The organism is Tersicoccus phoenicis (assembly GCF_001968835.1).
GTDB classification, from domain to species: domain Bacteria; phylum Actinomycetota; class Actinomycetes; order Actinomycetales; family Micrococcaceae; genus Tersicoccus; species Tersicoccus phoenicis.
Genome location: NZ_MRDE01000026.1, coordinates 1 through 55,221, shown reverse-complemented (window position 1 = coordinate 55,221; position 55,221 = coordinate 1). Strand labels below are relative to the sequence as shown.

Here is a 55,221-nt window from a genome sequence, read left to right as displayed (position 1 = left end):
TCGGCAGCGGACGGCGACGCAGCAGCGGATGGGGACGCGCCGGCACCGGGCGCGGCGGCACCGGACGTGGCGGGGCTGCCCCGCGCGGCCGTCGCGTCCGTCGCGACCCGGTCCAGGTCCGCCCCGGTCTGGGCGGCGACGGCGGCGGCCACGGCGCCCTCGACGATCGGCGCGTCCGGTATCCGCACCAGGGCGCGGGCGTCGTCGTCGAGGAACTCGAGGACCGACTCCGCGGTCATCACGGCGGAGCCCAGATCGGTCAGGACGACGACGCCGTCGCCGCTCTGCGCGGACTCGACCGCCGCCATCACCACCTCCAGGCTGGTGCCGATGCCGCCGTCATCCGTGCCACCGGCCGGGACGATCCGCACGTCGGCGGCCATCTGGGCGGCGAGATCACGCACGCCCTCGGCGATCTTCGGGCTGTGCGAGACGACGACCAGCCCGACGCTCACCCGCGGGACTCCGCAGCGTCACCATCGCCGTCCGCCCCGGCGGCGGACTCCGCCCCGGCGCTCGCCGCACTGGCGGCGGCCCGCAGCAGCAGTACCGTCGAGACGGCGCCCGGGTCCCGGTGCCCGATGCTGCGTTCGCCGAGGTAACTGGCCCGCCCCTTCCGCGCCTGCAGGGCGTCGGTCGACTCGGCCCCGGTCTGCGCGGCGTCGGCCGCCGCGGTGAGCACGTCGGCGGGCGAGGCGCCGGACGACGCCGCCTGCACCGCCGCGTCCACCGCCGGAGTCCAGGCGTCGACCATGGTCGCGTCACCGACCTCGGCCTTGCCGCGGCTGACGACGCCGTCCCGGGCCGCGGCCAGCATGGCGGCCACGGCCTCGGCGGAGGCATCGTCGTCGCCGAGGCTGGTGGCCGCCCGCAGGAACGCCGTGCCGTACAGCGGGCCGGCCGCGCCACCCACCTTGGACATCAGCGTCATGGCCACCATCTTCAGCACCGCGCCGGGACCGGTGAACTCGTCGTCGAGCTTCTCCCGCACGGCGGTGAACCCGCGGTCCATGTTCTCGCCGTGGTCACCGTCACCGATCGCCCGGTCGAGGTCCACCAGCTCCGCTCGGTGCTCCGCCACGGCGTCGGCGGCGGCGCGGACCCACCGCACCGCCCACGCCGTGTCCAGTGCCGCCCCCGTCACGCTCAGACTCCCCACCGCAGGGCGGCAGTCCGCACGGGCTCGTCCCACAGGGTGAGCATCTCGTCGTCGCAGCGCAGCACCGTCGCCGAGGCCCCCTGCATCTCCAGAGAGGTGGTGTAGTTGCCGACCAGCGAACGCGCAATGCTCACCCCGGTCCGGTCCAGCAGGGCGGCGGCCGCCCGGTACACGATGTACAGCTCGGACAGCGGGGTGCCGCCCATCCCGTTGACGAACAGCAGCACCTGCTCCCCGGAGGAGAGCCCGAGGTCGTCGATCACCGGTTGCAGCAGGTGCCCGGTGATCGCGTCGGCCGGCTCCAGCTTGCCGCGCCGCCGGCCCGGTTCCCCGTGGATGCCGATCCCGATCTCGATCTCGTCGTCTCGCAGGTCGAAGCTGGGGTCCCCGGCGTGCGGCACGGTGCAGGCCATCAACGCCACCCCCATCGACCGGACGTTGGCCACCACCCGCTCGGCGACCGCGACGACGGCTTCCAGGTCGTCGCCTCGTTCGGCGGCGGCACCGGCGATCTTCTCCACCAGCACGGTACCGGCCACGCCACGGCGGCCCGCCGTGTAGAGGGAGTCCTCAACGGCCACGTCGTCGTTGACCAGGACCTGCCGGACCGTGCTCCCCTCGGCCTGCGCCATCTCCGCGGCCGCCTCGAAGTTGAGCACGTCCCCGGTGTAGTTCTTCACGATGTGCACGACGCCGGCTCCGGCGTCGACGGCCGCGGTGGCGGGGATGATGGCGTCCGGCGTGGGCGAGGTGAACACCGGCCCGGGCACGGCGGCGTCGAGCATCCCGCGACCCACGAAACCGGCATGCAGCGGCTCGTGCCCGCTGCCACCGCCCGAGACCAGGCCGACCTTGCCCTCCCGCGGCGGGTCCTTGCGCACCACGTACAGCGGGTCCGGGTTCACGGTCACGAGGTCGGCGTGCGCCCGACCGAACCCCTCGACCGACTCCATGACGACGTTCTTCGGGTCGTTGATGAGCTTCTTCATCGAATCTCCTCGTCAGTCCGTCCGCGAGCCGTCATCGGCGTCGACGCGGTGATCTGACAGTACCGCCGCCCCCGGGCAGGGGAAAGGGGCGGGAACCCGCAGGTACCCGCCCCTCCCGGCCGGCCGGACCCGTTGCCTGGGCCGGATCACGTTCAGCGCTTGAAGGCGTCCTTCACGTTCTCGCCGGCCTTCTTCACGTCAGCGCCGGCCTGGTCCGTTTTGCCCTCGGCCTGCAGGCCCGGGTCGTCGCTTCCCTTGCCGGCGGCTTCCTTTGCCTTGCCGCTCAGATCCTGTGCGGCGTTGCTGATCTTGTCTCCGATTCCCATGCATTCTCCCTTCGTCGGTTCGGCGCCCTGCTGGCGCCGATGTTGGCCGGTGGTGGAACTCCGCCGGGCCGGGCTGTGGTTACTGGCCCTCGCCCGCGTCTCCGCCGCCGCCGAACTTCTGCTGCGCGGCGTCGACGGCCTGGTTGCCCTTGTCGCCGAGCTTGTCCCCGTACTGCTCCTGGGCCTGGTCGACCTTGCCGTTGGTCTGGTCGTTGCCCAGCGCGTCCTTGCCCTTGTTGATGGCGTCGCCGAATCCCATGGTGTTCAACTCCCTCATCGGTTGGAAGTACAGCCTGGACGACCGTCGTCGGGCGGTCATCCGAACATCCACAGTAGGCTGAGGATCGGTGCGATGTCCAGCAACCGGGGGTCCGGGGCGGAGCGGGCGCTGACCCGGAGCGACGTTCAGTCGGCGTCCAGTCGGCGGATCATCCGGGTGTTGCCGAGGGTGTTGGGTTTCACCCGGGCCAGGTCGAGGAACTCGGCCACACCCTCGTCGTGCGAGCGCAGCAGCTCGGAGTAGACCACCGGGTCGATGCTGTCCTGGTTGGCCATCACGACGAACCCGTGCCGGGTGAAGAAGTCCACCTCGAACGTCAGGCAGAAGACGCGGGCGACGCCGAGCGCTCGCCCTCGCTCGAGCAGAGCGTCGAGCAGGGCGCGGCCGACGCCCCGGCCCCGCCACGCCGTGGAGGCGGCGAGGGTGCGCACCTCGGCGAGGTCCTCCCACATCACGTGCAACGCACCGCAGCCGATCACCGTCCCCGCCTCGTCCTGGGCCACGAGGAACTCCTGGATGTCCTCGTAGTAGGCGACCGCCTCCTTGGAGATCAAGACGCGTTCCTCGGCGAGGGGGGCGACCAGGCCCCGGATCGCCCCGACGTCCGAGGTGCGGGCGCGGCGCAGGGTGTAGGCCGGTGCGTCCTGCTCAGCCATCGGCAGCTTCAACCGTCGATTCCTCACCCGGTTCCGCCGCCGGCTCCTCGGCCACGGCCCGGGTCAGGCCGAGCTCGGTCGGCAGCGACTCCTTCCGGCCGAGCACGTGCTCGGCGAGGAACGCGCCGACCACCCCGTACCAGACCTTGGCGTGCTGCGGCTTGAGCACCCAGTGGTTCTCGTCCGGGAAGTAGAGGAAGCGGTGCGGGCTGCGCCCCTCCTCGTCGGCCGCCAGCCCCGAGCGGGAGAGCAGCTCGTACCACAGTCGCAGCCCCTCGTTGATGGGCACGCGGTAGTCCTTGTCGCCGTGGATCACGAGGACCGGGGTGTGGATGTCGGCCACCGCGTGATGCGGGGAGTTGGCGTCGGTCATCGCCGGGGAGAGTTCCTTCTCCCAGTACAGCGACATGTCGGTGGTGCGGGCGAAGTTGTCCAGCGCCCACAGGGACGCGTGCGTGACGACGGCGTCGAACCGGTCCGTGTGCCCGGCCACCCAGTTGGCCATGTAGCCGCCGAACGAGCCACCCATCGCGGCGGTGCGGTCGTCGTCGACGTCGTCGCGGGCCACGACCGCGTCGGTCATCTCCATCAGGTCGGTGAAGGGCTTGTCCCCCCACGCACCCCAGCCCCGCTGGATGAAGTCCTGTCCGTAGCCGGTGGACAGGGCGGGGTCGGGCAGCAGCACGGCGTAGCCCCGGGCGACGAGCAGCCACGGGCACCAGCGCCAGCTCCAGCTGTTCCACGAGGAGAGCGGGCCGCCGTGGATCCACAGCAGCAGCGGGGCGGGCGCGCTGCTGCTCGCGGCGTCCGGCAGCGCGAGCCAGGCGCGCAGCGGGGTGCCGTCGGACGCCGCGATCCGGACCTCCTCGAGCCGGCCGGGCAGCCCGGACCGCGTGACCGGGCCGCGCAGGCCCGTGACCTCGCCGGTGGTCAGGTCGATCCGCACCGGCTCGGCGGGGTGCGCGTAGCTGGCCTGCAGGGCGTAGGCGGCACCGTCCCGGCCGACGACGAGGTCGGTGTAGGCGGCGTCGTCGGTCGTCACCTGGCGGACGGCGGAGGTGGCGACGTCGATGACGAACACGGGGCTGCGCCCGTCCTGGTCGGCGGTGACGACGACGCCGGACCCGTCCGGCAGCCACGCGTGCGGGTGGCCCCAGCGGTCCCAGTCGTGGGCCAGCGGGGAGGTCTGCCCGGTGCGCAAGTCCAGGAGCATCAACTGCAACTGGCCGGCCCGCTCCGGGGTGGTGCGGCGGTCTCGCACGACGACCGCCCGGGTGTTGTCCGGGCTGATCGGACCGGGTGCATAGTCCCAGTCGGCGTCCTCGACCAGCCGGACCCACTCCCCGGTGGCGACGTCGATGCGGATCAGCACGTTGCGCAGGTCCGCGCGCGCGAGCGCGACCGTCTCCCCGGCGAGCACGGTGGCGCCGTCGGGGCTGATCACCTGCTCCGCGTGCATCAGCCCGTTGCCGATGCCCACGGTGATGGGCCGCAGTTCGGTGGGGGCGGCGGCGTCGGTGGTGCCGGGCATCGGCTTCTCCCCGGCGCCCGGCGCTGCGCCGGCCTCGAGGGCGAACAGGCGCGGCTCGTCGGGCCCGAGGTCGGCGTCCCAGAACCGCACCGGGTACCCGGCGTGCAGGATCGCCGAGACGGTGGCGGTCTTCCGCGCGGCTCGCAGGTCGGCGTCCTCCGCCTCGTCGTGAGCGCCGGGCAGGACGTTGGCACGGACGACGGTGACGTCGGCGTCGGCGGCGGTGAGCACGGGCCCGACCCCACCGGGCCGGCTGTGCACGATGCGGGCCTCGCCCCCGGCGGCCGGGATCGACCAGAGCGCGGCCACGTGATCGTCACCGCCGTCGGTGTCGGGGACCGGGCGGGCGGAGGTGAAGAGCAGGTCGCCGGTGGCGGTGAAGGCGGCACCGGCCTCTCCCTCGGCGCTGCGGGTCAGCCGGGTCGCGGCCGCCTGCCCACGGGTGTCGATCCCCCACAGCGCGGTGGCGTATGCGGTGCCCTTGCCGTTGAGGGTGGCGACCGCGGTGACCAGGCGGGTGCCGTCGGGGCTGAGCGCCAGCCCGGACAGGCGCGGCAGGCGCAGGAAACGGTCCAGGTCGTGGAAGTCGGTGGCAGGCCTCCGCGCCGCAGACCCGGACGTGTTCGCGGCGGGACCTGTGGGAGCGGCGGTGATGGTGGTCGTGGTGACGTCGGTCATGTCTCTTCTCTACCACTTGCCGGCCGCTTCGATGGTGATCCGTGCCGTGCGGTGCGGCCGACTCGGACGGACGCGGAACGGCGGACCCACCGACACCGGTGGGTCCGCCGTTCCTTCTGCATTCGCCCGCGGGCGACGGCTCAGTGCGAGTCGCCCTGGTCGACGACGTGCGGTTCGTAGTCGCTGCTGGTGCCGCCGGTCTCCGGGTCGGTCCCGTCGTCGTCGGCGGCCTTGTCCTTGACGGTGCCGACGGCCTGGTCGGCCTTGGTGGAGGCCGTGTCGGCGGCCCCGGACGCGGCGTCCTTGGCCTTCTCCGCCCCCTCCTGGACCTTGCCGGCCACCACGGGAGCCTTCTCCTTGGCCCATTCGGTGCCCTGGTTGACCTTTTCCTGCACCTTGGGGTCGTTGACGAAGCCCGTCACCTGAGCTCGCAGCTTGTCGTAGGTGTCCCGGCCGGCACGGGTACCGAGCACGAAACCCACGCCCGCTCCGACCAGGAAGATCGCCTTCTTGAGCATTCGCCCGTCCTTTCATCATGGCGGGACGTTCCCCCGCATCACCCTCAGCCTACTGATGACGGGCGGTCGCCGCACGGGCGTGGGGCGGCGACACACGGGTGACGACGACGGGCCCGGGACCACCCGCCGCAGGGCGGCGCGGTCCCGGGCCCGTCAGCTGGCCGGCCGGACTCAGGCGGACGGCACGGTGTCCGGGACGGACGGCTTCGATGTGCCCTCGAAGGTGAACTTCGCGAGATCGTCCTCGCCTTCCACGTCGACCAGAACGACCTGACCGGCGGAGAGCTCCCCGAAGAGGATCTTCTCCGACAGCTGGTCCTCGATCTCGCGCTGGATGGTCCGGCGCAGCGGCCGAGCCCCCATCGACGGGTCGTACCCGCGCGTCGCGAGCAGCTTCTTGGCCTCCGTGGTCAACTCGATCCCCATGTCCTTGTCCCTGAGCCGGGTTTCCAGCCGGGCCACGAACATGTCGACGATCTCGACGATCTCCTCCTGCGTCAGCTGCGGGAACACGACGATGTCATCGACCCGGTTGAGGAACTCGGGGCGGAAGTGCTGACGCAGTTCCTCCTGCACCTTGGCCCGCATCCGCTCGTACGAGGTCTGCGTGTCCGAGCCGGACTGGAAACCGGTGAGCAGGCCCTTGGCGATGTCGCGGGTGCCCAGGTTCGTCGTCATGATGATGACCGTGTTCTTGAAATCGACGACGCGGCCCTGACTGTCGGTCAGGCGTCCGTCCTCGAGGATCTGCAGGAGCGAGTTGAAGATGTCCGCGTGGGCCTTCTCCACCTCGTCGAACAGGACCACGGAGAACGGGCGACGGCGCACCTTCTCGGTCAGCTGACCGCCCTCCTCGTACCCGACATAGCCGGGGGGCGAGCCGAACAACCGGGAGACGGTGTGCTTCTCCGAGTACTCGCTCATGTCGAGCTGGATGAGTGCGTCCTCCTCGCCGAAGAGGAACTCGGCGAGGGCCTTGGCCAGCTCGGTCTTCCCGACGCCGGTGGGACCGGCGAAGATGAACGAGCCGCCGGGGCGCTTCGGATCCTTCAGGCCCGCGCGGGTGCGCCGGATCGACTGGCTGATGGCCTTGATCGCCTGGTCCTGCCCGACGACCCGCCGATGCAGCTCGGCCTCCATGTTCTTCAGCCGCGAGGACTCCTCCTCGGTCAGCTTGAACACGGGGATCCCGGTGGAGTTGGCGAGCACCTCGGCGATCAATTCCTCATCGACCTCGGCGACGTCGTCCATGCCCCCGTTGCGCCAGGCCCGCTCCTTCTCGGAGCGTTCGGTGATCAGGCGCTGTTCCTTGTCGCGCAGGGACGCGGCACCCTCGAAGTCCTGCGCGTCGATCGCCGACTCCTTCTCCTTCTTCAGATCGGCGATCCGGTCGTCGATCTCCTTCAACTCCGGCGGTGCCGTCATCCGGCGGATGCGCAACCGCGCACCGGCTTCGTCGATCAGGTCGATCGCCTTGTCCGGGAGGAACCGATCGGAGATGTACCGCTCCGACAGGCTGGCCGCCGAGGCGAGTGCCCCGTCCGTGATGGACACCCGGTGGTGGGCCTCGTACCGGTCGCGCAGCCCCTTGAGGATCTCGATCGCGTGCGCGACCGACGGCTCGGAGACCTGGATCGGCTGGAACCGGCGCTCCAGCGCCGCGTCCTTCTCGATGTGCTTGCGGTACTCGTCCAGCGTGGTGGCGCCGATGGTCTGCAGTTCACCGCGGGCGAGCATCGGCTTGAGGATGCTCGCCGCGTCGATCGCGCCCTCCGCTGCACCCGCGCCGACGAGGGTGTGGATCTCGTCGATGAACAGGATGATGTCGCCGCGGGTGCGGATCTCCTTGAGCACCTTCTTGAGCCGCTCCTCGAAGTCACCGCGGTACCGGGAGCCGGCCACCAAGGACCCCAGATCGAGGGTGTACAGCTGCTTGTCCTTGATCGTCTCGGGGACGTCCCCGCGCACGATGGACTGGGCCAGGCCCTCGACGACGGCGGTCTTGCCCACGCCCGGCTCCCCGATCAGCACCGGGTTGTTCTTCGTGCGGCGTGACAGGACCTGCATCACGCGTTCCATCTCGTGCTCGCGCCCGATCACCGGGTCCAGTTTGCTCTCGCGGGCAGCCTGGGTGAGGTTCCGGCCGAACTGGTCGAGCACGACCGAGCCGGCGGGCTGCCCCTCGGACGGGCCGGCGCCGACCCCGGCGGCCGCGTTCTCCTTACCGCCCTGATAACCCGAGAGCAACTGGATCACCTGGTTGCGCACGCGCGAGAGGTCAGCTCCCAGCTTGACCAGCACCTGGGCGGCGACGCCCTCGCCCTCACGGATCAGGCCGAGCAGGATGTGCTCGGTACCGATGTAGCTGTGGCCGAGCTGCAGCGCCTCACGGAGGGAGAGCTCGAGCACCTTCTTGGCGCGCGGGGTGAACGGGATGTGACCCGACGGCGCCTGCTGGCCCTGGCCGATGATCTCCTGAACCTGCTCCCGGACCGCCCCGAGCGAGATGTTCAGCGACTCGAGCGCCTTCGCGGCGACTCCTTCGCCCTCGTGGATGAGGCCCAGCAGGATGTGCTCAGTACCGATGTAGTTGTGGTTGAGCATGCGCGCCTCTTCCTGGGCGAGCACGACGACCCTGCGGGCTCTGTCAGTGAATCGTTCGAACATGGGGCACACTCCCTAGCTGATGCGTACTGACGATGCTACGTGTGCCGCCGCGCCCCGTGACGGGTTGTTCGCCACAGGCGAGATGGGCCGGGACGAGGAATGCGGACCGGCCGACGCCGATCCGCATTCCGCCCAGCCGCGGCTGCCCGCACAGGCCTTGTCCTCACACCGTTCTCACCCGGCACCCGGGCAACATCACTGACCGTGCGCGCTCCGGTACGCCTCCTGGATGTCGTGATGCACGCGGCCGCGGTCGCTGACCGTGTAGCCGTTCTCCCGCGCCCACGCCCGGATGCGTGCGGTGTCCTGATTGCGGCCGGAACCACTGGACGAAGACCTCCCCGCCCGGTTGGACGACGGGCGGCTCCCCGAACGCCGCGCCTTCGACACGAAGGGTTTCAGGGCCTCCCGAAGCTGTCCGGCATTGTCCGTGGACAGATCCATCTCGTAGTTCGCGCCGTCGAGGCCGAACCGGACGGTTTCATCGGCGGTCCCGCCGTCGAGATCATCCACGAGGATGATCTTCACCTTCTGAGCCAAGTCAACTCCTTTGGGGAAATGGTGCCTGCGGAAATCCCGGGGGTTCCTGGAATTCTCCTCAAGTATGAATGTTCCCGGGCTCGGAGTCAAAGCCCCCCGGCTCAGTCCGGAGAATTTTTCCGATAGCGTTTCTCTTCCTCGGCGAATGCCCGGCGCTCGGACCGGTCGGCATTCAATACGGCGCGCATGGCGAGGAAGAAGATCAGTCCGACGCCGGTGGAGGGCAACAGAGCAGTGAGTGCCGCCAAGAAATCGTTCACCGTTGCAGGATACGTCGGCGAACTGGGCGAATCCTCACAACCGCGACCGGCCGACTGCGGCGTCGGTCACTCGGGCTTCATCAGCGGGAACAGGATGCTCTCCCGGATGCCGACCCCGGTGAACAGCATGACCAGCCGGTCCATGCCGAGACCGATGCCGCCCATCGGTGGAGCCGCGTACTCGAGCGCACGCAGGAAGTCCTCGTCCAGCGTCATGGCCTCCTCGTCGCCGGCCGCCGCGCGCAGGGACTGCTCGGTCAGCCGCTCCCGCTGGATGACGGGGTCGATGAGTTCGGAGAAGGCGGTGCCGGTCTCGGTCCCGGCGATGATCAGGTCCCATGCCTCGATGACCCCGGGAATGCTGCGGTGGGGCCGGGCGAGCGGCTGGGCGATCGGCGGGTAGTCGCAGACGAAGGTCGGCTGCAGCAGGGTGTGCTCGACGAGTTCTTCGAACAGCTTCATCACGATCTTCTGGTCGATCACGTCGGCGGGCAGTTCGACGTCGTGCGCGGCCGAAATGCGTCGCAGGTCCTCGATTCCCGTCGTCGGGGTGACCTCTTCGCCGACCGCCGCGGAGACCGCCGGGTACACGGAGAGCCAACGCCACTCACCCGCCAGATCCACCGTTCCGGCCGACGTCTCGATCCGTGTCCGCCCCAGTGCACGCGCGCACGCGAGGATCATCTCGCGCATCCGGTCGGCCATGACGAACTGATCGGCGTACGCCTCGTAACACTCCAACATCGTGAACTCCGGGCTGTGCGTGGAGTCGACGCCCTCGTTGCGGAACACCCGGCCGATCTCGTAAACCCGGTCCAGACCGCCGACGACGGCGCGTTTCAGGTACAGCTCGGTGGCGATGCGCAGCGACATGCCCTGGTCGAACGCGTTCATGTGGGTGTTGAACGGCCGCGCGGTCGCCCCGCCGTGCACCAACTGGAGGATCGGCGTCTCCACCTCGACATAACCGCGCGCGTCCAGGGTCTGCCGCACGGCGCGGGTGATGGTGGCCCGGTCCAGGACGGTCTGCCGCGCCTGCTCCCGCACGATCAGGTCGACGTACCGCTGTCGGACGCGGGTCTCCTCACTGAGTTCGTTGTGCAGAGTGGGAAGCGGGCGCAGCGCCTTCGACGCCATCTGCCAGGCGTCGGCCAGCACGGACAGCTCGCCACGGCGGGAACTGATCACCTCGCCGTGCACGAACACGTGGTCACCGAGATCGACGACCGCCTTCCAGTCCGCGAGCGACTGCTCCCCGACGCCGGTCAGGCTGATCATCGCCTGCAGCCGGGTGCCGTCACCGGCCTGCAGGGTCGCGAAGCACAGTTTGCCGGTGTTGCGCAGGAACACGACGCGACCGGCGACGCCGACGTGCTCACCCGACGCCTCGTCCGCCGTCAGGTGCTCGTACTTCCCGCGCACCTCGGCAAGGGTGTGCGTGCGTTCGACGCCCACCGGGTACGGTTCGACGCCGGTCTCGAGCAGGTGCCGACGCTTGGCGGCGCGCACCTCGATCTGCTCGGTGGTGTGCTGGCGCAGGTTCACCTCGGCGAAGCCGTCGGCCGGCTCCGGGGGTTGCGGACGGGACGCGGGAGTCGGTGTGGTCACGGTATCCAAGGGTATCGGCCGCACCGAGCCCGTCCGCCCGACCCGACGAGCGGCCGCAACCGCCGCATCACTGCCGCCCGCCGTCCGGTCCCGTCAGCCCGGTGAAACCCGTGGACGGACGCTCCGGTCCCGCCGCGAGCGCGTTCTCCAGCACCGCCCGCACGAGCGGACCGGCCAGTCGCGCCGGCTCCTCGAGGTCCTGGTCGGCCAGGCGGCGCAGCGCCTGCCGAACGATCCGGTCGATATCCTCCCGGGCGCGGGCGAGGATCCCGCCGACGACCGGGAACTCCTCCTCGCTCAGCGCGACCGGTTCCGCGCCCATCTCGACGACCAGCGCCTGAGCGATCGGCAGGAACGCCGCCGGCGCGGTGACAGCGACCATCGCCCCGGTCAGCCGGGTCAGATCCAGGCTCATCCCGGTGAACGCGAGAACCGGATGCACCGCGAGGCACACCGCCCCGCGTGCGGCGGCGGGGGCGAGTGCGGCGATGCCGTGCCTGCCGCTGGTGTGCAGCACGATCTGCCCGGTCTGCCAGTGCTTCAGGTCCGCCAACCCCTGCACCAGTGGCACCAGGTCGTCGTCGGGCACGGCGATCACCACGAGTTCGCATCGCTCCACGATCTCGGCGGGTTCCAGGAGCGGCACCCCGGGCAGCAGGGCCGCCGCGCGGTCCCGGCTCTGCTCCGAGATGGCACTGACTCCGACGACGGAGTGGCCGACCGCGCGCAGGGCGGCACCCAGGACGGCTCCCACCCGGCCGGCGCCGATCACCCCGATACCGAGCCGGCCCGGCTTCACGACCGGTCCCCCGGCGCCGGCCCCGGCAGGTCGGTGTCCGGCACTCCGTCACCGGCGGCCGGAGAGGCGTTCTGCAGCATCCACTGCTCGGGACCGGCCAGGCGACGGGCCCGGGCGGCGCGGACCGCCTGATCGGTGAACAGGCGTCGAGCCTCGTCGGCGGACAGGTGCGGGACCACAGGCTTGACCGGGCCCGCCGTCGAGTGCAGCAGCACGTGGGCCAGGTTGAGCCGGCGCTGCAGCGGGCCCTGCTGCAGGGCCACGGACTGTGTCCGCTCGTGCGGGACGACGGCGAGCCGGCGGGTGAGGCGACCGGTCCGGACCAGCAGCGCCGTCTTGGTGTGCCGGTAGCCGTTGCGGCGGAAGGCCAACGGGTCGAGCCACCGTGCCCGGCGCGGGGCGGTGGTGAACCCCGTGGCGGTCCCCGTGCCGTGGACCCCTGCCCGGAAGATCGCCACCGGGTCCCCGACGCCGGGGTGTGGCAGCACCAGGGCGAGGACCTCGAGCACCTCGTCGAAGGTGCCCACCGGCAGCAACACGGTGCGGGCGTTCTGTTCGCCGCCCGACGTGCCGTAGCCGGCCACGTTCATCTCCACCCGGTGCCAGCCGAACGGCCGCCAGAACAGCGGGGCGTGCACGGACACCGCCTGCACCCGGCCCGGGGGCACCGTCTGGGCGTGCGTCTCGAGCAGCCCGTAGTGCAGCCGCACCCCGTCCGGGGAGTGCGCGACGCGGAAGTTGAAGCTGCGGGTGAAGAACGCCCAGTACGCGGTGCCCGCCCCGAACACGACGGGGATCACGGCGGCCACGGCGAGGGGCTGGCCGCTGAGCACCGCCGGCAGCAGGGTGGCCACCGCGGCGACCACCAGCCACGCCGTCATGCCCGAGAACACGGCGGCGCCCAGCACCCGGTGCGGGGGCACCACCAGCACCGCCCGCTCCGGGGCGGACGGGATCACGTCGGGGTGGTCCGCCGCGCCCCGCACGCCGGCGGCCCGACCGAGGATCGTCGCTCGCAGCTGCTCGGTCTGGTCGAGCCGCAGGAAGGACAGGCGCATGGCGGACTCGCCGGCGTCGGCGACCTCGAACTTGAGTTCGGCCAACCGCAGCAACCGGGCCAGCAGCGGCTGGTTGATGTCGATGGCCTGGACCCGGTCGAGACGCGCCTGCCGGTTCTGCCGGAACAGGATGCCGGAGTTGATCCGCACGTGGTCGGCGGTCACCTGATAGCGGGTGAACCACCAGCTGGCGAGGAACGCGACGAGGACGATCGCCAACGGGACGACGGCGACGAGCACGATGACCCAGACGGGCAGGGCCGCCGGGCCCGGCGCGCGGGAGCCGGGGTCCGCGATCGACTGCACGGCGTTCTGCAGCCAGTCCCGTCCGAAGACCACGTAAACGGCCACCAGGGCGAGCCAGCCACGAACCAGCGGCGAGGCCGGGTGCACGCGGTGCCAGGTCGCCGGCGTGTCGATGCCGCCGCGCACGGGGGCGGCCGGGGCAGGCCGTTCGCCGTCCGGCCCAGCCGTGGTCACAGCCCCGCCAGTCGCGCCTCGCCGCGCGCGGACAACGCCTCCCGGAGGCGGGCGGCCTCGCCGGTCGGCAGCCCGGGAATGGCGGCGTCCGTGGCGGCCGACGCGGTGTGCAGCTTGATCCCGGCCATGCCGAGCGCGCGTTCCACCGGTCCGGCCTTGACGTCGACGTACTGCATCCGGCCGTAGGGGACCACGACGAGCCGGCGGAAGAACAGGCCGCTGCGGATGAGCAGGTCCTCGTCACGTTCGGCGTACCCGAGCGCTCGCACCTGGCGCGGGATCAGAGCCAGCCGCCAGAGCACGACGACGAGGGCGACGACGGGAATCGACCAGGCGACGACGGCGGGCATCCAGACCCACACGCCGGTGAGGGTCAGGACGAGCGGGACCGCACAGCCGGCCACGGTGAGCAGGGCCGACGGCAACCAGACCAGCATCCGGGCCCACACCAGCCGGGGGGAGACGCCGGTGAAGGTCAGCCCCTCCGGGTCGATCGGTTCGCTACGCATACTCCCCCTTGCTCCGTTGCGGACCCTCCCCGCTGTTCTCCCCGTCCTCCGGCGGGATCCGGCAGAAGTACTCGACCAGCACGCCGGTGCCGACCATGACGGCGCCTCCGGCCACCTGGGCGACCGCGAACCAGAGCAGTGACTGGTCCGAACGCAGCGCCAGCAGGCCCAGTTGTTCGATCACCACCCCGACGTGCCAGCCGCCCAGCACCGCACCCGTGTAGGCGGTCGCCTGGGCGAGGACGAGGGCGCGGGCCGCGAGCAGCGGATTGATCATGCGTCGCGACTTCCCCTGCCGCCAGCGCAGCACGTGCAGGCCGAGGCCCAGGGTGATCGCCACGAGCAGCAGCACGGTGAACAGCGAACTGAGCGGAAGTACCGGTGTCGGGCCGCCCGCACGGGTGACGAGCACATCGACCAGCCAGCCGATCATGGCGGCGACGACGGCCACCACGAGCAGCGGCCGCACCCGGAGCCCGATCATGGCCGGTCCCCGGCCCGGTGGACGCCGTCGCGGTCGGGTGCGGCGGCGAGCAGGTCGGTCACCGGCACGCCGTCGAGCCGCGCCTCGGGCTCCATCCACGACCACGGCGCGAGGACGAAGCCGCGACCGGCCGCGGAGGCGTGTGGCAGCGTCAACTCGGGGTCGGTGCGGTGCACCTCCCCGTCGGCGGTGACGACGGTGACGATGTCGACGTCCAGGGTCCGAGGGCCCCAACGGACCACCCGCTCCCGGCCGAAACGGGCCTCGATCCGGTGACACGCGGCGAGCAGGTCCTCCGGGCTCAAGCCGGTGGCGACCCGCAGCACCAGGTTGCGGTAGTCGGGCTGACCGGGTGGCCCCCCGACGGGCGCGGTGACCGCTGCCGGGGACACCGCCAGCACCGTCAGACCGGGTTCGGCGGCGATCGCCCGGACCGCTGCGGTCAGCGTCGCGGTAGGGTCGCCGAGGTTGGCGCCCAGCGCCAGGATCGCCTCGGCGCGGGCGTCGGTGCTTCCCCCGTTCACCGACCCGGCGGCGTTCATCGGCGCTCGCGCCGCATGGTGACGGCGACGTCGTCGAACGGGACCGGGATCGGAGCGGCCGGCTTGTGCACCGTGACGGTGACGGCGTCCAGCGGGTAGGCCGCCAGCAGGTCCTCGGCGATGGTCGCCGTCAGCGTCTCGATCAGCGCCACCGGTGGCCCGGTGAGGCGGGCGTGCACCCGTTCGGCGGCTTCGGCGTAGTTGACGGTGCGGGTCAGGTCGTCGTCGCGGCCGGCGGCGGTCAGGTCGAGCTCCAGCACGACGTCGGCGGTGAAGACCTGGCCGAGCTGCCGCTCCGCGTCGAGCACGCCGTGCGTGCCACGCCCGCGGATCCCGGAGAGGGTGATCAGGTCCACGCGGCTCACCGCCCGGACCAGGCGGCCGCCACCTTCACCGCGTCCAGGTTCGCCTTGACGTCGTGCACGCGGACCGCCCACGCCCCGGCGGCGGCGGCGAGGGCCGTGGTGGCGACGGTCGCCTCGTCGCGGTCCTTCGGCGGCGCGGACTTGCCGGAGCTGGCCAGCAGCTCACCGAGGAACGACTTGCGGGAGGTGCCGACCAGCACCTTCTTGCCGAGCGCGGTGAACCGGTCGAGGGAGCGCAGCAACTGCCAGTTCTGTTCCCCGGCCTTCGCGAAACCGATGCCGGGGTCGAGGATCAGCTTGTCCTCGGCGACCCCGGCCTCGATGAAGCCGCCGGCCAGCGACGCCAACTCGCCGATGACCTCCTCGACGACGTCGTCGTACCGGGCGCGGGACGCCATGGTCCGGGAGTCGCCACGGCTGTGCTGCAGGACGTAGTGGACCCCGCGCTCGGCGACCAGGGCCGGCATGTCGGGGTGCAGGTCGGTCCCGGAGACGTCGTTGACGAACACGGCACCGGCGTCGATCGCGGCGGCCGCCACCGCCGGCCGGCGGGTGTCGACACTGACCAGCGCGCCGGCCCGGACCAGGGCGGTGATCACGGGCAGTACGCGGTCCAGTTCGACGTCGACGGGGACCTCGGCGGCGCCCGGCCGGGTCGACTCGCCGCCGACGTCGACGATGTCGGCGCCCGCGAAGTGCAGCCGGAGGCCGTGGTCGATGGCGGCGCCGTGGCTGCTGTGATCACCGCCGTCGCTGAACGAGTCCGGCGTGACGTTGAGGACGCCCATCACCAGGGTGCGTCCGGTCGGCAGATCGGCGACGGTGCGGGGGCGGGTGGCCCGGCGGATCACCGGCAGCGGCAGGGTGTTGGGGCCCGTGCCCGGTGCGACACCGAGTGTGTCCATGACGTTCTACCTTCCCAGGATGAGGCTCATGGCTTCGGCGCGGGTCGCCGGGTCGTGCAGCTGGCCACGGACCGCCGACGTGACGGTCTTCGTTCCCGGCTTGCGGACCCCGCGCATCGACATGCACAGGTGTTCGCACTCGACGACGACGATGGCGCCGCGGGGTGCGAGGTGCGTGACCAATGCTTCCACAATCTGCGTGGTCAGCCGCTCCTGCACCTGGGGCCGCCGTGCGTAGACCTCCACCAGCCGGGCCAGTTTGCTCAGCCCGGTGACCCTGCCGTCGTGGGACGGGATGTACCCCACGTGGGCGGTGCCGTGGAAGGGCACGAGATGGTGCTCGCACGTGGAGTAGAAGGGGATGTCCTTGACCAGGACCAGTTCCTCGTGGTCCAGGTCGAAGGTCGTCCCCAGCACGTCGGCGGCGTCCTGGTGCAGGCCGGAGAACATCTCCGCGTAGGCACGCGCCACCCGGTCGGGCGTGTCTCTCAGCCCGGACCGGTCGGGGTCCTCGCCGATGGCGAGCAGGATCTCCCGCACGGCGGCGGAGATCCGCGGCTCGTCGACGCCGGCCGTCGCCCCGGGCATGCCCGGGTCGTCGGGCCGCTCGGCGCGGTCCACCGTCGGGACGTCACTCATGCGGGGGCAGTTGTCCGGTGTCGGACTCGTGCGGAGCCTGCACGGGGTGCTCGGGCTTGGCGGCGACGGCCTGGTCCTGCGGGGCCTGCCGGGCCGGGTTCGGCCGGCCCTCCCGGGCGGCCTGCTCCTGCTCGGCGCGCGTCGTCACCGGCGGGACGTCCGAGACGGGCCGCTCGTCGCTGGAGAGCCATACCGGCCGCAGGTCGCGCTGGCGCACGTCGCGGAAGATGTCGGCGATCTGCTCCTGGTTCAGCGTCTCCCGTTCGAGCAGTTCGAGAGCGAGCCGATCGAGGACGTCCCGGTTGGACATCAGGATCTGCCACGCCTCGTCGTGCGCGGAGTCGATCAGGACGCGGACCTCCTCGTCGATGACGGCCGCGACCTCCTCCGAGTAGTCCCGCTCACTGCCCATGTCCCGGCCCAGGAACGGCTCGCCGTTCCCGGAGCCGAGCTTGACCGCACCGATCCGGGCGCTCATGCCGTATTCGGTGACCATCTTGCGGGCCGTGGCGGTGGCCTTCTCGATGTCGTTGGACGCCCCGGTGGACGGGTCGTGGAAGATGATCTCCTCCGCGACGCGCCCGCCCATCGCGTAGGCCAGCTGGTCGAGCAACTCGTTGCGGGTCGTCGAGTACTTGTCGTCCGCGGGCAGCACCATGGTGTAGCCGAGCGCCCGGCCCCGCGGCAGGATCGTGATCTTGGTGACCGGGTCCGTGTTCCGCAGCGCCGCCGCGACCAGGGCGTGGCCACCCTCGTGGTAGGCGGTGATCTTGCGTTCCAGCTCCTTCATCAGCCGCGACCGCTTCTGCGGGCCGGCGATGACCCGGTCGATCGCCTCGTCCAGCGCCCGGTCGTCGATCAGCTGGGCGTTGGAGCGGGCGGTCAGCAGCGCCGCCTCGTTGAGCACGTTGGCCAGGTCCGCGCCGGTGAAACCGGGCGTGCGCTTGGCGACGGAGTAGAGGTCGACGCCGGGCGCCATCGGCTTGCCCTGCGCGTGCACCTGCAGGATCCGGAACCGCCCACCCATGTCAGGGGCCTCCACCCCGATCTGCCGGTCGAACCGGCCGGGGCGGAGCAGGGCGGGGTCCAGCACGTCGGGCCGGTTGGTGGCGGCGATCAGGATGACGTTCGTCTTGATGTCGAACCCGTCCATCTCCACCAGCAGCTGGTTGAGGGTCTGCTCCCGCTCGTCGTTACCGCCGCCGACGCCGGCGCCGCGGTGCCGGCCCACGGCGTCGATCTCGTCGACGAAGATGATCGCCGGGGCGTTGTTCTTGGCCTGTTCGAACAGGTCACGGACGCGGGAGGCGCCGACGCCGACGAACATCTCGACGAAGTCCGACCCGGAGATCGAGTAGAACGGGACGCCCGCCTCGCCGGCCACGGCCCGGGCCAACAGGGTCTTGCCCGTGCCCGGAGGACCATAGAGCAGCACACCCTTCGGAATCTTCGCGCCGACGGCCTGGAACTTGGCCGGTTCGGAGAGGAACTCCTTGATCTCGTGCAGCTCCTCGACCGCCTCGTCCGCGCCGGCGACGTCGGCGAACGTGACCTTCGGGTGATCCTTGGAGATCAGCTTGGCCCGGGACTTGCCGAACTGCATCACCTTCGACCCGCCACCCTGGGCGCGGGAGAGGATGAACCAGAAGATGACGCCGATGATCAGGAACGGGACCATCAGCTGGATCAGGCCGAGCAACCAGTTGTTCTCCGGCGGCTGATCACTGAAACTGTCCAGCCGGGACGAGGAGACGGCCCGCACCACGTCGGTGCCGCGTGGGGCGACGTAGTAGAACTGGACGTTCTTGCCCAGGTTCTTGCCGTCCTTGACGTAGTCGTCGCGCAGCGTCAGATCGACTCGCTGCTCGCCGTCGTAGATGCGGGCCTGACTGGCCTTGTTGTCCGTGAGCAGCTGCAGGCCGACGTTGGTGTCGACCCGGCTGGCCGACCCGGAGGTGAGCGCGGGGAACGCGACGGCCAGCACGATCAGACCGATCACGATGTAGACCAGCGGTCCCTTGAAGAGCTTCTTGACGTTCATGCGTGGTTGAGCCCGGATCGGCCCGTACCTCCCGTTCGACTGTGCCGCCGCGGCGCGTCGGGCTTGTGCCGACACGTCGCGTCTGTGCCAAATATCGCACCGCTACCGGTGTAGGACGTACTCGACGGGTGCCGAGTTCCCTCAGAGCGCAGCAGCGTGGCGGATGTCACGGTCCTCCGCACCGCCCTGCTGGCGCGCGCCGGGTCACTCGTACACGTGCGGGGCGAGGGTGCCGATGAAGTCGAGGTTGCGGTACTTCTCGGCGAAGTCGAGGCCGTAGCCGATCACGAACTCGTTGGGGATGTCGTAACCGACGTACTTGACCGGCAACTCCACCTTGGCGGCGTCGGGCTTGCGCAGCAGGGTGCAGATCTCGATCGACGCCGGGCCGCGGGAGGCCAGGTTCGATCGCAGCCAGGAGAGCGTGAGCCCGGAATCGATGATGTCCTCCACGATCAGCACGTGCTTGTCGATCAGGTCGGTGTCCAGGTCCTTGAGGATGCGCACGACGCCGGACGACTGGGTGCCGGAGCCGTACGAGGAGACCGCCATCCAGTCCATCGCGACGTGGCTGTGCAGGGCACGGGCGATGTCGGCGACGACCATCACCGCGCCCTTGAGCACGCCGACGAGCAGGATGTCCCGGCCCGCGTAGTCCCGGTCGATCTCGGCGGCCAGCTCGGCGATCCGCGTGTCGATCTGTTCCTTCGTGTACAGAACGTGCTGCAGGTCGTCCTTGACGTCGCTCGAATCCACGCGGGGCTCCTCGGGAGAAACAGGCCGTCGTGCGGCCGGCGGCGGAGAAAGGGGGCCGGCGGATCGTCCGCGCCCAGGCGTGGACGACGTCGGCTCATGCCCCCCTAGCGTGCCACAGCCGCCCGGTCGCGCGGCAATCCTGGTCCACGCAGTTCGAGCACGACGTCGGCGGACCCTCCGCCGGCCGGGTTGACGTCCCGCCGCAGGCGCCGGGCGGTGACTCCGCCCGGCAGCTGGACCGGCCCAGCGCCGCCCGGGCCGGTGGGCGACCGGGGGGCGACCAGCGCCTCGAGGGCGGCGATCCGCTCCCGGGTCAGCGGTTCCGCTCCGACGTCGACCGCCGCCCGGGCCAGCACCCGGGGCAGCAGGGCCGGCGGTGCGGCGCGCAGATCCTCGACCGGAAGGAGGCAGCACCCGGGCCGTCGTTCGGCGATCCGGTCCAGGAGGGCGGCCGCCTCGGCGTCCAGGTGGTCCGCGTCGCGCGCGGCGATGGCGGCGGTGCGCGCCAGCGCGGCGCTCGTGCCGGGACCGAGTTCGCGCGTCAACAGCGGCAGCACGGTGGCCCGGAGCCGGGAACGAGTGTACGCCGGGTCGTGATTGGCGGGATCGTCCCACCAGGTCAGACCCTCCGCCGCGCAGACCCGTTCCGTACTCGCCCGGTCCAGGCCCAGTTCGGGGTGGAGGAAGGGCCGGTGATAGCGTCCGCGGCGGACCGGGATGCCGGCCAGGGACCGGGTCCCGGAGCCGCGCAGCAGGCCGAGGAGGACCTGTTCGGCCTGGTCGTCGAGCGTGTGCGCGAGCAGCACCGCACGCGCACCGGCCCGCGCGGCGGCGCACTCCAGGGCGGCGTAGCGGGCGTGACGGGCGGCTGCCTCCACGCCCTCCCCCGCCGGTTGCACGCGGACGCGTTCGACGGTGACGGGGGCGAGCCCGAGTGCGGTGCACTGGGCGGCCGCCCGGTCGGCGACCTCCGCACTGTCGGGGTGCAGTCCGTGGTCGACGACGACGGCGCCGATCCGCGCGTCGCCGCGCCTGGCGAGGTGGGCGGCCGCGGCGGCCAGGGCGAGCGAGTCCGCTCCCCCGCTGCACGCCACCAGGGCGTCGACCTGTTGACTGCCGGTACCGGGCATGCCGGTGCCGGTGCCGGTGCCGGTGCCGGTGCCGGGCATGCTGTCCCGCCCGGACGGCGCGGGCAACCCGGTCAGCGCCGCTCTCACCGCGCGGCGCGCCCGCGCGACCACGGGGTCGAGCGGTCCCCGCCGACCGCGCTGCCGGGTCGTCGGTCCGGTCACGACGGCACCCGGTTCAACGCCGCTTCCGCTGTTCCGGGTGTGCTCGGTGGCCGCTGCGCCGTCCTGCGGTCGAGACCGGTCCGGACCCTGATCCGTGCTGCGCTCAACGCCGCTCAGCGCCGGCCGGACAGGCCCATCCGGGCGACCCAGTCCCCGGGGTGGTGGATCTCCTGCTCGGTGGGCAGCTGGTCGGGGGCGTCCCAGATCCGGTTGAACCCGTCGAGGCCGACCTGCTCCACGACCCCGCGGACGAACCGTGATCCGTCACTGTACTGGCGCATCTTGGCGTCCAGGCCGAGCAGCTGGCGGATCAGCTTCTCCAGGCCGCTGCGACTGGCGCCGCGGGCGTTGAACCGCTGCCGGATGGTCCGCACGGTGGGCACGATCGAGGCGTCCACACCGTCCATCACGACGTTCGCGTGCCCCTCGAGCAGGCTCATCACGGCGGTCAGGTGGGAGAAGATCTGCCGTTCCTGCTCGTCCTGGAAGATCCCGAGCAGGCCGACGCCGGACCCGCCTGATCCGTCCGTTCGCGCGGGGGTGCCCGCGGCGCCGGTCAGTCGCCCGGAGCCGACGGAGCGGGCCGCCTCGGCGATCCGCGCGGCGAAGGTGTCGGCCTTGTCCACCATGGACTCGGAGAGCCGACCGATCTGTTCGATCATGTGTCCGCGGAGCCAGGGCGCCGCGGCGAACTGCACGCGGTGGGTCTGCTCGTGCAGGCAGACCCAGAGCCGGAAGTCGGCGGACTCGACGTTCAGTTCCCGTTCGACCTCGAGCACGTTCGGCGCCACGAGCAGCAAGCGACCTGCCGGCGGTGCGGTGGATCCCGGGGCGAGCGCGGCGAACGGGTCGTACTGGCCGAGCACCTTGCTGGAGAGGAAGGACAGGATGGTGCCCAGCTGCACGCCGGTGAGTCGCCCGCCGAGGGCCGCGGTCGCCGCGGTGAGCGCCTGACCGCGGGTCTCGACCAGGCGGTCCAGTGCCGGCTGCATGAGCACCGAGAAGCTCTGCGTGTTCGCCCGCGACCAGGTGGCCCGGTCGACGACAAGGACGGCGGAATCCCTCAGGTCCGCCGCGGCGTCCAGTCGGCTGATCTCGTGCACGTGAGCGACGGAGGCGTCGGCGGCCTCCCGGAGGCTGTCCACGGTGGCGCGCATCCGGGTCGGACTGACGCGCGGACCGGCGGGGGCGAGCTTGGCGGCGGTACCGGCGGCGAGGTCCCAGTCGACCAGGCCGCGTAGACGGGACGAGGTGAGGCTCATGGGAACATTCGACCACATGCCTCTGACGGACCCCTGGGCGTGGGGCTGCGTTCACCGACGGCGTGGGTCCTTGGGGCACGCCGGTGAGCGGGCAGCCGGTCACCGGCTTCCCTGGCGCGCCCACTGAACGGCGACCCTGGCCGCCGGGCTCGCACTCCGGCCCAAACATGGAGCCCACTATTCGGGCTCCAGCGCTCTGGCCCGAACAGCGTAGCCGCTGTTCGGGCTCTGGTGCGAGCGGTGGCGTGCGCCTGTTGGGCGGCAATCAGTCCAGGCACGCGCGCACGGCGCGTTCGATCACCGGCCGGATCTCGGCGTCCGGGTCGATCGTCACGCGGTGCAGCACGAGTCCGTCCGCCGCGGCCATCAGGGTGCGAACGGCGCCGGGGGCCGGGCGTGCTCCGATGGCGTCGAGGAGGCCCGTCGTCCACTCGACGAACACGGCGCGCTGGTGCAGGAGCGGGGCGAGCAGGTCGGCGTCGCCCGCGCCCTCGACGAAGAGCGCGAAACGGGCGCGGGTGCGCGCCGCCAGGGGCCCGGTCTGCGCCGCGATCATGCCGCTGAGCGCGTCGACGAGTTGGTCGGCCGTCTCGATGAGCGGAGCGTCGGCCGCGGCGAAGTCCGCCCGTTCGCGCTCGGCGAGCCAGGCGACGACTCCGGCCAGGAGGGCGTCCCTGGTGCGGAACCAGTTCGACGTCGAGCCCTTCGGCAAGCCCGCGCGCTCGTCGACCCGTGCGTGCGTGAGCGACCGGATCCCCTGTTCACCGACGAGCGCGAGCGCCGCGTCCAGGGCTCGTTCCCGTGTCGTACTCACCCCTCGACGGTACTCGTGAGGTGCGGGTTCTCTCCGACGTGAGGTGCTTCGACGTGGCCCGTACGCGTCACGCCACCCGCCCGAGGAAGTCGGCCACGAGCGCGGTCACCCGCTCGGGCGCGTCGTCGGTCATGAAGTGCTTCGCTCCGTCCACGGATGCGAACTCGACGTGCTCGGCGTACCGGGCGGTGTCGCCGGCCAGCCTCCGGATGCGCTTCTCGGTGATCGGTTCGTCGAGCGCGCCGAAGAGGAACAGTGTCGGCGGACGCAGGCGGGTGCACTTGTAGGCGCCTCCGGCGAGCGTCATGCCCTCGGGGATCGCCACTGCGCGGTACAGCTTGGTCACGGCGGCATCCTTCGCTGGGTCCTGCAGGGGAGCAAGGTACCTGTCGATCACGGCGTCCGGCACCGGTCGAGTGTGATACCTGCCGTTCCACAGCCAGCGCAGTGAGTGGCCGCGTCGGTGGAACGCGAACTTCGGCATGTGCGTCATCGCGGGGGCCAGCTGTGGGCCGAACGCGAAGCCCGGGGGGACGCTGAGCAGCACCGCCGCGCGCACGCGTTCGGGGTGCGCGTAGCTGAGCTGCCACGTGGGGATCGCGCCGAGATCGTGCGCGACGACGCGCGGGCGGTCGAGTTCGCAGACGTCGAGCAGCGCCACCAGGTCGCGCAGGAATATCTCCCGGTCGTACCGCCGGCCGTCGTCCTCGGTCCACCCGCACCCGCGCAGGTCGGGACAGATCACGCGGTATCCCGCGGCGGCGAGCCGAGGCGCGACCTCGCGCCACTGCCACCAGTGCAGCGGGAATCCGTGCAGGAGCAGGACGGGATCGCCGTTCTCAGGGCCGATCGTGGCGACGTGGGTGCGCAGGCCCGCGGTCTGGACGACCCTATGGTCGAAGCCGGGTGCCGCCGGAAGCGGAGGCGACCAGGCCGTCGGATCGCCGGGTGCCTCGACCGGCTCGCGAGGATCCTCGCGTTCGCTGTGAGCGGATGCACCGTTCATCATGGCCTCCTCCTCGTGGTCGCCACTACGACAGTAGTAACACTACAAGTGTAGTAAGAAGTTCCAGCGCTGTCCATGGTCGACCGTGCCCGCACACTGGCCTCACCAGTGAGGCCAGTGTGCGGGCTCCAGCGCCCTGGCCCAGAGAACGGAGCCACTGTTCGGGCCCTGGCGCGAGCGAGCTGGGAGGGCTACCGGGTGCCGGGGCGAGCCGCGTCGCGGAGCAGGTCCGCCAGTGCGCCCGGGCCGGCGGCGTCGGCGGCAGCGTTGAGGGCCGAACGATCGGCCGCGCTGCGCAGGTGGCCGACGACGGCGTCGCGGTCCACCGCCCCGGCCCGCCCCGAAGCGGATGACCGGGCGGCGCCGGTCACGCCGGCCGTCGGCGTCGCGACCGGCTGCGACGCGGCGACCCGCTCAAGAATGAGTGCGGGGTCCATGGTCGAGGCCATGTCCCGCTCCAGCATCAGCAGTCGTTCCTGCACCACGGGGTTGCCGATCTTGATCCGCTGACCGGAGCTGAGCTGCGAGAGCATCGGCGCGGAGATGCCCAGCACCGCGGCCAGCCGCCGGTTGGAGATCCCGTAGTGGCTCATCACGGTCCCGAACCGGTCGGCGAGGCTCTGGCCGTAGATCTTCTCCTGTTCGGCGATCTTCTCGTCCGTACTGCGAGGCTCCGGCATGCCCTCAGCTTGGCACACCTGAACGCGGGGGCCGGCCGGACCCCCGGGCGATCCGGCCGTGGAGGTCCACCGCCGCGGCTCGACGCTGACAACCACGTCACGCCGTCGTCGATCGACGCTGAACTATCGTGGTACCAGTCCTACCGGTGCCATCCTGTCGGGCGGCATCGGCCCCGAGCCTCCCGGAGGAAGACCATGAAGTTCGATGTGACCATCGAGATCCCGAAGGGATCCCGCGTGAAGTACGAGATCGACCACGAGACGCACCGGCTGCGCCTGGACCGGGTGCTCTTCACCTCGATGCAGTACCCCGCGCACTACGGGTACATCGAGAACTCGCTCGGCGAGGACGGCGACCCGCTCGATGCCCTCGTGGTGCTCGACGTCGACGTGGTCCCCGGTGTCCTGATCGAGGCCCGGCCGGTCGGAGTGTTCAACATGGTCGACGAGAGCGGGGGGGACGCCAAGGTGCTGTGTGTACCGGCTGATCCGCGTTTCGATCACATCCAGGACATCGATGACGTCTCCTCCTACCTGCTGCACGAGATCGAGCACTTCTTCACGAAGTACAAGGACCTCGAGCCGGGCAAGTGGGTCGAGACCGCCGACTGGGAGAGCCGGGAGGCCGCCGAGAAGGAGATCAACGCCTCACTCGAACGCTTCCAGCAGCACGGTGAAGCCTCCGAGGAGAACGAACCCCAGGGTCGCGACGTGGATGCCGACACGGTCAACCCGCCGTCCGAGAGTCAGCCGCAGGGTCGCGGGCAATGAGATGACGATCGACGAGGCCGCCGGCCGCTGCCTGCGTGCCGGCGGTCTCGTCCGCATGAGGACTCGGCGTCCGGGCATCTCACTGCCGCAGACCGCGGGGAAGGCCCGCCGCCGGGCATACTGGACGCGTGTTCGCCCTCACTTTCGACCAGCGCGCCGGACGTGAAGCCGGAGATCTGGTACCGGACCTGATGACGCGGTTGCGGTTCCACGCGGCGCTCGTACCGTTCCAGCGCTCCGTCGCCGACGAGGTGCAGGGCATCGTCGACGACCCCGCCGTCGCCGTCGACGCCGCCCTGATCGGGCTGCGGGGCGGGAACTGGTCGGTCGGCATCGGCGTCGGCCGGGTGGACGACCTGGTCTCCGACCACGTCCTGGACGCCAGCGGTCCCGCCATGGTGCACACGCGAAACGCGGCCGAGCGTTCCCTGGCCGTCACCGACCGGGTCGCCCTGTCGGTCGAGGGACTGGACGAGGAGCTGGCCGCGGAGGCCGAGGCCGTGCTCCGCCTGATCGGCCGGATCGTCGCGGTTCGCTCCGAGGCGGAATGGCGCGTGGCCGACCTGATGGTTCCGGGCGTACGGGGCCAGCAGAAAGCGATCGCTGCCGAACTGGGCGTCACCGTGCAGGCGGTCTCCCAGGCGGTGCACCGCTCCCTGCTGCCGCAGGAGTGGGCGGCCCGGCCGGCGGCCGCGCGACTGCTCGGCCTGCTGGACCGGCAGCGGGTTCTCACGTAGAGATCGCCCTCGGGAAGCCGCATCACCGAGTGTGCGAACGATGCCGTCATTCGGCGGTGAGAAGTGCGCCAACCGCACACTCGACGCCGGGCGACCCGGTTGCGCCAACCGCACACTCGACGCCGGGCGACCCGGTTGCGCCAACCGCACACTCGACGCCGGGCGACCCGGCGAGAGCTCAGCCGAGCAGCGCGCGGAGGGCGACGGCGGCGCCGTCCTCGTCGACGGTGCCGGTGATCGCGTCCGCGGCCGCCACCACCTCGGCCGGCGCCTGGCCCATGACCACGCCGTGCCCGGCCCAACCGAGCATCTCGATGTCGTTGCGGCCGTCGCCCATCGCGACCGTGAGCGCGGGGTCGACGTCCAGCCGGCAGCGCACCTGCTCCAGGGCGCTGGCCTTCGTCGTGCCCTGCGCGGCGATGTCCAGCCACGCGGTCCAGCCCACCGAGTAGGCGACACCGTGCAGGCCCGCCTGCGTGATGGCCTCGGCGAAGTCGTCCGGCGTGCTGGTCGCGCTGTACACGACGAGGCGCACGGCGGTGGTGTTCAGCAGGCGGGCGAAGTCCACGCCCTGGGCCTCGACGCCGAAGCTGGCGTCCTGGAACCGCTCGGTGGACAGGAACCGGCCAGTATCGTCCTCCAGGGCGTAGGTGGCGTTCGGCAGGATCGCGCGCAGCGCCGCCAGGGCGGGGGCGGGGTCGAAGGTGACCCGCTCGACGACCTCGAAGCCGTCGGGCAGGTCCGGGTCGACGCGGACGGTGACGCCGCCGTTGCTGCAGACGGCGAAGCCGCGCGCCAGGCCGATCCGTTCGATGACGGGCAGGGTGGCGTGCAGGGAGCGGCCGGTGGCGATGACGACGTGGTGCCCGGCGGCCACGACGTCACCGGCCGCGTCGCGGACCGCGTCGCTCATGTGCCCGTCGTGGTCGAGCAGGGTGCCGTCGACGTCGAGCGCGACGAGCCGCCGCTGCCGCACCGGGAGGGGCTGCTGGTGCTCGTTGCGGTCGGTGGTGGACAGATGCTGGAAGGACCGGTCCTCGGTGCCGGTCGTGATGCTCGTGGTCATCTTCCGATCCTGCCACGCCGCCCCGACCGTCGACAGGGCGCGGCCGGAACGGTCAGGTGACGCCCGGGTGAACAGTCCGGCGGTCAGCACCGGTCCGGCCGACGACGGGCGAGGCACCGCGAGTTCCCGAACCCGTGAGCTGGGAGGGAAACCTCAGGGACGGAGTTCGGCCAGCCCACCCAGGTAGGGCCGCAGGGCCTCCGGGACGCGGATCGAGCCGTCCGCCTGCTGATGCTGCTCGAGGATCGCCACCATCCACCGCGTGGTGGCCAGGGTGCCGTTCAGGGTGGCGACCATCCGGGTGCCGGCCTTGCTGCCGTCGGCGGCGGTGACCCGCTCCCGGATGCTCAGCCGGCGTGCCTGGAACGTCGTACAGTTCGACGTCGAGGTGACCTCGCGGTAGCGCTGCTGGCTCGGCACCCAGGCCTCGCAGTCGAACTTGCGGGCCGCGGACAGGCCCAGGTCGCCGGCGGCGATGTCGATCACCCGGTAGGCGAGCTCGCACTTGCCGAGCATCTCCTCCTCCCAGGCCAGTAGCCGCTCGTGCTCGGCGAAGGAGTCCTCCACCGTGGTGTAGGTGAACATCTCCACCTTGTTGAACTGGTGGACCCGGATGATGCCGCGGGTGTCCTTCCCGTGCGAGCCGGCCTCCCGCCGGTAGCAGGAGGACCAGCCGGCGTAGCGCAGCGGGCCCCCGGACAGGTCGACGATCTCGTCGGCGTGGTACCCGGCGATGGCGACCTCGGAGGTGCCGACCAGGTACAGGTCGTCCTTGGGCAGCTGGTAGATCTCGTCGTCGTGCTCGACGTCGAACCCGGTGCCGGCCATCGTCTCGCGCCGCACCAGGGTCGGCGTGATCATCGGGACGAAGCCGTTGGCGGCGGCCTGGTCCATCGCCATGGACAGCAGGCCCAGCTCGAGCCGGGCGATGGCGCCCTTGAGGAAGTAGAACCGGGAGCCGGAGACCTTGGCGCCGCGCTCCATGTCGATCCCGCCGAGCGCCTCCCCCAGGGTCAGGTGGTCGCGCGGCTCGAAACCCTCGGCGGCGAAGTCCCGGACCGCGCCGACCTCGCGCAGCACGGTGAAGTCCTCCTCACCGCCGGCCGGTACGCCGTCGACGACGACGTTGGGCATGGTCCGGGCGAGGCCGTCCAACTCGGCCTGCGCGGCGTCGGCGTCCGCCTGAGCGGCCTTGACCCGGCCGGCGAGCTCCTTGACCTGGACCAGCAGCTGCGCCTTCTCGTCGCCGGAGGCCTTCGCCACCCGCTTGCCGGACGCGTTCTGCTCGGCACGCAGGGACTCGTAGGAGGTGATCGCCGCCCGCCGGGAACTGTCGGCGTCGAGCATGCGCTGGACGAGGGACTCGTCCGCCCCTCGTGCGCGCTGCGACGAGGCGAAACGGTGCGGATTCTCCCGGAGCTCGTTCAGATCGATCACGGGCCCAATCCTACGGGTCGGACTCACGAGGTTGCCGTCACGGGCTGGGACGGGAACGGCTCCTTGCCGATCCCGGTTGCGGATCTGCCCTGGCTCCGGGACCTTGCCACTCGGGGGGCAGGCACACCCAGGAGGGGCCGCGGCGGATCCGGGCGTACCGGCCCGGGGCGTATCAGTAGACGGGGAGCTGGTCGAGATACGAGTGCGCGAGCTCGGCATTCGCCGGTACTCGCTGCAGCCGGTTCTCGGCGAGCAGTCGGTCAATGACCGCGCGGCCCTGGTCCCAGCGTCGGATCACGACGTGCCCGCCTTGATGGGGATCGCGACCAGGGGGCGCTCGTGCAGGTGGCGCAGGAACAGGTCGTCGCGGTCCCGCCATGCGCGACGAGACACGGGGCGCGGATTCACCTCGCGGCCGAGCGCCTCCCGGGCGACCTCGGCGGCGTCGTCCAGCGCGGTGAAGTCGACCGCGTCGCCGACGACGAGCACGTCGATGTCCTCCGGGTTCGGGCCCGATTCGCCGGAGAGTCGCGCCGCCCAGGAACCATAGACGTAGGCTTCGTCCACGCCCGGCACCGCCGCCAAGAGAGGCCCAAGGACCGCGATCGGACCGTAGGCGTAGCGGACGATCTCCGACACCGGCCGGTAGAGCGGGTGTTGCTCGTTGACTCGCAAGTAGCGATTGCGGCCGGAGACGCGAGCGAGCAGAAAGCCGGCGTCGACCATGCGGCTCAGCTCACGCGAGGCGGTCGGCAGGGTGGTCTCCGCTCGGCGGGCCAGCTCGGTCGCCGTATACTCCTCGTCGGGATTGACGTAGAGCTCCGCCAGAAGTCGACCCTGGGTGTCCGACCTCAGGATCGGAGTCAGCGCCGGCACCGACGGTTTCATAAAACGTAGGTTACCTTGCGCTTATTGCAAGCGTCAAAGCGTATCTTGTCTGTCGCGTCGACGACTCGTAGCTCGAGACCGCTGTGCCAGCGGGCGCAATTCGTCCGCACTCAGGCTCGTCCTGACCCCCTCGGACCGGATCTGGTCGTCGGCGTCCGCGAGGTCGTCGCTGACGGATGCATGACGTGTCCAATCGCCGGTCGCCGGTTCGTTTTCCGGTGACCCACCCGGGACGGCTCCCCTACGATGGTGCCGATGGCCGATCACTCCGCTGCCCTTGGCGCGTCCCCCAGCCCTGACGACCACGACGACCTGTGGGCCCTGCCGCTGGCCGAGTTCCGTCGCCGCACGGCCGGCCCCACCCCGACGCCCGGCGGCGGATCCGTCGCCTCGGTCACGGCGGCGCTCGGTGCGGGCCTCGTCCAGATGGCGGTGCACATCTCCGCTCGCAAGGCCGCCCGCGCCGCTACGGACCCGGACCACTCCCCCCGGCACGACTGGGACGGCGACGCCCGCCGCGGCCGGGCCCTCGCCGACGCCCTGGCCGACGCGGCCGCGGCCGACGTCGTCGCCTTCGAGACGCTGATGCGGGCCTACCGGATGCCCCGGGAGGGCGCGGCGGCCGCGCGGGACCGCGATCGTGCGGTGGCCGAGGCCGGCGCCGCCGCGACGGAGGTGCCGCTGCGGTTGGCGGAGACCATCACGGAGACCGTGGAGTTCGCCGGCACGGTCGTCGACCGGGTCATCGACCAGGTACGCAGCGACGTGCTGGCCGGGGTGGAGATCCTGGCCGGCGCGTTCCACGCCGCCCTGCACACCGTCGAGATCAACCTGGCCGGCCTGGCCGCGGAACCGCGCGCGGCGTTCACCGCCCGTCGGGACGCGGCGCTGGATCGGCTCGAGGCCGCGCACGGGCGGCTGCGTCCCGCGCTCTCCCACCGACCCACCGGGCCGCAGGGACCGCGGTGAACGCGACCGTCATCGACCCGGCGGAGCTCGCGGCGGACTACCGGGCCCGGATCCGCGCGGAACTGGCCGACCTGGACCACCGGGTGCGGATCGTCGGTCTGCTCGCCGAGCCGACCGGGCCGGCCGCGACCTACGCGGAGTACACCCGGCGCGGCTGCGAGTCCGTGGGAATCGACTTCGACCTGCGCCTGGTGGACCCCGCGGACGCCGAGCGGGCGATCGGCGACGCGAACGCGGACCCGGAAGCGCACGGCGTCTTCCTCTACTACCCGCTGCTCGGCCCCGACGGTGACCGCTGGCTGCGCGAGCTGGTGGACCCGCGCAAGGACGTCGAGGGGATGCACTCCTTCTGGAGCCGGTACCTCTACGAGAACCGCCGGTATCTCGACGAGGGCCGCACCCGGCCGGCGATCCTGCCGTGCACCCCGCTGGCCCTGCTCAAACTGCTGCTGCGCGCCGGCCTGGCCGGGACGGGAACGGACGCCCCACTGCAGGGCGTCACGGCGTGCGTGATCAACCGGTCCGAGATCGTGGGCCGACCCCTGTCGGCGATGCTGGCCAACGACGGCGCCGAGGTGATCTCGATCGACATCGACGGCGCCCTCCGGTTCGTCCCGGCGATCGGACGGCAGTCCCACGTCATCCAGCCGACCTCGATCAGCCGGCACGAGGCCCTGACCCGGGCCGACGTCGTCGTCACCGGGGTGCCGTCCCGCGACTTCGACCCGATCGGTCCGGACGAGATCAAGCCAGGCGCCATCTGCGCCAACTTCTCCCAGTTCCGCAACTTTGCGGACGACATCACCCGCACGGCCGGCGCGTTCATCCCGCGGGTGGGGCCGATGACGGTCGCCATGGCGATGCGCAACGCGGTGCGGCTGCACCGGACGGTCCAGTAGGAGCCGGTTCAGCGCGGTCCGGGCGCAACCCTTCGACCGCGGGCCCATCGCGCCGCGCGGATAGCATGGCCCCATGACCGAGACCCGGGTGCCGCTCGTCGCGCGTGCCGTCGCTTCCCTGACCGGCAACACCCGCGTGGCCGGACTGTCCTCTGTGCAGACGGTCCGACAACGACACACCCGGTCCGCAGTGAATGGCAGCACCACCCCGCGTCACGAAGGCACCCAGCGGGTGGCGGTGGTGATCAACCCGATCAAGGGCAACGCCGATGAGGCGCGCAGCCGCATCACCCTGATCTGCCGGGAGCAGGGCTGGGAGGATCCGTCGTTCTTCGAGACGACCGTGGAGGATGCGGGCATCCAGATGACGCACGACGCGCTGGGGAGCGATCCCGACGTCGTCATCGCCGGCGGCGGCGACGGAACGATCCGGATGGTGGCACACGCGCTGGCGGGCAGCGCCGTCCCGTTGGGCATCGTGCCGTTGGGCACGGGCAACCTGTTGGCGCGCAACCTCGACATCGACCCCGACGACTTCGTCGGCAACGTCGAGGCCGCGATCTTCGGCGAGCACCGCGCGATCGACACGTCCACCGTCCGGCTGGAGCGAGCGGACGGGTCGACCGTCGAACACACCGGCCTGGTGATGGCCGGCATCGGGTTCGACGCGGAGGTGATCGCCGGCACCCGGGACGACCTGAAGTCGAAGATCAGCTGGCTGGCGTACGGGGAGGCCGGCGTCCGGAAGCTGATCGGGCGCCGGCGTCCGGTGGAGATGGACCTCGACGCGCGGGGGCGAAAGCGGTTCCGGATGCGCAGCGTGCTGGTGGCCAACTGCGGGTTGCTGCCCGGCGGCATCGACTTCATTCCCGACGCCGTGATCGACGACGGGAACCTCAACGTCGTCATCATGGCGCCGCGGAACCTCCTGGAGTGGTTCGCCGTGCTGGGCAAGGTGGTGTTCAAGCACCGCCGCTCGCTGCCGGCCATCCGTTACTACGACACGCGGGACGCCGACATCCGCACCGAGGACGCGCTGATGACCCAGGTGGACGGCGACGAGACGGGCGACGCCGTCGCCATGCGGGTCACGGTCAACCCGGGCGCCCTGACGGTGCGGGTGCTGCCACCGAAGATGGAGAAGCAGCTCAGCCACCCCGCCTGAGCCACCCGGGAACCGTCAGTCGCCGGCGATGTCCTTGGCGCCCTCGGAGATCTGGGGCTCGTCCTCGCCGCGCGCCTGGCGGGCGATGGCCTCCTCCTCCTCGGCGAAGCGCATGTCGTTCGCCTCGTCGGCCTCGTCGCGGGCGATGTCGTCGTCCGTCCCGGAAGCGTTCGGCTCGTACTGCAGTTCCGGGTTGACGATCTGACCGTCGTCGGACCGGTCCGGGATCTCGTTCACCATGCTGGGCTCCTCACTCGCGGCCTTCACCGCGGTTCTGTCACTGACGCGCCGTGCTCGCACGGCCGGGGACCGACCAGCCTATGCCGCGACGGGCCGAGTGCCCAAGCCGACGCCGTCCCCGAACCGGTAGCACGGCCTCACCGGCCCGTCACCGAGGCGCACGTCACCGCCGCGGCGGGTCGCCGTCGCCCGTGCGGCGGGCCAGCGACCGCACCCACCGGAACGCCTCCTCGAAAGCCTGATCCCGATGGTGGCGCGCCACGGACGGGACGCTCTCGTCGGCGCGCGGGTAGGACCCGAGGAACCGGGTGGCGGGACTGATCCGGTGCAGCCCGGCGAGCGCGTCGGCCACCCGCGCATCCTCCAGGTGCCCCTCGGCGTCGATGCTGAAGAAGTAGTCGCCCAGGTAGGCGCCGGTGGGCCGCGACTCGATCCGGGACAGGTTCACTCCGCGGGTGGCGAACTGCTCGAGGATCTCCATCAGGGCGCCGGGGTGATCGTCCGGCAGCGGCACGACGATCGTGGTCTTGTCCGAACCCGTCCGCGGCGGCAGGGGCCGCGGACGGCTGACCAGCACGAACCGGGTCACCGCGCCGGACCGGTCCCCGATGTCCGCCGCCAGCACCGTCAGGCCGTACCGCTCTCCGACGACGGGGGCGCAGATCGCCGCGTCCCAGGGCCACGGCCCCGGTCCGGTCAGGGCGACGCCGGCGGCCGCCGTCGAACTCGACGGCAGGTACTCGACGTCGGGCAGGTGCTCGTCCACCCAGCCGCGGCACTGCGCGATCGCGTGGCTGTGGGTCGCGACGACGCGGACGTCCTCGAGCCGGGTACCCGGTCGGGCGAGCAGGTTGAACCGGACCGGGACGACGACCTCCCGGATGATCCGCAGCTCCTCGCTGACGGCGATGGCGTCCAGGGTCGCGGTGACGCCACCCTCCACGGAGTTCTCGATCGGCACCATGGCCGCGCCGACCTCGCCGTCGAGCACCAATTGCAGCGCGGCGTTGACGCTCGTGGCGGGCACGCGGCGGGCCTCGGCGGCCCCGGGCACGGTCAGCAGCGCCGACTCGGTGAAGGTCAGCTCGGGACCGAGGTAGGCGTAGGTCTCCCCACTCGCTCCGTCCGGGCTCACTTGACGAACGGCTCGTTCCCGGTCTCGGAGACCATGTCCCGTTCGGCGTCCATCCACGCGCCCATGCCGCCGGAGACGTTGACGGCGTCGAACCCGTTCTGGTTCAGCCATGCCGTCACCCGCGCCGACCGGCCGCCGGTGCGGCAGATGACGTGGATCTCCTCGTCGGCGGGCAGCTCGCCGTAACGCGCCATGACGTCACCGAGCGGGATGTGCGCAGCGCCGGCGATGTGGCCGGCCTCCCACTCGTCGTCCTCGCGCACGTCGAGCACGGTGGTCTGGTCGGTGATCGCGTCGACCGTGACGCTCGGCAGGGAATCCACGAGCACAGCCTAGTCCACCGTGCACCGGCGTTGCCGGTCTCAGCGACGCGGGACAATGGATGCTGGGTCCATCGTCCGACCAGCCACGAGGAGCACCCGTGTCTCACGTTCCCGGCACCGCACCGGCACCACAGGGCGATTCCGGCCGCACGGAGACCGCCGATCAGCGGGCGGACCGGAACTGGGGAGACCTGCTGCAGGAGATCCGGGTGATGCAGATCGGGGTGCAGATCATCACCGGGTTCTTGCTGACGCTGCCGTTCCAGCAGCGTTTCAGCTCGCTCGATCGCACCGGGCTGGTGCTCTACCTGGGCCTCGTGGTGCTCGCCTGCCTGACCACGGCGCTGATGCTCGCCCCGGTCAGCCCGCACCGGCTGCTGTTCCGCCGGCACCACAAGATGCTGCTGGTGACCAACGCGGACACGCTGATCAAGGTCATGGTCGGCGGCATCGCGCTGATGCTCACCGGTTGCCTGACCTTCATCGTGCACGTGGTGATCGGGCCGGTCGCCGGCTGGGTCGCCGGTGGCGCCCTCGCCGTCGTGCTGGCGCTGATCCTACTGGTGTACCCCCTGGTGGTGGGCCGGTACGCGGAACGGGAGGGTGCCGATGACGGGTGACGTGGCCGGCCGAGCCGACGCGGTCAGCGGGTCATCGCCCACCAGATGAGCAGCAGGGTGACCAGGAACCCGGTCACGTAGTTCAACCAGAGGAACGTGTGCCAGCCGGCGTTGGTGCGCTCCGCCGTCGCGTCCGTGACCGAGCGGAACCGCAGCACGTTGGCGATGTACGGCACCGCCAGCAGCGCGGCGAGCGGGCCCGGCGGCGTCGTGAACAGCAGCAGGACGCCGGCGACGGCGTACACCGCGACCGCGAACCACACCGTCGCTCGTGCGCCGATCACCGTGGCCACCGACCCCAGGCCCGCTTCCCGGTCCGGCCCGATGTCCTGCACCGCTCCGAACGCCTGACTGGCCACCCCCCAGCAGAAGAACCCGAGCGCGAGGGCGACGAGGGAGGGCGTCCAGGTCGCGTGCGCCACGGTCAGGCCGAACACCGCCGGCGAGACGAAATGGGTGCTGGAGGTCAGCGAGTCGACGAACGCCCGTTCCTTGAACCGCAGCCGGGGCGCGCTGTAGGCGAGCACCGCGAACAGGCTCACGGTCAGCACGAGCGCGGCCACCGGACCGGACACCGCGTACAGGTAGACGACGAACGGCAGGCAGGTCAGCGCGGCCGCCCACAGGGTCGCCCGGTGGACGCCGGGATCGAGGACGGCACCCTCCACCCCGCCCTTGCGGGGGTTGCGGGCATCGCTCTCGTAGTCGAACACGTCGTTGATGCCGTACATCGCCAGGTTGTAGGGGATCAGGAAGAACAGGGTGCCGACGACGGCGGTCCCGTCGATCCGCCCGGCGGTGAGCAGATACGCGGCCGCGAACGGATAGGCGGTGTTGACCCAGGACAGGGGCCGGGAGGAGGCGAGCAACCGACGGGGCAGCACGGCGACGGCGCTCATCGACGGCCCGGCTCTCGACCCGGTTGCCTGCGGCGATCCCTCCGTGACCCCAGCAGCCGCCACACCGCGGGCAGCACGAGCACCGCCCCGACGACGTAGGCGAGGTCCTCGACGGGTGCGAGCCCGGCGTACAGCCCGCTGATCCGCGCCGGGTCGTAGGCGACCAACCCGACGCCGACGATGATCGAGTCGAACCCGGTGGCCAGGACCAGCAGGATCACCAGGGTCGCGAATGCGGCGGACAGCCGCGGGTGGCGGCGGATCCACGGCCGGCGGGCGGCGCGTGACCGGCCGGCAGGGGCGTCGTCGGTGCGCCGGCCGGCGATCCGGTGGGCGACCAGCGCGAACACGCCGGCGACCACCAGGAAGGCGAGGTTCAGTACGGTGTAGGTCATCGCCCCGGCTCCACCCGGTGACCGTGTCGATCGTCAGGAGAGCCGGCGGGACCGGCGGGACCGGCGGGACCGGCGGGACCGGCGGATGCGCGGCCCGTGGCCAGCAGCCGGGTGCCGAGCACCCACAGGTTCATGGTCAGCCAGCACAAGAACGTCAGGAACAGCAGTTCCTCGACCGGGAACTCGGGCCCGAGCACGATCCCACTCAGGTACGGTCCCTCGCCCCGGAAGAAGACGCCGAGGCCGATGCCGGCGGCGTCCCACCCGATGAAGAAGGCGACCCCGGCGAGCAGGGTCAGCAGCGCCCGTCCCGGTTGACCGGAGAAGACGAACAGTCGCCAACGCGCGTCCACCGCAGCCATCGACGCGAGTCCCGCCAGCAGGCAGGCCCCGTACAGCAGTCCGGTCATCGACGCCGCACCCGGAACGAGCCGGGGCCGAGCGGTTCCCGCAGCGGCACCGTGGACACGTCCCCGTGCAGCCGCTTGACCAGGTTCTCCGCGCTGATCAGGCACATCGGCAGGCCCACACCGGGCTGGGTGCTCGACCCGCAGTAGGACAGGCCGGCCACGCGGGAGCTGACGACCGGCCCGCGCAGGAACGCACTCTGCCGCAGCGTGTGCGCGGGGCCGAGCGACGTCCCGCTCCAGGCGTTCAGGTCGGCGGCGAAGTCGCCGGGCCCGATCACCCGGCGCACGACGATCCGCTCCGCGAGGTCGGGCACGTCCAGGTCGGTGGCCAGCTGGGCGATCACCCGGTCCGCGGCGGCCTCCAGGTCGGGGTCCCCGGCGCCGTCGATCCCGCCGCGGCCGATGCCGGGGTCGGCGGGCACCGGCACCAGCACGAACAGGTTCTCGTGGCCGGGCGGCGCCGCCGTCGGGTCGGTGGCCGACGTCCGGGACACGTACATCGAGGCGGGGTCGGGGACGTGCCGGTCGCGGCCGAAGATGGCGGCGAAGTTGGCGTCCCAGTCCTCGGTGAACACCAGGGTGTGGTGCGCCAGCTGCGGCAGTTCGCCGCGCACACCGAGCAGCAGCAGGATGGCACCGGGGCCGGGCAGACGGCGCCGCCAGGACGGTTCGGGCAGGGTCTGCAGGGCCCGCGGCAGCAGCGTCGTCTCGGTGTGGTGCAGATCCGCCGCGCTGATCACGGCGTCCGCGGCGAGCCGGTGCTCCACGCCGTCCGCGGTCCGGTACCGCACCCCGGTGACCCGGTGCCGGCGCCGGCCCCCGGTGGGCTCGGTGGTGATCTCGGTGACCGTGGCACCGGTCCGGATCCGGGCACCGGCCTGCCGACTGAGCCGCTCGACGGCGTCGATCAGCGCGGCGAAGCCGCCCCGCGGGTAGAAGACGCCGTCCTGCAGGTCCAGGTGGGAGAGCAGGTGGTAGAGGCTGGGCGTCCGGTCCGGCGCGGAGGCGAGGAACACCGCGGGGTAGCCCAGCAGCTGCCGCAGCCGGCGATCGGTGACGGTGCGGGCGGCGCGGCGCTGCAGCGACTCCGTCAGCAACCGGGCCAGCCGGGGCAGGCCGGCGAGCACCTCCCGGTTCAGCAGCGGCCGGAACGAGGCGTACGACGTGTACAGGAAGTGGGCCAGCGCCATCCGGTACGCGTCGGCGGCGGAGTCCAGGTACCGGCCCAGGCGCGCCCCGGCCCCGGGCTCGTACGCCTCGAACAGCGCCATCGCCCGTTCCCGGCCGGCGGGCACGTCCGCGGGCGGACCGCCGTCCCGGAAGTACACCCGGTAACCGGGGTCCAGACGTTCGAGGTCCAGTTCGGCGGCGGCACTCGAGCCCATCAGCGCGAACCAGTGGTCGAACACGTCCGGCATCAGGTACCAGGAGGGGCCCGTGTCGAACCGGAATCCGGCCGCGGACCACCGGCCGGCCCTGCCGCCGACGTCGTCCTGCTGTTCCAGCACCGTGACCTCGTGACCCAACCGGGCGAGCATCCCGGCGACGGCCAGGCCGCTGATGCCGCCGCCGATGACGGCGACCCGCCGGGACGCGCCGGCGGTGGCCTCGTGCACGGCCGCGTCACCAACGGCAGGGTCCTTCGCGGCAGGGTCGCCACTAGCGGCATCGTCGGAGGCCATGTCGTGCACGGCCCGGGCCGCGTCCGCCTCGGCGGTGGTCATCAGGCCCAGCCCCGGCCGCCCCGGCGGGCACCGAGCACGGCACCGGCGACGATCCGCGCCTTCCGGCCGGTCGGGACGCTGACCCGGGTGGTGAGCAGATCGGCGGCGGGGGTGCGACGCAGCCGGGCGTTCAGTTCGGCGAACAGGTCGTGGGCCGCGAGCACCGCGGCACGGGCGCCGGAGGGGAGCCGGCCGATCACCGCGCGGGCCGCCGCCAGGTCGGCGTCGATGTCCGCCACCAGGCGGCGCTTCTCGGTCTCGGTCAACTGCGCGGGATCCACGCCCGGGAAGTAGCGGCGCCCGAGGGTCTGCACGTCCGCCCCGACGTCGCGCAGGAAGTTGACCTTCTGGAACGCGGCACCCAGCCGGCGCGCTCCGGCATCCAACACGCTGAGCTCGACCGGCTGGACCGGCGCGCCGTCGAAGAACGCGCGCAGGCACATCTGCCCCACCACCTCGGCCGAGCCGTGCACATAGGCGTCGAAGCTGGTCGGGTCGTGCTCGGAGCGCTGCGCGTCGGTGCGCATCGAGGCGAAGAACGGGCGGGTCAACTCGGGGCCGATGCCGGTGCGCCGAGCGGTCACGGCGAAAGCGTGCACGACGACGTTGGCGCTGTACCCGGACCGCAGCGCGGCCTCGGTCTGGGCCTCCAGTTCGTCCAGGGCGGCGAGGACGGCCGCGTCGTCGAGTCCGTGCCCGGCGCCGACCCCGTCCACCGCTTCGTCGGCCACCCGGACCAGGGCGTAGATGTTGCGCACGTGCCGCCGCAGCGGCGGGGCCAGCAGCCGGCTGGCGGCACCGAACGACGTCGAGTAGCGGCCGATCACGACGGCGGCGGCCCGCTGCGCGACGTCGTCGTACCGGGCGGAGGAATCCCGCAGCCCCCGGTCCGCCGCCCGCGGTGCGCGTGACGCGGCCGGGGGCGCGGAGTGGTTCCGGTCGGCACCGGGGGGTCGGGCCGTCACCGGACGCGATCGACCGCGGCGTCGATCAGCACCCCCAGGTCCGCGCGCAGGGCGACCGGCAGCGACGAGCCGGCGACGGCGTCGCGGGCCCGCTCCGCGTACTCCCGCGCCATGGTCTGCACGTAGGCACGGGCGCCGCTGGCCACCAGGAAGTCGCGGAGCGTCTCCACGTCCGTGCGGGAGCCGGCACCCGTCAACAACGGGGCGACGGACGGCCACCCGGGCTGGCGCACCGCGTGCGAGAGCAGCAGGGTGTGCTTGATCGCGGTGAGGTCCCCCGTCGTCGTCTTGCCGGTGGCGGACTCGTGACCGAACACGCCGAGCAGGTCGTCGACGAGCTGGTACGCGGTACCGATGTCCTGCCCCACCCGGCACAGCAGTTGCCGTTCCTCGGCGGGCGCGCCGGCGAGCACCGCCCCGGCCTGCAGCGGCACATCGAACGAGTAGATCGCCGTCTTCAGCAGCGCGGTCTGCAGCACGACCTCGGCGCTCGGCACGCGCAGGTGGCCGGAGTACTCGACGTCCAGCAGCTCCCCCGCCGCGGCGGAGTGCACCGCGGCGTCCATCAGGTCCAGCAGCACCGGCAGCTGCCGGGCCCGCGTCGACGCCACCAGCCGATAGGCCGCGGCGAGCGCCACGTCCCCGGCGATGATGGCGGCAGCCTGGCCCCGCTCGTTGGCCGCCGCCGCGTCGAAGCCGTCGGCGGCGGCGCGACGCCGGTAGATGCCCGCGACGTTCGGCTTGCCGCGGCGCACGAAGTCGTGGTCGATCACGTCGTCGTGGGTCACCAGCGCGGTGTGCAGCAGTTCGAGGGCCGCGGCGGTGACGACGGCGGGGTCCTCGGGCGACCAACCGGCGCCGTCGCTCGTGCCGGCGGGTCCGCCGCCGTACCCGTCGACCACCGAGAGCAGCAGCCGGGGCCGGATCCGCTTACCGCCCGTGGCCGAGGAGGCGAGCGCGTCCCACAGCTGCCCGACCGTGGCGGGCAGGCCCGAGGTACCGGCCCGGCCGCGGGCGAAGAACCCGGTCAGGACCACGTCGACCGCGTCGAGGAACTGCGTCTCACTCGACTCCGTGAGCACCGTCATGGACCCATTCAACCCCATGTCTCTCGAATACCGAGAAGGCGATCTAGGATCGGGGCCATGGACATTCCCGCCGACGCGTGCTCCCCGCCAGCAGCGGCGGAGCTGGTGGTGCTGCTCGACGAGGATCGCCGCCCGTCCGGGGTGGCCCGCAAGGCCGCGATCCACACCCGGGACACGCCCCTGCACCTGGCCTTCTCCTGCTGGTTGTTCGACGTCGACGGGAAGGTGCTGCTGACCCGGCGGGCGCTGGGCAAGGTGGCCTGGCCGGGCGTGTGGACCAACGCGTTCTGCGGGCACCCTGCGCCGGGCGAAGCCGTCAGCGACGCCGTGCGCCGCCGGGCGGAGCACGAGCTCGGCGCCGCCGTCACGGATCTGGAACCGGTGCTGCCGGATTTCGCCTACCGGGCCGTCGACGCGAGCCGAATCGTCGAGCACGAGGTGTGCCCGGTCTACACCGCGGTGCTGGCCGGGCGGTTCGATCCCCGTCCGGACGAGGTGATGGACGTGGCGTGGCTCGATCCGGTCCGGCTGCTCGATGCCGTCGCGGCCGCGCCGTTCGTGTTCAGCCCCTGGCTGGTGGAGCAGGCTCCGCTGCTCGCGGCCGCGCGGCCGGCTCGGTTCGCGCCGGTCACCCGCTGACGCGTCAGGACGCGCCGTCGTCGCGGGCTCCGTCGGGATCCCGGCCCGGGTTCCGGCCCGGCAGCGCGGCGCCGTTCGAACCGGCACTGCCGTTCTTCCCGGCGGTCGCGTGCCCGCTGCCGGTCGGCCTGCCGTTCTTCCTGACGCTGCCGATCTGCCTGACCGGTGCGCCGGCGCCGGCGGTGGCGTCGGTGATCTCCTCGACGATCCGGCCGAACAGTTCCAGTTCGGCCGGGCTGTGCCGGGCGAACACCTCCATCAGCGCGTGATCGAGCGGCTCGAACAGCTCCTCCCCGACCTGCCGGCCGATGTCGTTGGCGTGCAGGGCGACCCGGCGGGCGTCGGTGCGCGCCGCGCCCCGATCCAGGTGGCCGGCCTCGCAGAGCCGGTCGACGAGCGCGGTCACGGAGGAGGAGGACAGGCCGAGCATGGTGCCGAGGCGTCCGGGGGTCATCTCCTCGCCGTCCCGTTCCGCGTCGACGACGGCAGCGACGGCGTGCATGTCCGTCCGGCGCATGCCCGCGCGGCGGCGCATCCGGGCCGCGTAGTACTCCAGCTCGGAGGTCATCCGCTCCAGCAGCAGGAGCAGCCCGTAGCCGGGGCGACGCGCCATGGGCCGCTGCCGGCGCGCGGGGCGCGCGGCATCGGCATCCCGGTCCTGCCGATCTGACGCGCGCACAGGGCCATGATAGAGACTCCGAAGCGATCCGGCCCTCCGCTAGCCTCGATCACGATGACCGATTCTCTCGAGACCCTGACCGCGCTCGACCTGCGGGACGCGCTGGCCGCGGGCCGGCTGAGCGCCCGGGAGGTCACCGCCCACCACCTGGCGGTGATCGAGGCGCGCAATCTGGCGCTCGGCGCCTTCGTCGCGGTGACCGGCGAGCAGGCCATGCGGGACGCCGCCGACCTGGACCAGCGGTTCGCCCGCACCGGCCCGGTGGGCCCGCTGCACGGGCTGCCGATGGGCATCAAGGACCTCACCGACGTCGCGGGCGTGCCGACCGGACATGGCTCCGCCGCGCTGCCCGACGTCGTCCCCACCGAAGATGCTCCCCTGGTGGCCACCCTGCGCCGTGCCGGCGTCGTCGTCGTCGGCAAGACCCAGGTCCCGGAGTTCGGGCTGAGCTGCCACAGCGAGAGCCGCACCCACCCGCCGGCCCGGTTACCGCAGGACCCGCGGCTCAGCCCCGGCGGGTCCTCCGGCGGCAGCGCGGCCGCGGTTGCCGCCGGGATGCTGCCCTTCGCGGTCGGTACCGACGGCGGCGGGTCCGTGCGGATTCCCGCCGCGGCGTGCGGGCTGGTGGGCCTGAAGCCGAACCGGGGGCGGATCGCGACCGGGTCGGGGCAGGCCGACCTCGGCCGGTTCGTCGTCGCCGGCCCGATCGCGCGGACGGCGGCCGACGCGGCCCTGCTGCTGGACGTCCTCGCCGGCGACGTCAACCACCGGGCGCTGACCGCGGCACCGGTGGCCGATCCGACCGATCTGACGGTGCCGGGCCCCCTGCGCATCGGGGTCACCACCGCCTCGCCGTTCGCGTCCGCGTACGACCTGCCGGTTGCGCCCGCCGCCCACGCCGCGCTGGACGCCGGGGTCACGGCCCTCGAACAGCACGGCCACCGGGTCGAGGAGATGGACCCGGGCTGGGATCCCCGTTACCCCGAGGCGTTCGCCACCGTCTGGACCACCGGCGTCGGGCTGGCGGACCTGGACCCGGACGCCGAGGCCCGGCTCACCCCGCTCGCCCGCGAGTTCCGGGCGCGGGCCCGCCGTCGGCCGGCCACCGACCTGGCGCGCGCCATCGACGTGCTGCAGCAGATCGAGTGGGACACGGTGGCCGCCTTCGCCCGGTACGACGTCGTGCTGACCCCGGCGCTGGCGGACACCCCGCGCCCCATCGGCTGGTACACCGGCGCGGACTGGGACGTCGACGCGGACACCGACTACCGCCGGCAGTGCCAGTACACACCCTGGACGTCGGCCCTGAACGTCGTCGGGCTGCCCGCCGTCACCGCCACGACCGGCTGGACGCGTCCCGACCCGGCCGGCGGACCGGAGGCCCAGGGTCTGCCCATGGGCGTGCAGTTGATCGGCCGGCCGAGCGGCGAACGCACCCTGCTCGCCCTGGCGCACCTGCTGCACCGGACCGTCCCGGGCGGAGTCCCACTGCCCTGAGTGCCGCCGGGGCGCGCCGCCTCAACCGTGGAAGGCCCGGTAGGCGTCCTCCGCCGCGGGGTGCAGAGGCACTCCCGCCGTGTTGATGAGGGTCTCGGGGCTGAGGAACTGCACGCCGAGGCTGGAGGCCGGCACCAGTTCGCTCGCCCGGGTCAGCAGGAGTTCGACGATGGAGCGGGCGACGTCCGCGCCCATGTCGGCCCGGCACAGCAGCACGTTGGCGACGCCGACGGTCCAGGTCGCGGGCATGCCGGGATAGGTTCCGGCCTGGATGAGGACACGGTCGTAGAACCCCTGGTATCGCGCCCGGAGCGGGGCGATGAGTGCGGACAGGTCGACGAGCCGCAGCTTCGTGTCCTTCGCCGCCGCGGTGATGGCCGCGGTCGGCAGGCCGCCGGACCAGAAGAGGCCCTCGACCCTTCCGTCCCGCAGGGCGGCGACCCCCTGGTTGAGTCCGAGGGGCAGCTCGGTGAGACCGGCTTGTCGGTCGGCGCCGGAGAGGCCCGCCGCCTCCAGGATGCGGCGCGCCGTGAGCGAGGTCCCCGACCGCTGTCCACCGACGCCGACGGTGCGTCCCGCCAGGTCGGCGACGGCACCGATCCCGCTGTCGGCCCGCACGAGGCAGTGGAGATAGTTCTCGTAGACCTTGCCGAGGGCCCTGATCGACGCCGATGACGGCGCGGCGCTCGCCGACCTGCCGGCCACGCTGTCGGCCGCGGAGTCCGCGAGCGCGATGCCGAGGGTCACCTCGCCGCGCACGAGCCGGTCGATGTTCTCGAGGCTGCCCTGAGTCTGCACGGCGGAGGCGGTGCGCGCGACTGCCCGGCGGGTCAGCGACGTGGCCAGGAGCGTGGCGAATTCGAGGTAGAAGCCGCCGGACTCACCGCCGGCGACGGTGATCGCGTCGGTGCGGGCGGCCGGGGTGCAGGCGGCAGCGCCCGGGAGGACGAACCCGGCCAGCCCGGTGGCCAGCCCCGCCCGCAGGACCTGTCGCCGGCTCGGGCCCGACACGTCCCGGGGTCCGGGGGCCGGCCCGGCCGCGCGGGCGTCGGCCCGGCCCGGTCGCGCGTCACGCATCGGGCCGAGCCCGTCCGTGCCGCCCCGCCTCGTCGTCCCCGTCCGGGGAGCCAGGGCCCGACGCAGGCACCTGGCGCGTCGCGCGGAACTCGACGCGGGCCACCAGCCCGTGGGGCTGGGCCGTTGCGAGCACCAGCCGGGCACCGTTCGCCTCCGCGAGCCGGGCCACGATGGCCAGGCCGAGTCCCGTGCCGGGGGTGGCGCTGTGCTGCGGCGAGCGCCAGAAGCGCGTCGTCGCCGCGGCGAGCTCCTGCTCGCTCAGACCCGGGCCGTCGTCCGTCACCACGAGGGCGACCACGCGATCCTGCTGAACCGCCTCCCCACCCGGCGCCGTCTCGCCACTCCGCCCCGCCTCGGCACGGACGCCGACGCGGATCGTCGCTCCGGGCGCGTACTTGACGGCATTCCCGATCAGCTCGTCAACCATGTCGGCCAGATCCGACCGGTTGCTCACCACCCTCAGCGACGGGGAGGGCGGAGGGGCGAGCTCGAGCCGGGCACCGGCGCTGACGGCGGCCGGTTCGGCCCGCTCGACCGCCTCCTGCAGGACCGGCCAGGGGTCGACGTGTTGGGCGCGCTCGCCGAGCACGAGGCCCGCCCCGGTCACCGCGCCTTCCTGCACCCGGTGTTCGGCCGCCGCCAGCCGGAGCACCCCGTCGAGCACTCCCTCGACGTGCTCCAGCTCCCGGGTCAGGCCCGCCGCCGCGGCGCGCTGGGCGGGGGCGTCGAGTTCGAGGGCGAGCAGGTCGGCCCGAAGGCGCAAAGCACCCACGGGGTTGCGGAGCTGGTGGGAGGCGTCGGCGATGAGCTGGCGCTGGGAGTCCATGCTCGCCGCGACGTGCTCGGCCATGGCCGAGAAGGCGCGGCTGAGCCGTTGGAGTTCCGGTGGGCCTTCCTCCCGCAGCCGGGTCGCCCGCCCGGACTCCTCGAACGCCGCGACCGCGTCCGTGAGCCGGTGGACCGGACGCAGGACCCACCCCGTGACCCGCGCGGCCCCCAGGAGCAGGAGCGTCCACCCCGCGACGGCCGCCAGCACGACCAGAAGCCAGCGCTCGCGCAGCTTCTGCCGCGCCGCGCCGAGGTCGACGTCGAGCGCCGCCTCGCCGAGGACCTGGCTCGCCGTCCCGAACGAGCGGGCGATCACCTCGGATCGGGGGCCGAACGGCTGCACCGGCGCGAGCGCGGTGTCGGCGAGGTTCAGGCGCGCGCGTCCGATCGAATCCCGCACGTCAGCACGGTCCGGGCTCAGGCCGCCGGAGGTGAGCGTCGCCTGCGGTGTGTGGACCACGATGCCCTCGCCGTAGAGCTGCGAGTAGCGGTTCATGTCCCGTTGGAGTTGGCTCGTGTCCCCGGTGCTCACCGCGTCGTCGGCCAGCTGCGCGAATCGATTGAGTGCCGCGACCCGGTTGATCTGCAGTTCCTGGGTCAGCTCACGGCTGACCGAGGTGAGGATCGAAGCGGCGACGGCGACGACGATGAGGACGGAGAACAGGCTCAGGATCCCGAGGACCCGCACCCTCACGGCGAGCCGTCCCGGTCGTGAGCGGCGCCCTCGACGCGGTATCCGACGCCCCGGACGTTGATCAGGAAACCGGGCAGCCTCAGCTTGGACCGCAGCCCCGTCAGGTGGACGTCGAGGGAGCGGGACGAGGCCACGAACGCGTCACCCCACAGGGCGTCGAGGATCTGTTCCCGGGTCACCACCGAGCCGGCGTTCCTGGCCAGGAGCACCAGGAGGTCGTACTCGGTGGCGGTGAGGCTCAGGACGCGGGACCCGACGGCGGCCACTCGCCGGTCGAGGTCGATGTCCACCTCGCCGATCCGGAGCCGGCGGGGCTCGGTCCCGCCGTCGGTGGTCCGTGCCACCCGCCTGGTCACCGCCTCGATGCGGGCCAGCAGCTCCACGAGCTTGACCGGTTTGACGAGGTAGTCGTCCGCACCGGACCGCAGGCCGAGGACCACACTGCGCTCGTCGTCTCGAGCCGTGAGGACGAGGATCGGAGCGTCGGTGACCCGGCGGAGCTTGCGGAGCACGTCCAACCCGTCCATGTCCGGCAGGCCCAGGTCGAGCAGGATCAGGTCGTGGTCCCGGTGCGTCAGCAGGGCATCCGCGCCCCTGCTCACGCGTGCCGGACCATGTCCTGCCGGCCGCACGGAGGCCATCAGCGCAGCCGCCATCGCGTCGTCGTCCTCGACGATCAACACCCGCATGCCCCGATCCACCCCACTGACTGCTCTGGCTGGCGCCGTCCGGTTCTGCCCGCGGTCCACGCCCGAGAGTACCGGCCGGCGCGCTCACTTAAGGAAGTGTTAGGAATGCCGCCGCCGGCTTGGGCTGTGTCCGTCGTCACCCCTAGCGTCGACGGCATGACCATCACCCAGCCCCGGACGGCCGTTGGCGCCGCAGTGACGCGGCGCGCCATCGCCAACACCCTCAAGGGCTCCGCAGGGAACCTGATCGAGTGGTACGACCTCTACGTGTATGCCGCCTTCTCGGCGTACTTCGCGACCTACTTCTTCAGCACCAAGGACCCGGTCCAGGCACAGATCGACGCGTACCTGACGTTCGCCCTGACGTTCCTGATGCGCCCGGTCGGCTCCTGGTTCTTCGGCCGCTACGCCGACCGCCGCGGCCGCCGAGCGGCGCTGACGCTCAGCGTGACCCTGATGGCGGCCGGCTCCCTGCTCGTCGCCGTGCTGCCCGGCGTCGCGCAGATCGGCGCCTGGTCCACCGTGCTCATGTACGCCTCGCGCCTGCTCCAGGGTTTCTCGGTGGGCGGCGAGTACGGCACCGCCGCCACGTACATGTCCGAGGTCGCCACCGCCAAGCGCCGCGGCTTCTTCTCCAGTTTCCAGTACGTCACCCTGGTCGGCGGGCAGGTCCTCGCCCTGCTGACCCTGATCATCCTCCAGAACGTGCTCGCCGAGGCGGAGCTGAAGGCGTGGGGCTGGCGCATCCCGTTCGCGATCGGCGCCGTCGCCGCGCTCGTGGTCCTGTGGCTGCGGCGCTCGATGGACGAGACCATCTCCCCGCAGCAGGTCGCCGCGGCGAAGACCCACGGCGCCCGGACCAGCGCCGCCGAGCCCGGCAGCCTGAAGCTGCTCTTCACCAAGCACTGGAAGCCGTTCGTCGTCGTCGTGTTCCTGACCATGGGCGGCACGTGCGCCTTCTACCTGTACACGACGTACATCCTCAACTTCATGAACAGCGTCTCGCAGATCCCCAAGACACAGACCTCGGTGATCAACTTCTGGGCATTGTTCGTGTACATGCTCCTGCACCCGCTGTTCGGGTTGCTCTCGGACAAGATCGGCCGTAAGGCCCAACTCATCGTGTTCGGGGTGCTCGGGGCCGTCTTCACGTGGCCGATCATGTCCACCCTCGCCGGCGTCCGGGACCCGTTCATCGCGTTCTGGCTCATGCTCGCGGGCCTGCTGATCGTGGTGAACTACACCTCGGTCAGCGCGATCGTCAAGGCGGAGCTCTTCCCGGCCTCGGTGCGGGCCCTCGGGGTGGGCCTGGGCTATGCGGTCGCGAACTCGCTGTTCGGCGGCACGGTGCCGTTCATCGGCTCGTGGCTCTCCAGCTCCGGGCACAAGGAGTGGCTCTTCACCTACGTGACCATCACGATCGTCATCTCCCTGGTGGTGTACATCGTCTTCCTGCCGAACAAGAAGCGCACCTACCTCGACGAGGAGTTCCCCGCCGGCGCGGCTCCGGAGTCGATCGACGACGGCGGGCGGGAACCGTCGCGGGTCGGCTGATCTCCAGCGGCTCGGATCGGTATGATCCGCGCCACGTTCGCCGGTGGGTGGACCCCTGTTGCACGTCGACCGGTGTCACGATAGAAGCATGAGTTCCCCCACCACCTCCTCCACGCCCGGGTCACCGGCACCCGCGGAGGGACCGACCTTCCTCGGCCAGCCCCGGATGCTGGCCAACCTGTTCAGCGTCGAACTGTGGGAGCGCTTCTCCTACTACGGCATGCAGGCCGTCGTCCTGCTGTACATGTACTTCTCCGTCACCGACGGCGGCCTGGGCGGTGACCAGACCGCCGCGGTCGGCATCATCGGCGCCTACGGCGGTGGGGTCTACCTCTCGACCATCCTCGGCGCCTGGGTGGCGGACCGGCTGCTCGGCTCGGAGCGGGTGCTGTTCGTCAGCGCCGTCATGATCATGCTCGGCCACATCAGCCTGGCCGTGCTGCCCGGCTGGGTGGGTGTGGCCGTGGGCCTGATCCTGGTGGCGATCGGCAGCGGTGGTCTGAAGGCCAACGCCACGTCGATCGTCGGCACGCTGTACGCGCCCGGCGACGAGCGGCGCGACGCCGGATTCTCCATCTTCTACATGGGCATCAACATCGGTGCCCTGTTCGGCCCGCTGCTGACCGGTCTGGTCCGGGACACGGTCGGGTTCCACTGGGCGTTCGGCCTGGCCGCCGTCGGCATGGCGTTCGGCCTGGTCCAGTACGGTCTGACCCGGAAGAACCTGCCCGCCGAGGCCGGCCACGTGCCCAACCCGCTGCCGCGGAACCGGTACGGCCTGGCCGGCGGCATCGCCGTCGTCGCCGTCGTGCTGATCGTGATCGCCGTGCTCACCGGCCTGATCAACCCGGACAACCTGGCGAATCTGGTGGTGGCCGCGACCATCATCGCCGCGATCGCCTACTTCGCCGTCATCCTCTCCAGCCGGCTCACCACCACCGAGCGGCGCCGGGTGTACGCGTTCATCCCGATCTTCCTGGCCAGCGCCGTGTTCTGGTCGCTGTACCAGCAGCAGTTCTCGATGCTGACCATCTACTCGGACGAGCGGATGAACCGGAACCTGTTCGGCTGGGAGATGCCGATCGAGTGGGTGCAGTCCATCAACCCGGTCTACATCATCGTGCTGTCGGGCGTTTTCGCGGCGATGTGGACCAGGCTGGGCACCCGGCAGCCCTCGACGCCGGCCAAGTTCACGGTGTCGCTGATCATCATGGGTCTCGCCTTCTGGGCGTTCCTCCCGTTCGTCGGTACCGGTCAGGGCGGCACCCCGCTGCTCGTGGTGGCCGGCATCCTGCTGCTGTTCACCATCGCGGAGCTGCTGCTCTCTCCGGTGGGTCTGTCCGTCACGACGAAACTCGCGCCGGAGCGGTTCCGCACCCAGATGGTCGCCCTGTTCTTCCTGTCGGTGGCACTGGGCACCTCGATGGCCGGCGTGCTCGCCGGGTACTACGACCCCGCGAACGAGGCGCCGTACTTCGGCATCATCGGCGGCGTGTGCGTCGTGGCGGGCATCCTGCTCGGCCTGGTCGTCAAGCCGATCCGGAAGCTGATGAGCGGCGTGCACTGACCCGCCGCGTTCGGTGCGCTCACGGGACGCGACGCCGGAGGGCGGCCGGAATAGCCCGGCCGCCCTCCGGCGTTCTCGCTCCACATGAGCGCCCACCCCAAACGCATCGGCTTCCTGTCCTTCGGCCACTGGCACCCGGCGGGCCCGCACACGCGGTCGGCGGCGGACGCGCTGACGCAGTCGATCGAGCTGGCGGTCGCCGCCGAGGAGCTGGGCATCGACGGCGCGTACTTCCGGGTGCACCACTTCGAACGCCAGCTGGCCGCCCCGTACCCGCTGCTGGCCGCGATCGGCGCCCGGACGTCACGGATCGAGATCGGCACCGGGGTCATCGACATGCGGTACGAGAACCCGCTCTACGCGGCCGAGGAGGCCGCCGCGGCGGACCTGATCTCGGGTGGCCGACTGCAGCTGGGCATCAGTCGCGGCACGCCGTCGCCGGCCCGGAACGGGTACGAGGCATTCGGGTACGTGCCGGCCGAGGGCGGCACCGACGCCGACCTCGCCCGCCGGCACACCGCCGTCTTCCGTGCCGCGATCGGCGGTTCCGGCGTCGCCCGCTCCGACCCGCGCACCACCGGTCGATCCGACGCCGTCGTCGGCCTCCAGCCGCTCTCCCCCGGCCTGCCGGACCGGATCTGGTGGGGCTCCGGTACCCGTGCGTCCGCCGTGTGGGCCGCCGGTGAGGGGATGAACCTGATGTCCTCGACGTTGCTGACCGAGGACACCGGTGTCCCGTTCGACGCGGCGCAGGCCGAGCAGATCGCCCAGTACCGCGCCGCCTGGGCCGAGGCCGGCTGGGACCGGCAGCCGCGCGTCTCGATCAGCCGCAGCGTCATCCCCCTGGTCACCGACGAGGACCGCACCCACTTCGGGGTCGGGGACGACGGCGACCAGGTCGGGTATGTGGACCATCAGACGCTCGCCCGGTTCGGGCGCAGCTACACCGGTGAGCCGGACGTGATCGCGCGGCAGCTCGCCGCCGACGCCGCCGTCCAGGCCGCGGACACCGTGCTGCTCACCGTGCCGAACCAGTTGGGTGTCGAATACAACACCCGGATGCTGGCCACCATCGCCGAGCACGTGGCCCCCGCCATCGGCTGGCGCCCCGCAGGGTCTGCCGTCAGCTCCTGAACCCGGCGCCCGCGTCTTCCCGCGCCCGCAACGTCGACGGCGACGTCGACGGCGACGGCGACCGCCCCTTCCGCGTTGACTATTGAATTTCGGGGCTCTCTGCGCTCATTGGAGCCCCGAAATCCGATAGTCAACGCAGACGGCGGGTAGCCAAGCGGCGTCTCGGCCGCGACTTCCCTGTTGACGGCGGCGCGGGCTCTGACATGCTTGGACGCATGGCGAATCGTGCGGGCACCGTGGCCCTTCCCAGCGACCTGATCGACGTGTCCGCGCTGCTGGACGCGTACTACGACCGCAAGCCCGACCTGTCCGATCCGGCCCAGCGGGTCGTGTTCGGCACGTCGGGGCACCGCGGGTCGAGCCTGAAGAACGCGTTCAACGAGGCGCACATCGCCGCGATCACGCAGGCGATCGTCGAGTACCGGGCCGGGCAGGGCATCACCGGTCCCCTGTTCCTGGCCAAGGACACCCACGCCCTGTCCGACCCCGCGCAGAGCACGGCGCTGGAGGTCCTGGCCGCGAACAACGTGACGACGCTGATCGACGCACGCGACGGGTACACGCCGACGCCGGCCCTCAGCCACTCGATCCTGACCTGGAACCGCAGTGGGCAACACGCGGAGACGGCCGACGGCATCGTCGTCACCCCGAGCCACAACCCGCCGGCCGACGGTGGCTTCAAGTACAACCCGCCCACCGGCGGCCCCGCCGACACGGACTCGACCGGGTGGATCGCCAACCGGGCGAACGAACTCCTCGGCGAGGACAACCACGGGGTGAAGCGGATCCCGATCGACCGGGCCCGCACGGCCGACTGCATCGGCACCCACGACTTCCTGGCCGGTTACGTCGACGACCTGCCGCAGGTCCTCGACCTGGACGCCATCCGCAACTCGGGCCTGCGGATCGGCGCGGATCCGCTGGGCGGCGCATCGGTGGACTACTGGGCCGCGATCGGCGAGCGGCACGGGCTGGACCTGACCGTCGTCAACCCCGTCGTCGACCCGCAGTGGGCGTTCATGACGCTGGACTGGGACGAGAAGATCCGGATGGACTGCTCCTCGCCCTACGCGATGGCCTCACTGATCGAGAAGGCGGGCGACTACGACATCGCGACCGGCAACGACGCCGACGCCGACCGGCACGGCATCGTCTGCGCGGGTCCCGACGGCACCCGCGCCCTGATGAACCCGAACCACTATCTCGCCGTCGCCATCGACTACCTGTTCCGGCACCGCGACGGGTGGCCGGTGACCTCGGCGATCGGCAAGACGCTGGTCTCCTCCTCGATCATCGACAAGGTCGCGGCCAGCACGGGGCGGTCGCTGCTCGAGGTTCCGGTGGGGTTCAAGTGGTTCGTCTCCGGGCTGCTCGACGGCGGCATCGCGTTCGGCGGGGAGGAATCGGCGGGCGCCTCGTTCCTGACCCGGAACGGGCAACCGTGGTCCACGGACAAGGACGGCATCCTGCTGTGCCTGCTCGCCTCGGAGATCACCGCCGTCAGCGGCAAGACCCCGGCGGTGCGCTACGCCGAACTGACCGCGGAGTTCGGGGATCCGGTGTACGCGCGGATCGATGCGGCGGCCGACCGGGAGCAGAAGGCCAAGCTCGGCAGATTGAGCCCCGAGCAGGTGACCGCCGACACCCTGGCCGGGGACCCGATCACTGCCAAATTGACCGAGGCGCCCGGCAACGGGGCCCCGATCGGTGGCCTGAAGGTGACGACCGAGCGAGCGTGGTTCGCGGCCCGGCCCTCGGGCACCGAGGATGTGTACAAGATCTACGCCGAGTCGTTCGTCGGCGCGGACCATCTGACCGAGGTGCAGGCCGAGGCGAAGAAGCTGGTCGACTCGGTCATCTCCTGACCGAAGCTCTCCTGACCGAGGCTCGTCGGGCCGAAGCTCGTCAGAGGGTCGTCGTCGCGTCCTCGAAGGAGTAGCGCGGCTTCGCCGGACCCCAGGCGCCGTCGCCGGCGTGACCGAGGTTGACGACGGCGAAGGACTTCTGTGACCCGTCGGCGAAGAAGTCGGCGTCCAGTCCGGCCGCGTCGAACCCGCTCATCGGGCCCGCGTCCAGGCCGATCGCCCGCACGGCCAGGATGAAGTAGCCGGCCTGCATGTTGGCGTTGTTGTTCGCGATCTGGTGGCTCAGCGCCTCGTTGGCCGCGAAGTTCTCCGCCATCGGCGCGGTGCGCTCGGCCATGCCGGGCATGAACTCGTCGAAGCGACGGTGCCAGTGGTTGTCGAAAGAGAGGACGGCGACCACGGGGGCGGCCGCCGTCTTCTCCTGGTTGCCGCGGCTCATGTGCGCGAGCAGCCGCTCGCGGGCGGCGCCCTTGCGCAGCCAGGTGATGCGGAGGGGCTGGCTGTTGAACGCCGTGGGCCCCATCCGGGTCAGATCCCAGATGGCGCGCAGCTGCTCGTCGGTGACGTCCTCGTCGGTGAAGCTGTTGGCGGTCCGTCCCGCGCGGAACAGCAGGTCGGCGGCGGCCTCGTCGAGCACGGTCTCGGCGATCTGTGCGGTCATGGTTGTCTCCCGGGAAGGCTGCGGTGTGTCGTCCACCGTCACAACGGGTTGCCGCCGGGTACCGATTCCCCCTCCGGCTGTTCGATCGGTCACAGGAGACAGTAGAGAACCTCGTGTCCGAGCCGGCCCGGCGGCCGACCGCGCGGGGGCGGCGGCCGGTCACCGCCACGGCGGATATCCTGTCCTGCAGCCTCCACACGCCCGCCCGGAAGGGGAACCATGCAACTGCCCGGATTCTCGTGGACCCTGCACGGTGACGGTCGGACCGTCACGCCGGGCGCCGTCGTCGGCCCGGACGAACGGCTCAGCTGGCCTCGGACCATCGGCATCGGCATGCAGCACGTCGTCGCCATGTTCGGTGCGACCTTCCTGGTCCCCCTGCTCACCGGGTTCCCGCCGGCCACCACGTTGTTCTTCTCGGGCATCGGCACGCTGCTGTTCCTCGTCATCACGGCGGGCCGGGTACCCAGCTACCTCGGCTCGAGCTTCGCGTTCATCGCCCCGATCGGTGCGGCGACCAGCCAGCACGGGATGGCCGGCGCGCTCGGCGGGGTGCTGCTGGCCGGCGTCGTCCTCTTCCTCGTGGGGCTGGTGGTTCAGTTGGCGGGCAGCCGCTGGCTGCAGGTGCTGATGCCGCCGGTGGTGACCGGCTCGATCGTCGCCCTGATCGGGTTGAACCTCGCTCCCAGTGCTCGCGCCAATCTGGAGAAGGGACCGGTGACGGCGGTCGTGACGCTGCTCGCGATCGTGCTGATCACCGTGCTGTTCCGCGGCATCCTCGGGCGTCTCGCCATCCTGATCGGCGTCGCCGTCGGGTACGTCCTCGCGGTGGTGCGCGGCGAGGTCGACTTCGCGGCCGTCGATCAGGCGCCGTGGGTCGGCCTGCCCCCGTTCACCGCACCGGAACTGCAGTTCTCCGTCGTCGGGCTGTTCGTCCCGGTCGTGCTGGTGCTGATCGCGGAGAACATCGGTCACGTGAAGTCGGTGGCGCTGATGACCGGCCGCAACCTCGACGACCTGACCGGCCGCGCCCTGATGTCCGACGGGCTGGCCACCGTTCTCGCCGGCTCCGGCGGTGGCTCGGGTACCACGACGTACGCGGAGAACATCGGCGTCATGGCCGCCACCAAGGTGTACTCGACGGCGGCCTACTGGGTCGCCGCGATCACCGCACTGCTGCTGAGCTTCTCGCCGAAGTTCGGGGCGGCGATCGCCACCGTGCCCCCGGGCGTGCTCGGCGGCGCCGCCATCCTCCTCTACGGCATGATCGGCATGCTCGGTGTGCGGATCTGGGTGCAGAACCGGGTCAACTTCGCCAACCCGATCAACCTGACGACGGCCGCCGTGTCCCTGATCATCGGGATCGCCGACGTCACCTGGCGCATCGGCGACCTAACCTTCGCCGGCATCGCGCTCGGCACCGCGGCCGCGCTCGTGCTCTTCCACGGCATGACGGCGATCAACCGGGCCACCCGGGCGGTGCAGGACCCCGAGCACCTCGAGGACGTCGGCGCGGAACCCAGCCGGCTGGGTTGAGGCCCCTGCTTTGCTGCTCGGTCGGCGCGGCCCCGTCCCGTGAGTCAGCGGGTCCCGCCCGAGAGCGGGGCTCTTTAAGCCTCGATCCACCGATCAGCTTCGTGACGGTGACCGCTCCGGGTGAGCTGGCTTCGTGGCCGTTTGGGCGTGTGGTGGCCGCCGGTCTGCCCGGCTTTTCCACTGGAGTTCCTTGCTCGTGTGGTCGATTGCTGGTGGTCAGGTGCCG

The 55,221-nt window shown here is 71.6% G+C and carries 58 protein-coding genes (1 of these 58 only partly in view); 13 read left to right on the top strand and 45 right to left on the bottom strand.

All coding sequences use genetic code 11. The features are described from left to right. The 27 genes from dhaM to BKD30_RS05950 form a co-directional block, all read right to left on the bottom strand. A protein-coding gene (dhaM, locus tag BKD30_RS06075; RefSeq protein ID WP_076703187.1) for a dihydroxyacetone kinase phosphoryl donor subunit DhaM crosses the window boundary here: on the bottom strand, positions 1–455 show its 5' portion. Its footprint begins 298 nt before the window's first position; 455 of the gene's 753 nt are visible here — the first part of the coding sequence; its start codon is at positions 453–455; its stop codon lies beyond the left edge, outside the window. Beyond that, on the bottom strand, positions 452–1,144 hold the full coding sequence (gene dhaL, locus BKD30_RS06070) for a dihydroxyacetone kinase subunit DhaL (RefSeq protein ID WP_235861526.1): 693 nt from the start codon (positions 1,142–1,144) through the stop codon (positions 452–454). Before dhaL ends, dhaM begins: the two co-directional genes overlap by 4 nt. 2 nt (positions 1,145–1,146) lie before the next feature. Beyond that, positions 1,147–2,148: a dihydroxyacetone kinase subunit DhaK gene (dhaK, locus tag BKD30_RS06065; protein WP_076703185.1), complete on the bottom strand. Its 1,002-nt coding sequence runs from the start codon at positions 2,146–2,148 to the stop codon at positions 1,147–1,149. A gap of 152 nt (positions 2,149–2,300) precedes the next feature. Next, on the bottom strand, positions 2,301–2,474 hold the full coding sequence (locus BKD30_RS06060; protein WP_076703184.1) for a CsbD family protein: 174 nt from the start codon (positions 2,472–2,474) through the stop codon (positions 2,301–2,303). Between the two features lie 79 nt (positions 2,475–2,553). Beyond that, on the bottom strand, positions 2,554–2,751 hold the full coding sequence (locus BKD30_RS06055) for a hypothetical protein (RefSeq protein ID WP_235861524.1): 198 nt from the start codon (positions 2,749–2,751) through the stop codon (positions 2,554–2,556). 128 nt (positions 2,752–2,879) lie between these two features. Then, positions 2,880–3,410: an amino-acid N-acetyltransferase gene (locus BKD30_RS06050; protein WP_076703180.1), complete on the bottom strand. Its 531-nt coding sequence runs from the start codon at positions 3,408–3,410 to the stop codon at positions 2,880–2,882. Further along, positions 3,403–5,619, bottom strand: a complete 2,217-nt coding sequence (locus BKD30_RS06045; RefSeq protein WP_076703178.1) for a S9 family peptidase — start codon at positions 5,617–5,619, stop codon at positions 3,403–3,405. Before BKD30_RS06045 ends, BKD30_RS06050 begins: the two co-directional genes overlap by 8 nt. A 140-nt stretch (positions 5,620–5,759) precedes the next feature. Further along, positions 5,760–6,137, bottom strand: coding sequence for a hypothetical protein (locus BKD30_RS06040; protein WP_076703176.1), 378 nt, complete (start codon positions 6,135–6,137; stop codon positions 5,760–5,762). Between the two features lie 171 nt (positions 6,138–6,308). Next, complete coding sequence (locus BKD30_RS06035; RefSeq protein WP_076703174.1) at positions 6,309–8,804, bottom strand: ATP-dependent Clp protease ATP-binding subunit; 2,496 nt, start codon at positions 8,802–8,804, stop codon at positions 6,309–6,311. A 195-nt stretch (positions 8,805–8,999) separates the two neighbouring features. Further along, entirely contained in the window at positions 9,000–9,344 is a 345-nt protein-coding gene (locus tag BKD30_RS06030) for a histone-like nucleoid-structuring protein Lsr2 (RefSeq protein ID WP_076703172.1), read from the bottom strand. Positions 9,345–9,445: 101 nt separating this feature from the next. Continuing rightward, positions 9,446–9,604 (bottom strand): hypothetical protein, encoded by a 159-nt coding sequence (locus BKD30_RS16235; protein ID WP_162841965.1) that lies wholly within the window; start codon positions 9,602–9,604, stop codon positions 9,446–9,448. A 66-nt stretch (positions 9,605–9,670) separates the two neighbouring features. Further along, on the bottom strand, positions 9,671–11,212 hold the full coding sequence (lysS, locus tag BKD30_RS06025; protein ID WP_083956060.1) for a lysine--tRNA ligase: 1,542 nt from the start codon (positions 11,210–11,212) through the stop codon (positions 9,671–9,673). A gap of 67 nt (positions 11,213–11,279) precedes the next feature. Then, entirely contained in the window at positions 11,280–12,011 is a 732-nt protein-coding gene (locus tag BKD30_RS06020; RefSeq protein ID WP_076703170.1) for a Rossmann-like and DUF2520 domain-containing protein, read from the bottom strand. After that, positions 12,008–13,549: a PH domain-containing protein gene (locus BKD30_RS06015; protein ID WP_076703168.1), complete on the bottom strand. Its 1,542-nt coding sequence runs from the start codon at positions 13,547–13,549 to the stop codon at positions 12,008–12,010. Before BKD30_RS06015 ends, BKD30_RS06020 begins: the two co-directional genes overlap by 4 nt. Beyond that, positions 13,546–14,058 (bottom strand): PH domain-containing protein, encoded by a 513-nt coding sequence (locus BKD30_RS06010; protein WP_076703166.1) that lies wholly within the window; start codon positions 14,056–14,058, stop codon positions 13,546–13,548. Before BKD30_RS06010 ends, BKD30_RS06015 begins: the two co-directional genes overlap by 4 nt. Then, entirely contained in the window at positions 14,051–14,542 is a 492-nt protein-coding gene (locus BKD30_RS06005) for a DUF3180 domain-containing protein (RefSeq protein WP_076703164.1), read from the bottom strand. The genes BKD30_RS06010 and BKD30_RS06005 overlap by 8 nt, the downstream gene beginning before the upstream one ends. Continuing rightward, a complete protein-coding gene (folK, locus tag BKD30_RS06000) occupies positions 14,539–15,084 on the bottom strand; it encodes a 2-amino-4-hydroxy-6-hydroxymethyldihydropteridine diphosphokinase (RefSeq protein ID WP_076703162.1) in 546 nt (181 codons plus the stop codon). Before folK ends, BKD30_RS06005 begins: the two co-directional genes overlap by 4 nt. Further along, complete coding sequence (gene folB, locus BKD30_RS05995; RefSeq protein ID WP_076703249.1) at positions 15,081–15,440, bottom strand: dihydroneopterin aldolase; 360 nt, start codon at positions 15,438–15,440, stop codon at positions 15,081–15,083. Before folB ends, folK begins: the two co-directional genes overlap by 4 nt. A gap of 5 nt (positions 15,441–15,445) precedes the next feature. Continuing rightward, on the bottom strand, positions 15,446–16,354 hold the full coding sequence (folP, locus tag BKD30_RS05990) for a dihydropteroate synthase (protein ID WP_076703160.1): 909 nt from the start codon (positions 16,352–16,354) through the stop codon (positions 15,446–15,448). A 6-nt stretch (positions 16,355–16,360) separates the two neighbouring features. Beyond that, a complete protein-coding gene (gene folE, locus BKD30_RS05985; RefSeq protein ID WP_235861529.1) occupies positions 16,361–16,942 on the bottom strand; it encodes a GTP cyclohydrolase I FolE in 582 nt (193 codons plus the stop codon). A 43-nt stretch (positions 16,943–16,985) separates the two neighbouring features. Then, positions 16,986–19,034: an ATP-dependent zinc metalloprotease FtsH gene (gene ftsH / locus BKD30_RS05980; RefSeq protein ID WP_076703158.1), complete on the bottom strand. Its 2,049-nt coding sequence runs from the start codon at positions 19,032–19,034 to the stop codon at positions 16,986–16,988. A 204-nt stretch (positions 19,035–19,238) separates the two neighbouring features. Continuing rightward, the gene (hpt, locus tag BKD30_RS05975; RefSeq protein ID WP_076703156.1) at positions 19,239–19,790 is read right to left on the bottom strand and encodes a hypoxanthine phosphoribosyltransferase; all 552 of its coding nucleotides are present in this window, start codon (positions 19,788–19,790) and stop codon (positions 19,239–19,241) included. 104 nt (positions 19,791–19,894) lie between these two features. After that, complete coding sequence (gene tilS / locus BKD30_RS05970) at positions 19,895–21,082, bottom strand: tRNA lysidine(34) synthetase TilS (protein ID WP_235861522.1); 1,188 nt, start codon at positions 21,080–21,082, stop codon at positions 19,895–19,897. A gap of 113 nt (positions 21,083–21,195) precedes the next feature. Further along, on the bottom strand, positions 21,196–22,344 hold the full coding sequence (locus BKD30_RS05965; protein WP_235861520.1) for a zinc-dependent metalloprotease: 1,149 nt from the start codon (positions 22,342–22,344) through the stop codon (positions 21,196–21,198). A gap of 265 nt (positions 22,345–22,609) precedes the next feature. Continuing rightward, complete coding sequence (locus tag BKD30_RS05960; RefSeq protein WP_076703152.1) at positions 22,610–23,158, bottom strand: TetR/AcrR family transcriptional regulator; 549 nt, start codon at positions 23,156–23,158, stop codon at positions 22,610–22,612. 67 nt (positions 23,159–23,225) lie between these two features. Next, positions 23,226–24,167, bottom strand: a complete 942-nt coding sequence (locus tag BKD30_RS05955) for an alpha/beta fold hydrolase (RefSeq protein WP_235861518.1) — start codon at positions 24,165–24,167, stop codon at positions 23,226–23,228. Positions 24,168–24,355: 188 nt separating this feature from the next. Beyond that, a complete protein-coding gene (locus tag BKD30_RS05950; RefSeq protein ID WP_076703151.1) occupies positions 24,356–24,844 on the bottom strand; it encodes a hypothetical protein in 489 nt (162 codons plus the stop codon). A 195-nt stretch (positions 24,845–25,039) separates the two neighbouring features. Between BKD30_RS05950 and BKD30_RS05945 the strand changes: the two genes are divergently transcribed. Both BKD30_RS05945 and BKD30_RS05940 read left to right on the top strand, forming a co-directional pair. Further along, the gene (locus BKD30_RS05945) at positions 25,040–25,615 is read left to right on the top strand and encodes an inorganic diphosphatase (protein WP_076703149.1); all 576 of its coding nucleotides are present in this window, start codon (positions 25,040–25,042) and stop codon (positions 25,613–25,615) included. A gap of 128 nt (positions 25,616–25,743) precedes the next feature. Next, positions 25,744–26,352 carry a hypothetical protein gene (locus BKD30_RS05940; protein ID WP_076703147.1) on the top strand — a complete coding sequence of 203 codons (609 nt, stop codon included), beginning with the start codon at positions 25,744–25,746 and terminating at the stop codon, positions 26,350–26,352. A gap of 178 nt (positions 26,353–26,530) precedes the next feature. Here BKD30_RS05940 and BKD30_RS05935 read toward each other — a convergent pair whose 3' ends face one another. From BKD30_RS05935 to BKD30_RS05925, 4 genes are all read right to left on the bottom strand, one after another. Further along, a complete protein-coding gene (locus BKD30_RS05935; protein ID WP_083956066.1) occupies positions 26,531–27,418 on the bottom strand; it encodes an HAD family hydrolase in 888 nt (295 codons plus the stop codon). Positions 27,419–27,571: 153 nt separating this feature from the next. Continuing rightward, entirely contained in the window at positions 27,572–28,855 is a 1,284-nt protein-coding gene (gene serS / locus BKD30_RS05930; RefSeq protein ID WP_076703145.1) for a serine--tRNA ligase, read from the bottom strand. 172 nt (positions 28,856–29,027) lie between these two features. Continuing rightward, positions 29,028–29,153, bottom strand: a complete 126-nt coding sequence (locus BKD30_RS16835) for a hypothetical protein (protein WP_268874367.1) — start codon at positions 29,151–29,153, stop codon at positions 29,028–29,030. Next, positions 29,150–29,743 carry a winged helix-turn-helix domain-containing protein gene (locus BKD30_RS05925; protein ID WP_076703143.1) on the bottom strand — a complete coding sequence of 198 codons (594 nt, stop codon included), beginning with the start codon at positions 29,741–29,743 and terminating at the stop codon, positions 29,150–29,152. Before BKD30_RS05925 ends, BKD30_RS16835 begins: the two co-directional genes overlap by 4 nt. A gap of 255 nt (positions 29,744–29,998) precedes the next feature. Between BKD30_RS05925 and BKD30_RS05920 the strand changes: the two genes are divergently transcribed. From BKD30_RS05920 to BKD30_RS05910, 3 genes are all read left to right on the top strand, one after another. Next, a complete protein-coding gene (locus BKD30_RS05920) occupies positions 29,999–30,712 on the top strand; it encodes a cyclodeaminase/cyclohydrolase family protein (protein WP_076703141.1) in 714 nt (237 codons plus the stop codon). Beyond that, positions 30,709–31,611, top strand: a complete 903-nt coding sequence (locus BKD30_RS05915; protein ID WP_076703139.1) for a bifunctional methylenetetrahydrofolate dehydrogenase/methenyltetrahydrofolate cyclohydrolase — start codon at positions 30,709–30,711, stop codon at positions 31,609–31,611. The genes BKD30_RS05920 and BKD30_RS05915 overlap by 4 nt, the downstream gene beginning before the upstream one ends. Positions 31,612–31,684: 73 nt before the next feature. Next, positions 31,685–32,776, top strand: a complete 1,092-nt coding sequence (locus BKD30_RS05910) for a diacylglycerol/lipid kinase family protein (protein ID WP_076703137.1) — start codon at positions 31,685–31,687, stop codon at positions 32,774–32,776. Positions 32,777–32,791: 15 nt separating this feature from the next. Here the strand turns inward: BKD30_RS05910 and BKD30_RS05905 are convergent, their stop codons facing one another. The 3 genes from BKD30_RS05905 to BKD30_RS05895 form a co-directional block, all read right to left on the bottom strand. Continuing rightward, positions 32,792–33,016: a hypothetical protein gene (locus BKD30_RS05905; protein WP_076703135.1), complete on the bottom strand. Its 225-nt coding sequence runs from the start codon at positions 33,014–33,016 to the stop codon at positions 32,792–32,794. Positions 33,017–33,179: 163 nt separating this feature from the next. Beyond that, entirely contained in the window at positions 33,180–34,151 is a 972-nt protein-coding gene (gene pheA, locus BKD30_RS05900; RefSeq protein WP_076703133.1) for a prephenate dehydratase, read from the bottom strand. Beyond that, entirely contained in the window at positions 34,148–34,474 is a 327-nt protein-coding gene (locus BKD30_RS05895) for a rhodanese-like domain-containing protein (RefSeq protein WP_218189259.1), read from the bottom strand. Before BKD30_RS05895 ends, pheA begins: the two co-directional genes overlap by 4 nt. A gap of 98 nt (positions 34,475–34,572) precedes the next feature. On the opposite strand from BKD30_RS05895, the gene BKD30_RS05890 reads away from it, so the two are divergent. After that, positions 34,573–35,094 (top strand): DUF6328 family protein, encoded by a 522-nt coding sequence (locus tag BKD30_RS05890; RefSeq protein WP_076703129.1) that lies wholly within the window; start codon positions 34,573–34,575, stop codon positions 35,092–35,094. 23 nt (positions 35,095–35,117) lie between these two features. On the opposite strand, the gene BKD30_RS05885 is transcribed toward BKD30_RS05890, so the two are convergent. The 6 genes from BKD30_RS05885 to BKD30_RS05860 are packed head-to-tail and all read right to left on the bottom strand — an operon-like array spanning position 35,118 to position 40,575. Continuing rightward, positions 35,118–35,993, bottom strand: a complete 876-nt coding sequence (locus BKD30_RS05885) for a prenyltransferase (protein WP_076703127.1) — start codon at positions 35,991–35,993, stop codon at positions 35,118–35,120. Beyond that, on the bottom strand, positions 35,990–36,388 hold the full coding sequence (locus tag BKD30_RS05880) for a lycopene cyclase domain-containing protein (RefSeq protein ID WP_076703126.1): 399 nt from the start codon (positions 36,386–36,388) through the stop codon (positions 35,990–35,992). The genes BKD30_RS05885 and BKD30_RS05880 overlap by 4 nt, the downstream gene beginning before the upstream one ends. Next, entirely contained in the window at positions 36,385–36,798 is a 414-nt protein-coding gene (locus BKD30_RS05875; RefSeq protein ID WP_076703125.1) for a lycopene cyclase domain-containing protein, read from the bottom strand. Before BKD30_RS05875 ends, BKD30_RS05880 begins: the two co-directional genes overlap by 4 nt. Then, on the bottom strand, positions 36,795–38,522 hold the full coding sequence (gene crtI / locus BKD30_RS16085) for a phytoene desaturase family protein (protein WP_235861515.1): 1,728 nt from the start codon (positions 38,520–38,522) through the stop codon (positions 36,795–36,797). The genes BKD30_RS05875 and crtI overlap by 4 nt, the downstream gene beginning before the upstream one ends. Beyond that, positions 38,522–39,487 (bottom strand): phytoene/squalene synthase family protein, encoded by a 966-nt coding sequence (locus BKD30_RS16080; RefSeq protein WP_235861513.1) that lies wholly within the window; start codon positions 39,485–39,487, stop codon positions 38,522–38,524. The genes crtI and BKD30_RS16080 overlap by 1 nt, the downstream gene beginning before the upstream one ends. Next, positions 39,484–40,575, bottom strand: coding sequence for a polyprenyl synthetase family protein (locus BKD30_RS05860; protein ID WP_076703123.1), 1,092 nt, complete (start codon positions 40,573–40,575; stop codon positions 39,484–39,486). Before BKD30_RS05860 ends, BKD30_RS16080 begins: the two co-directional genes overlap by 4 nt. Positions 40,576–40,632: 57 nt before the next feature. On the opposite strand from BKD30_RS05860, the gene idi reads away from it, so the two are divergent. Continuing rightward, the gene (idi, locus tag BKD30_RS05855; RefSeq protein WP_076703121.1) at positions 40,633–41,214 is read left to right on the top strand and encodes an isopentenyl-diphosphate Delta-isomerase; all 582 of its coding nucleotides are present in this window, start codon (positions 40,633–40,635) and stop codon (positions 41,212–41,214) included. A 4-nt stretch (positions 41,215–41,218) separates the two neighbouring features. On the opposite strand, the gene BKD30_RS05850 is transcribed toward idi, so the two are convergent. Further along, positions 41,219–41,893 (bottom strand): MarR family winged helix-turn-helix transcriptional regulator, encoded by a 675-nt coding sequence (locus tag BKD30_RS05850; protein ID WP_218189258.1) that lies wholly within the window; start codon positions 41,891–41,893, stop codon positions 41,219–41,221. Positions 41,894–41,947: 54 nt separating this feature from the next. Here BKD30_RS05850 and BKD30_RS05845 point away from each other — a divergent pair, with 54 nt between their 5' ends. Next, complete coding sequence (locus BKD30_RS05845) at positions 41,948–43,390, top strand: amidase (RefSeq protein ID WP_076703118.1); 1,443 nt, start codon at positions 41,948–41,950, stop codon at positions 43,388–43,390. A 21-nt stretch (positions 43,391–43,411) separates the two neighbouring features. On the opposite strand, the gene BKD30_RS05840 is transcribed toward BKD30_RS05845, so the two are convergent. Genes BKD30_RS05840 through BKD30_RS05830 form a run of 3 tightly spaced genes read right to left on the bottom strand, consistent with a single transcriptional unit; the run spans position 43,412 to position 46,678 of the window. Next, positions 43,412–44,467: a TAXI family TRAP transporter solute-binding subunit gene (locus BKD30_RS05840; protein ID WP_083956055.1), complete on the bottom strand. Its 1,056-nt coding sequence runs from the start codon at positions 44,465–44,467 to the stop codon at positions 43,412–43,414. Next, positions 44,460–45,989 carry a sensor histidine kinase gene (locus BKD30_RS05835; RefSeq protein WP_076703116.1) on the bottom strand — a complete coding sequence of 510 codons (1,530 nt, stop codon included), beginning with the start codon at positions 45,987–45,989 and terminating at the stop codon, positions 44,460–44,462. The genes BKD30_RS05840 and BKD30_RS05835 overlap by 8 nt, the downstream gene beginning before the upstream one ends. Beyond that, a complete protein-coding gene (locus tag BKD30_RS05830) occupies positions 45,986–46,678 on the bottom strand; it encodes a response regulator transcription factor (protein ID WP_076703114.1) in 693 nt (230 codons plus the stop codon). Before BKD30_RS05830 ends, BKD30_RS05835 begins: the two co-directional genes overlap by 4 nt. Positions 46,679–46,834: 156 nt before the next feature. Between BKD30_RS05830 and BKD30_RS05825 the strand changes: the two genes are divergently transcribed. The 4 genes from BKD30_RS05825 to pgm all read left to right on the top strand — a co-directional run bounded on the left by BKD30_RS05825 (position 46,835) and on the right by pgm (position 52,798). Then, a complete protein-coding gene (locus BKD30_RS05825; RefSeq protein ID WP_076703234.1) occupies positions 46,835–48,232 on the top strand; it encodes an MFS transporter in 1,398 nt (465 codons plus the stop codon). 88 nt (positions 48,233–48,320) lie between these two features. Beyond that, positions 48,321–49,799 carry a peptide MFS transporter gene (locus BKD30_RS05820; RefSeq protein ID WP_076703112.1) on the top strand — a complete coding sequence of 493 codons (1,479 nt, stop codon included), beginning with the start codon at positions 48,321–48,323 and terminating at the stop codon, positions 49,797–49,799. 84 nt (positions 49,800–49,883) lie between these two features. Further along, complete coding sequence (locus tag BKD30_RS05815; RefSeq protein WP_076703110.1) at positions 49,884–50,933, top strand: LLM class flavin-dependent oxidoreductase; 1,050 nt, start codon at positions 49,884–49,886, stop codon at positions 50,931–50,933. Between the two features lie 215 nt (positions 50,934–51,148). After that, positions 51,149–52,798: a phosphoglucomutase (alpha-D-glucose-1,6-bisphosphate-dependent) gene (gene pgm, locus BKD30_RS05810; protein ID WP_173893028.1), complete on the top strand. Its 1,650-nt coding sequence runs from the start codon at positions 51,149–51,151 to the stop codon at positions 52,796–52,798. A gap of 40 nt (positions 52,799–52,838) precedes the next feature. Here the strand turns inward: pgm and BKD30_RS05805 are convergent, their stop codons facing one another. After that, a complete protein-coding gene (locus BKD30_RS05805) occupies positions 52,839–53,459 on the bottom strand; it encodes a malonic semialdehyde reductase (RefSeq protein WP_076703107.1) in 621 nt (206 codons plus the stop codon). Between the two features lie 219 nt (positions 53,460–53,678). Between BKD30_RS05805 and BKD30_RS05800 the strand changes: the two genes are divergently transcribed. After that, complete coding sequence (locus BKD30_RS05800) at positions 53,679–54,995, top strand: uracil-xanthine permease family protein (RefSeq protein ID WP_076703105.1); 1,317 nt, start codon at positions 53,679–53,681, stop codon at positions 54,993–54,995. The last annotated feature ends 226 nt before the right edge of the window (positions 54,996–55,221 follow it).

Excerpts from the sequence above, each read along its gene's own strand:
- pgm (WP_173893028.1), top strand. The coding sequence starts at position 51,149 with ATGGCGAATCGTGCGGGCACCGTGGCCCTTCCCAGCGACCTGATCGAC.
- folP (WP_076703160.1), bottom strand. The coding sequence starts at position 16,354 with ATGGACACACTCGGTGTCGCACCGGGCACGGGCCCCAACACCCTGCCG.
- BKD30_RS05885 (WP_076703127.1), bottom strand. The coding sequence starts at position 35,993 with ATGAGCGCCGTCGCCGTGCTGCCCCGTCGGTTGCTCGCCTCCTCCCGG.
- BKD30_RS05875 (WP_076703125.1), bottom strand. The coding sequence starts at position 36,798 with ATGACCGGACTGCTGTACGGGGCCTGCCTGCTGGCGGGACTCGCGTCG.
- BKD30_RS06005 (WP_076703164.1), bottom strand. The coding sequence starts at position 14,542 with ATGATCGGGCTCCGGGTGCGGCCGCTGCTCGTGGTGGCCGTCGTCGCC.
- BKD30_RS05820 (WP_076703112.1), top strand. The coding sequence starts at position 48,321 with ATGAGTTCCCCCACCACCTCCTCCACGCCCGGGTCACCGGCACCCGCG.
- BKD30_RS05935 (WP_083956066.1), bottom strand. The coding sequence starts at position 27,418 with ATGACCACGAGCATCACGACCGGCACCGAGGACCGGTCCTTCCAGCAT.
- folE (WP_235861529.1), bottom strand. The coding sequence starts at position 16,942 with ATGCCCGGGGCGACGGCCGGCGTCGACGAGCCGCGGATCTCCGCCGCC.
- BKD30_RS05910 (WP_076703137.1), top strand. The coding sequence starts at position 31,685 with ATGACCGAGACCCGGGTGCCGCTCGTCGCGCGTGCCGTCGCTTCCCTG.
- BKD30_RS05880 (WP_076703126.1), bottom strand. The coding sequence starts at position 36,388 with ATGACCTACACCGTACTGAACCTCGCCTTCCTGGTGGTCGCCGGCGTG.
- folK (WP_076703162.1), bottom strand. The coding sequence starts at position 15,084 with ATGAACGCCGCCGGGTCGGTGAACGGGGGAAGCACCGACGCCCGCGCC.
- BKD30_RS05955 (WP_235861518.1), bottom strand. The coding sequence starts at position 24,167 with ATGATGAACGGTGCATCCGCTCACAGCGAACGCGAGGATCCTCGCGAG.
- BKD30_RS06055 (WP_235861524.1), bottom strand. The coding sequence starts at position 2,751 with ATGAGGGAGTTGAACACCATGGGATTCGGCGACGCCATCAACAAGGGC.
- BKD30_RS05925 (WP_076703143.1), bottom strand. The coding sequence starts at position 29,743 with ATGAAACCGTCGGTGCCGGCGCTGACTCCGATCCTGAGGTCGGACACC.
- BKD30_RS05800 (WP_076703105.1), top strand. The coding sequence starts at position 53,679 with ATGCAACTGCCCGGATTCTCGTGGACCCTGCACGGTGACGGTCGGACC.
- BKD30_RS05965 (WP_235861520.1), bottom strand. The coding sequence starts at position 22,344 with ATGAGCCTCACCTCGTCCCGTCTACGCGGCCTGGTCGACTGGGACCTC.
- BKD30_RS06050 (WP_076703180.1), bottom strand. The coding sequence starts at position 3,410 with ATGGCTGAGCAGGACGCACCGGCCTACACCCTGCGCCGCGCCCGCACC.
- BKD30_RS05845 (WP_076703118.1), top strand. The coding sequence starts at position 41,948 with ATGACCGATTCTCTCGAGACCCTGACCGCGCTCGACCTGCGGGACGCG.
- BKD30_RS05920 (WP_076703141.1), top strand. The coding sequence starts at position 29,999 with ATGGCCGATCACTCCGCTGCCCTTGGCGCGTCCCCCAGCCCTGACGAC.
- BKD30_RS06010 (WP_076703166.1), bottom strand. The coding sequence starts at position 14,058 with ATGCGTAGCGAACCGATCGACCCGGAGGGGCTGACCTTCACCGGCGTC.
- BKD30_RS06040 (WP_076703176.1), bottom strand. The coding sequence starts at position 6,137 with ATGCTCAAGAAGGCGATCTTCCTGGTCGGAGCGGGCGTGGGTTTCGTG.
- crtI (WP_235861515.1), bottom strand. The coding sequence starts at position 38,522 with ATGACCACCGCCGAGGCGGACGCGGCCCGGGCCGTGCACGACATGGCC.
- BKD30_RS05815 (WP_076703110.1), top strand. The coding sequence starts at position 49,884 with ATGAGCGCCCACCCCAAACGCATCGGCTTCCTGTCCTTCGGCCACTGG.
- ftsH (WP_076703158.1), bottom strand. The coding sequence starts at position 19,034 with ATGAACGTCAAGAAGCTCTTCAAGGGACCGCTGGTCTACATCGTGATC.
- BKD30_RS06060 (WP_076703184.1), bottom strand. The coding sequence starts at position 2,474 with ATGGGAATCGGAGACAAGATCAGCAACGCCGCACAGGATCTGAGCGGC.
- idi (WP_076703121.1), top strand. The coding sequence starts at position 40,633 with ATGGACATTCCCGCCGACGCGTGCTCCCCGCCAGCAGCGGCGGAGCTG.
- dhaK (WP_076703185.1), bottom strand. The coding sequence starts at position 2,148 with ATGAAGAAGCTCATCAACGACCCGAAGAACGTCGTCATGGAGTCGGTC.
- BKD30_RS05805 (WP_076703107.1), bottom strand. The coding sequence starts at position 53,459 with ATGACCGCACAGATCGCCGAGACCGTGCTCGACGAGGCCGCCGCCGAC.
- BKD30_RS05945 (WP_076703149.1), top strand. The coding sequence starts at position 25,040 with ATGAAGTTCGATGTGACCATCGAGATCCCGAAGGGATCCCGCGTGAAG.
- BKD30_RS05830 (WP_076703114.1), bottom strand. The coding sequence starts at position 46,678 with ATGCGGGTGTTGATCGTCGAGGACGACGACGCGATGGCGGCTGCGCTG.
- BKD30_RS05825 (WP_076703234.1), top strand. The coding sequence starts at position 46,835 with ATGACCATCACCCAGCCCCGGACGGCCGTTGGCGCCGCAGTGACGCGG.
- BKD30_RS05905 (WP_076703135.1), bottom strand. The coding sequence starts at position 33,016 with ATGGTGAACGAGATCCCGGACCGGTCCGACGACGGTCAGATCGTCAAC.
- BKD30_RS06045 (WP_076703178.1), bottom strand. The coding sequence starts at position 5,619 with ATGACCGACGTCACCACGACCACCATCACCGCCGCTCCCACAGGTCCC.
- BKD30_RS05950 (WP_076703151.1), bottom strand. The coding sequence starts at position 24,844 with ATGCCGGAGCCTCGCAGTACGGACGAGAAGATCGCCGAACAGGAGAAG.
- BKD30_RS05860 (WP_076703123.1), bottom strand. The coding sequence starts at position 40,575 with ATGACGGTGCTCACGGAGTCGAGTGAGACGCAGTTCCTCGACGCGGTC.
- BKD30_RS06035 (WP_076703174.1), bottom strand. The coding sequence starts at position 8,804 with ATGTTCGAACGATTCACTGACAGAGCCCGCAGGGTCGTCGTGCTCGCC.
- BKD30_RS05840 (WP_083956055.1), bottom strand. The coding sequence starts at position 44,467 with ATGCGTGACGCGCGACCGGGCCGGGCCGACGCCCGCGCGGCCGGGCCG.